This window comes from Burkholderia sp. BKH01, assembly GCF_025685725.1.
Lineage (GTDB): Bacteria > Pseudomonadota > Gammaproteobacteria > Burkholderiales > Burkholderiaceae > Burkholderia > Burkholderia pyrrocinia_C.
On the sequence record NZ_JAOTQT010000002.1, the window covers coordinates 507,245 to 562,508 of the forward strand.

Annotated in this window: 51 protein-coding genes, 1 tRNA gene and 1 pseudogene (2 of these 53 cut by a window edge); 26 read left to right on the forward strand and 27 right to left on the reverse strand. The window is 66.0% G+C overall.

The features are described from left to right. Nucleotides 1-89, forward strand: partial view of a hypothetical protein gene (locus tag OEJ37_RS05230; RefSeq protein WP_263343409.1) — the end only. 418 nt of this gene lie to the left of the window's left edge; the window shows 89 of its 507 coding nt (coding positions 419-507); its start codon lies beyond the left edge, outside the window; the stop codon is at nt 87-89. Here OEJ37_RS05230 and OEJ37_RS05235 read toward each other — a convergent pair. From OEJ37_RS05235 to OEJ37_RS05245, 3 genes are all read right to left on the reverse strand, one after another. Continuing rightward, on the reverse strand, nt 83-1,528 hold the full coding sequence (locus tag OEJ37_RS05235) for a DEAD/DEAH box helicase (RefSeq protein ID WP_174421704.1): 1,446 nt from the start codon (nt 1,526-1,528) through the stop codon (nt 83-85). The genes OEJ37_RS05230 and OEJ37_RS05235 overlap by 7 nt on opposite strands. Before the next feature lie 127 nt (nt 1,529-1,655). After that, nucleotides 1,656-2,954, reverse strand: a complete 1,299-nt coding sequence (locus tag OEJ37_RS05240) for a c-type cytochrome (protein WP_152863069.1) — start codon at nt 2,952-2,954, stop codon at nt 1,656-1,658. Nucleotides 2,955-2,973: 19 nt separating this feature from the next. Next, nucleotides 2,974-3,738 (reverse strand): c-type cytochrome, encoded by a 765-nt coding sequence (locus tag OEJ37_RS05245; protein WP_072443436.1) that lies wholly within the window; start codon nt 3,736-3,738, stop codon nt 2,974-2,976. Between the two features lie 378 nt (nt 3,739-4,116). Between OEJ37_RS05245 and OEJ37_RS05250 the strand changes: the two genes are divergently transcribed. Then, on the forward strand, nt 4,117-5,049 hold the full coding sequence (locus tag OEJ37_RS05250; protein WP_263343411.1) for a CopD family protein: 933 nt from the start codon (nt 4,117-4,119) through the stop codon (nt 5,047-5,049). 156 nt (nt 5,050-5,205) lie between these two features. Here OEJ37_RS05250 and dgoD read toward each other — a convergent pair whose 3' ends face one another. After that, nucleotides 5,206-6,354 carry a galactonate dehydratase gene (gene dgoD, locus OEJ37_RS05255; protein WP_174421706.1) on the reverse strand — a complete coding sequence of 383 codons (1,149 nt, stop codon included), beginning with the start codon at nt 6,352-6,354 and terminating at the stop codon, nt 5,206-5,208. Between the two features lie 155 nt (nt 6,355-6,509). Between dgoD and OEJ37_RS05260 the strand changes: the two genes are divergently transcribed. After that, nucleotides 6,510-7,193 carry a FadR/GntR family transcriptional regulator gene (locus tag OEJ37_RS05260; RefSeq protein ID WP_175919337.1) on the forward strand — a complete coding sequence of 228 codons (684 nt, stop codon included), beginning with the start codon at nt 6,510-6,512 and terminating at the stop codon, nt 7,191-7,193. A 27-nt stretch (nt 7,194-7,220) separates the two neighbouring features. On the opposite strand, the gene OEJ37_RS05265 is transcribed toward OEJ37_RS05260, so the two are convergent. Then, nucleotides 7,221-7,469, reverse strand: coding sequence for a DUF1272 domain-containing protein (locus OEJ37_RS05265; protein WP_034178947.1), 249 nt, complete (start codon nt 7,467-7,469; stop codon nt 7,221-7,223). Between the two features lie 150 nt (nt 7,470-7,619). Between OEJ37_RS05265 and OEJ37_RS05270 the strand changes: the two genes are divergently transcribed. After that, complete coding sequence (locus OEJ37_RS05270; protein ID WP_174421707.1) at nt 7,620-7,967, forward strand: GFA family protein; 348 nt, start codon at nt 7,620-7,622, stop codon at nt 7,965-7,967. 34 nt (nt 7,968-8,001) lie between these two features. Here the strand turns inward: OEJ37_RS05270 and OEJ37_RS05275 are convergent, their stop codons facing one another. Then, the gene (locus OEJ37_RS05275) at nt 8,002-11,109 is read right to left on the reverse strand and encodes a transglycosylase domain-containing protein (protein WP_263343412.1); all 3,108 of its coding nucleotides are present in this window, start codon (nt 11,107-11,109) and stop codon (nt 8,002-8,004) included. A gap of 421 nt (nt 11,110-11,530) precedes the next feature. On the opposite strand from OEJ37_RS05275, the gene OEJ37_RS05280 reads away from it, so the two are divergent. The 3 genes and pseudogenes from OEJ37_RS05280 to OEJ37_RS05290 all read left to right on the forward strand — a co-directional run bounded on the left by OEJ37_RS05280 (nt 11,531) and on the right by OEJ37_RS05290 (nt 12,565). Then, nucleotides 11,531-11,923: an MAPEG family protein gene (locus tag OEJ37_RS05280; protein WP_174421709.1), complete on the forward strand. Its 393-nt coding sequence runs from the start codon at nt 11,531-11,533 to the stop codon at nt 11,921-11,923. Next, nucleotides 11,920-12,135, forward strand: a pseudogene (locus OEJ37_RS05285) (porin); the annotation flags it as partial. The gene OEJ37_RS05280 and the pseudogene OEJ37_RS05285, both read left to right, overlap by 4 nt. 145 nt (nt 12,136-12,280) lie before the next feature. Next, a complete protein-coding gene (locus OEJ37_RS05290; RefSeq protein WP_174421710.1) occupies nt 12,281-12,565 on the forward strand; it encodes a PAAR domain-containing protein in 285 nt (94 codons plus the stop codon). Nucleotides 12,566-12,602: 37 nt separating this feature from the next. Here the strand turns inward: OEJ37_RS05290 and OEJ37_RS05295 are convergent, their stop codons facing one another. After that, nucleotides 12,603-12,914 (reverse strand): cupin domain-containing protein, encoded by a 312-nt coding sequence (locus tag OEJ37_RS05295; protein ID WP_263343413.1) that lies wholly within the window; start codon nt 12,912-12,914, stop codon nt 12,603-12,605. Between the two features lie 71 nt (nt 12,915-12,985). Beyond that, entirely contained in the window at nt 12,986-13,669 is a 684-nt protein-coding gene (locus tag OEJ37_RS05300; RefSeq protein WP_175941219.1) for a DJ-1/PfpI family protein, read from the reverse strand. Between the two features lie 117 nt (nt 13,670-13,786). Here OEJ37_RS05300 and OEJ37_RS05305 point away from each other — a divergent pair, with 117 nt between their 5' ends. Both OEJ37_RS05305 and OEJ37_RS05310 read left to right on the forward strand, forming a co-directional pair. After that, complete coding sequence (locus OEJ37_RS05305) at nt 13,787-14,758, forward strand: GlxA family transcriptional regulator (protein ID WP_263343414.1); 972 nt, start codon at nt 13,787-13,789, stop codon at nt 14,756-14,758. Nucleotides 14,759-14,945: 187 nt separating this feature from the next. Next, complete coding sequence (locus OEJ37_RS05310; RefSeq protein ID WP_263343415.1) at nt 14,946-15,920, forward strand: LysR family transcriptional regulator; 975 nt, start codon at nt 14,946-14,948, stop codon at nt 15,918-15,920. Between the two features lie 110 nt (nt 15,921-16,030). Here OEJ37_RS05310 and OEJ37_RS05315 read toward each other — a convergent pair whose 3' ends face one another. Beyond that, nucleotides 16,031-16,804, reverse strand: coding sequence for a hypothetical protein (locus OEJ37_RS05315; protein WP_263343416.1), 774 nt, complete (start codon nt 16,802-16,804; stop codon nt 16,031-16,033). A gap of 453 nt (nt 16,805-17,257) precedes the next feature. On the opposite strand from OEJ37_RS05315, the gene OEJ37_RS35045 reads away from it, so the two are divergent. Then, nucleotides 17,258-17,458, forward strand: coding sequence for a DUF1778 domain-containing protein (locus OEJ37_RS35045; RefSeq protein WP_411859237.1), 201 nt, complete (start codon nt 17,258-17,260; stop codon nt 17,456-17,458). Continuing rightward, nucleotides 17,440-18,141: a hypothetical protein gene (locus OEJ37_RS05320; protein WP_263343417.1), complete on the forward strand. Its 702-nt coding sequence runs from the start codon at nt 17,440-17,442 to the stop codon at nt 18,139-18,141. The genes OEJ37_RS35045 and OEJ37_RS05320 overlap by 19 nt, the downstream gene beginning before the upstream one ends. Nucleotides 18,142-18,359: 218 nt before the next feature. Here the strand turns inward: OEJ37_RS05320 and OEJ37_RS05325 are convergent, their stop codons facing one another. The 5 genes from OEJ37_RS05325 to OEJ37_RS05345 form a co-directional block, all read right to left on the reverse strand. After that, nucleotides 18,360-21,101 (reverse strand): restriction endonuclease, encoded by a 2,742-nt coding sequence (locus OEJ37_RS05325; protein ID WP_263343418.1) that lies wholly within the window; start codon nt 21,099-21,101, stop codon nt 18,360-18,362. A 531-nt stretch (nt 21,102-21,632) separates the two neighbouring features. Then, a tRNA-Met gene (locus tag OEJ37_RS05330) sits at nt 21,633-21,709 on the reverse strand. 156 nt (nt 21,710-21,865) lie between these two features. Further along, entirely contained in the window at nt 21,866-23,524 is a 1,659-nt protein-coding gene (locus tag OEJ37_RS05335; RefSeq protein WP_174421713.1) for an MFS transporter, read from the reverse strand. 226 nt (nt 23,525-23,750) lie between these two features. Next, nucleotides 23,751-25,298, reverse strand: coding sequence for a sensor histidine kinase (locus OEJ37_RS05340; protein ID WP_174421714.1), 1,548 nt, complete (start codon nt 25,296-25,298; stop codon nt 23,751-23,753). Between the two features lie 17 nt (nt 25,299-25,315). Then, entirely contained in the window at nt 25,316-26,044 is a 729-nt protein-coding gene (locus OEJ37_RS05345; protein WP_263343419.1) for a response regulator transcription factor, read from the reverse strand. A gap of 188 nt (nt 26,045-26,232) precedes the next feature. Between OEJ37_RS05345 and recA the strand changes: the two genes are divergently transcribed. From recA to OEJ37_RS05390, 9 genes are all read left to right on the forward strand, one after another. Continuing rightward, nucleotides 26,233-27,303, forward strand: a complete 1,071-nt coding sequence (gene recA / locus OEJ37_RS05350) for a recombinase RecA (RefSeq protein WP_152863095.1) — start codon at nt 26,233-26,235, stop codon at nt 27,301-27,303. Then, nucleotides 27,303-28,172 carry a recombination regulator RecX gene (gene recX, locus OEJ37_RS05355; protein ID WP_174421716.1) on the forward strand — a complete coding sequence of 290 codons (870 nt, stop codon included), beginning with the start codon at nt 27,303-27,305 and terminating at the stop codon, nt 28,170-28,172. Before recA ends, recX begins: the two co-directional genes overlap by 1 nt. A gap of 146 nt (nt 28,173-28,318) precedes the next feature. Beyond that, on the forward strand, nt 28,319-28,927 hold the full coding sequence (locus tag OEJ37_RS05360; RefSeq protein WP_174421723.1) for a DUF2889 domain-containing protein: 609 nt from the start codon (nt 28,319-28,321) through the stop codon (nt 28,925-28,927). A 68-nt stretch (nt 28,928-28,995) separates the two neighbouring features. Then, nucleotides 28,996-30,162 carry an ADP-forming succinate--CoA ligase subunit beta gene (gene sucC / locus OEJ37_RS05365; RefSeq protein WP_263343421.1) on the forward strand — a complete coding sequence of 389 codons (1,167 nt, stop codon included), beginning with the start codon at nt 28,996-28,998 and terminating at the stop codon, nt 30,160-30,162. 70 nt (nt 30,163-30,232) lie between these two features. Then, nucleotides 30,233-31,114 (forward strand): succinate--CoA ligase subunit alpha, encoded by an 882-nt coding sequence (gene sucD / locus OEJ37_RS05370; RefSeq protein ID WP_034178933.1) that lies wholly within the window; start codon nt 30,233-30,235, stop codon nt 31,112-31,114. Between the two features lie 157 nt (nt 31,115-31,271). Next, nucleotides 31,272-31,976 (forward strand): TerC family protein, encoded by a 705-nt coding sequence (locus tag OEJ37_RS05375; RefSeq protein ID WP_174421724.1) that lies wholly within the window; start codon nt 31,272-31,274, stop codon nt 31,974-31,976. A 97-nt stretch (nt 31,977-32,073) separates the two neighbouring features. Further along, nucleotides 32,074-32,670, forward strand: a complete 597-nt coding sequence (locus OEJ37_RS05380; protein ID WP_263343424.1) for a pilin — start codon at nt 32,074-32,076, stop codon at nt 32,668-32,670. A 156-nt stretch (nt 32,671-32,826) separates the two neighbouring features. After that, the gene (locus OEJ37_RS05385; protein ID WP_174419835.1) at nt 32,827-34,605 is read left to right on the forward strand and encodes a PglL family O-oligosaccharyltransferase; all 1,779 of its coding nucleotides are present in this window, start codon (nt 32,827-32,829) and stop codon (nt 34,603-34,605) included. A 454-nt stretch (nt 34,606-35,059) separates the two neighbouring features. Then, nucleotides 35,060-35,410, forward strand: a complete 351-nt coding sequence (locus OEJ37_RS05390) for a TonB family protein (protein ID WP_175919159.1) — start codon at nt 35,060-35,062, stop codon at nt 35,408-35,410. Between the two features lie 100 nt (nt 35,411-35,510). On the opposite strand, the gene OEJ37_RS05395 is transcribed toward OEJ37_RS05390, so the two are convergent. The 6 genes from OEJ37_RS05395 to moaC form a co-directional block, all read right to left on the reverse strand. Further along, nucleotides 35,511-36,719: a hypothetical protein gene (locus OEJ37_RS05395; RefSeq protein WP_263343425.1), complete on the reverse strand. Its 1,209-nt coding sequence runs from the start codon at nt 36,717-36,719 to the stop codon at nt 35,511-35,513. A 34-nt stretch (nt 36,720-36,753) separates the two neighbouring features. Then, nucleotides 36,754-38,013: a WD40/YVTN/BNR-like repeat-containing protein gene (locus OEJ37_RS05400; RefSeq protein ID WP_254624633.1), complete on the reverse strand. Its 1,260-nt coding sequence runs from the start codon at nt 38,011-38,013 to the stop codon at nt 36,754-36,756. Nucleotides 38,014-38,204: 191 nt separating this feature from the next. After that, a complete protein-coding gene (locus OEJ37_RS05405) occupies nt 38,205-39,356 on the reverse strand; it encodes a WD40/YVTN/BNR-like repeat-containing protein (RefSeq protein ID WP_174419838.1) in 1,152 nt (383 codons plus the stop codon). A gap of 79 nt (nt 39,357-39,435) precedes the next feature. Beyond that, complete coding sequence (locus OEJ37_RS05410) at nt 39,436-40,302, reverse strand: hypothetical protein (RefSeq protein WP_263343426.1); 867 nt, start codon at nt 40,300-40,302, stop codon at nt 39,436-39,438. Continuing rightward, nucleotides 40,295-42,982, reverse strand: a complete 2,688-nt coding sequence (locus OEJ37_RS05415; RefSeq protein WP_263343427.1) for a type VI secretion system Vgr family protein — start codon at nt 42,980-42,982, stop codon at nt 40,295-40,297. The genes OEJ37_RS05410 and OEJ37_RS05415 overlap by 8 nt, the downstream gene beginning before the upstream one ends. A gap of 115 nt (nt 42,983-43,097) precedes the next feature. Continuing rightward, entirely contained in the window at nt 43,098-43,586 is a 489-nt protein-coding gene (moaC, locus tag OEJ37_RS05420) for a cyclic pyranopterin monophosphate synthase MoaC (protein ID WP_263343428.1), read from the reverse strand. 178 nt (nt 43,587-43,764) lie between these two features. Here moaC and OEJ37_RS05425 point away from each other — a divergent pair, with 178 nt between their 5' ends. After that, nucleotides 43,765-45,459 (forward strand): M48 family metalloprotease, encoded by a 1,695-nt coding sequence (locus tag OEJ37_RS05425; protein WP_263343429.1) that lies wholly within the window; start codon nt 43,765-43,767, stop codon nt 45,457-45,459. 39 nt (nt 45,460-45,498) lie between these two features. On the opposite strand, the gene OEJ37_RS05430 is transcribed toward OEJ37_RS05425, so the two are convergent. The 6 genes from OEJ37_RS05430 to OEJ37_RS05455 form a co-directional block, all read right to left on the reverse strand. Continuing rightward, nucleotides 45,499-46,086: a DUF2946 family protein gene (locus tag OEJ37_RS05430; RefSeq protein WP_175919165.1), complete on the reverse strand. Its 588-nt coding sequence runs from the start codon at nt 46,084-46,086 to the stop codon at nt 45,499-45,501. Next, nucleotides 46,079-47,116: a hydrolase gene (locus tag OEJ37_RS05435; protein WP_152863119.1), complete on the reverse strand. Its 1,038-nt coding sequence runs from the start codon at nt 47,114-47,116 to the stop codon at nt 46,079-46,081. The genes OEJ37_RS05430 and OEJ37_RS05435 overlap by 8 nt, the downstream gene beginning before the upstream one ends. A gap of 34 nt (nt 47,117-47,150) precedes the next feature. Beyond that, complete coding sequence (locus tag OEJ37_RS05440; protein ID WP_152863121.1) at nt 47,151-47,597, reverse strand: nuclear transport factor 2 family protein; 447 nt, start codon at nt 47,595-47,597, stop codon at nt 47,151-47,153. A 115-nt stretch (nt 47,598-47,712) separates the two neighbouring features. Beyond that, nucleotides 47,713-48,750, reverse strand: a complete 1,038-nt coding sequence (gene waaF / locus OEJ37_RS05445; RefSeq protein WP_072442744.1) for a lipopolysaccharide heptosyltransferase II — start codon at nt 48,748-48,750, stop codon at nt 47,713-47,715. A 139-nt stretch (nt 48,751-48,889) separates the two neighbouring features. After that, nucleotides 48,890-49,084 (reverse strand): zinc-finger domain-containing protein, encoded by a 195-nt coding sequence (locus OEJ37_RS05450; protein ID WP_006749970.1) that lies wholly within the window; start codon nt 49,082-49,084, stop codon nt 48,890-48,892. Nucleotides 49,085-49,134: 50 nt separating this feature from the next. Beyond that, nucleotides 49,135-50,058, reverse strand: a complete 924-nt coding sequence (locus OEJ37_RS05455) for a branched-chain amino acid transaminase (RefSeq protein ID WP_131946669.1) — start codon at nt 50,056-50,058, stop codon at nt 49,135-49,137. A gap of 194 nt (nt 50,059-50,252) precedes the next feature. On the opposite strand from OEJ37_RS05455, the gene OEJ37_RS05460 reads away from it, so the two are divergent. The 3 genes from OEJ37_RS05460 to OEJ37_RS05470 all read left to right on the forward strand — a co-directional run bounded on the left by OEJ37_RS05460 (nt 50,253) and on the right by OEJ37_RS05470 (nt 52,804). Then, nucleotides 50,253-51,008 (forward strand): AzlC family ABC transporter permease, encoded by a 756-nt coding sequence (locus OEJ37_RS05460; protein ID WP_174419825.1) that lies wholly within the window; start codon nt 50,253-50,255, stop codon nt 51,006-51,008. Beyond that, complete coding sequence (locus tag OEJ37_RS05465) at nt 51,005-51,328, forward strand: AzlD domain-containing protein (protein WP_152863125.1); 324 nt, start codon at nt 51,005-51,007, stop codon at nt 51,326-51,328. Before OEJ37_RS05460 ends, OEJ37_RS05465 begins: the two co-directional genes overlap by 4 nt. Nucleotides 51,329-51,607: 279 nt before the next feature. Continuing rightward, nucleotides 51,608-52,804 carry a phosphoglycerate kinase gene (locus tag OEJ37_RS05470; RefSeq protein WP_152863127.1) on the forward strand — a complete coding sequence of 399 codons (1,197 nt, stop codon included), beginning with the start codon at nt 51,608-51,610 and terminating at the stop codon, nt 52,802-52,804. Between the two features lie 157 nt (nt 52,805-52,961). Here OEJ37_RS05470 and OEJ37_RS05475 read toward each other — a convergent pair whose 3' ends face one another. After that, the gene (locus OEJ37_RS05475; protein WP_258170483.1) at nt 52,962-53,090 is read right to left on the reverse strand and encodes a hypothetical protein; all 129 of its coding nucleotides are present in this window, start codon (nt 53,088-53,090) and stop codon (nt 52,962-52,964) included. Between OEJ37_RS05475 and pyk the strand changes: the two genes are divergently transcribed. Together pyk and fba are read left to right on the forward strand one after the other, a co-directional pair. Continuing rightward, nucleotides 53,089-54,525, forward strand: a complete 1,437-nt coding sequence (gene pyk / locus OEJ37_RS05480) for a pyruvate kinase (protein WP_034178917.1) — start codon at nt 53,089-53,091, stop codon at nt 54,523-54,525. The genes OEJ37_RS05475 and pyk overlap by 2 nt on opposite strands. Nucleotides 54,526-54,831: 306 nt before the next feature. Beyond that, nucleotides 54,832-55,264 carry the beginning of a class II fructose-bisphosphate aldolase gene (gene fba / locus OEJ37_RS05485; RefSeq protein WP_034178916.1) on the forward strand. The gene runs 632 nt beyond the window's last position, so the window shows 433 of its 1,065 coding nt (coding positions 1-433); it begins with the start codon at nt 54,832-54,834; its stop codon lies beyond the right edge, outside the window.

Here is a 55,264-nt window from a genome sequence, read left to right on the forward strand (position 1 = left end):
TCACGCTGGAAGGGGAGCGCGCCGCGGTGCTCGCGCGCTGGCAACGCCAGCTCGAGCACCTGCGGCGCGCGGCCGCGCGGCTTCAGTGACCGCGTTGGCCGCTGCGCGACGAACGGTTGCGGTTCGGGTGTGCGGCGTTGCCGCTCGCGGGGCGGGCGCTGTTGCCGCCGCCCGCCGGGCGTCCGCCGTTGCCGCCGGCGCCGCCTTGCGTGCGCGGTTTCGCGGCCTTCTGCTGCGATGCCTTCGGTTGCGCGTTGGCGTCGCGCTTCGCGGCCGGCTGGCCTGAGCCGCCTGCGCGCGGCTGGCGATTGCCGCCGCCGCCACCACCGCCGCCGCGAGGTTGCTGCTGCCCGCGGCGCTGCAGGATCGGCTCCGGCTTCACGTTCGGATCGGGTTCGAAGCCCGCGATCACTTCCTGCGGAATCTCGCGCTTGATCAGCCGCTCGATGTCGCGCAGCAGCTGCTTCTCGTCGACGCACACGAGCGACACGGCTTCGCCGGTCGCGCCCGCGCGGCCCGTGCGGCCGATCCGGTGCACGTAATCCTCGGGAACGTTCGGCAGGTCGAAGTTGACGACGTGCGGCAACTGGTCGATGTCGATCCCGCGCGCGGCGATATCGGTCGCGACGAGCACCTGCAGCGTGCTGTTCTTGAACTCCGCGAGCGCGCGCGTGCGTGCCGACTGGCTCTTGTTGCCGTGGATCGCCATCGCGCTGATGCCGTCCTTCGTCAACTGTTCGGCGAGCCGGTTCGCGCCGTGCTTGGTGCGCGTGAACACGAGCACCTGGAACCAGTTGTGTTCGCGGATCAGGTGCGTGAGCAGCTCGCGCTTGCGGTCGCGGTCGACCGGGTGGATCTTCTGCGCGACGCTCTCGGCGGTCGTGTTGCGGCGTGCGACCTCGATCAGTGCGGGCGAGTCGAGCAGGCTGTCGGCGAGCGCCTTGATCTCGTCGGAGAAGGTCGCCGAGAACAGCAGGTTCTGGCGCTGCGGCGGCAGCTTCGCGAGTACGCGCTTGATGTCGTGGATGAAGCCCATGTCGAGCATCCGGTCGGCTTCGTCGAGCACGAGGATGTCGAGTTCCGACAGGTCGATCGTCTTCTGCTGCATGTGGTCGAGCAGGCGCCCCGGCGTCGCGACGACGATGTCGACACCGCGCTTGAGTGCATCGATCTGCGGATTGATGCTGACGCCGCCGAACATCACGGTCGAGCGCAGCTTCAGGTACTTGCTGTAGGCACGGACGCTTTCCTCGACCTGTGCGGCGAGTTCGCGCGTCGGCGTGAGGATCAGCGCGCGCACCGCGCGCTTCGCGCCGCGATGCTCGGCGTAGAACGTGTGCAGGCGCTGCAGGATCGGCAGCGTGAAGCCGGCGGTCTTGCCGGTGCCCGTTTGTGCGCCGGCGAGCAGGTCGCCGCCGCCGAGGACAGCAGGGATCGCCTGCTGCTGGATCGGAGTCGGCGACGTATAGCCGAGCTCGTTGACCGCCTTGACAAGCGGTTCGGCCAGGCCGAGAGATTCGAAAGACATAGATACCACTCTTGAGTTTTATGATCGGCGACACCTCGCGCGGCCCGCGCGGGGACTGGCGTCGCAAAAAGCAAAGGGGCGCGGCTGCGGTTTCCCGCAGCCGCGCCCCGTTTGCGTCACGCGTTATTTAGTCAAGCGGCGCGGAACGCAGGTCGCTCACCTGTTGGGGCGAGATCGGCGTACCGTTGTTGCCCCACGACATCCGAATATACGTTACAACGGCTGCGACTTCCTGGTTCGACAGCGACTGCGCGAACGGCGGCATGCCGTACGGACGCGGATTCTTGAACGTACTCGGCGGATAACCACCGTTCAGCACCATGCGGATCGGGTTGACCGCCGATTCCATCATGATCGAGTGGTTGCCCGCGAGCGGCGGATACGCCGGCGGCTTGCCCGCGCCGGTTTCGGCGTGGCAGGTCGCGCAGTTGTCGGCGTAGATCTTCTTGCCCTGGTCGAACAACGCGTTGCCGAACTGCTTCGACGGCTCGTACTGCATGTTCTTCGGCGCTTCAGCCTTCTGCGGGATCGACTTCAGGTACGTCGACATCGCGCGCGTATCTTCGTCGGTCATGTACTGCAGGCTGTTGTGGACCACGTCCGCCATCGGGCCGAACACCGCGCCCTTGTGCGACACGCCGGCCTGCAGCAGGTCGGACAGCTCCTGCACGTGCCAGTCGCCGAGGCCGAGTTCCTTGTCGTTCGTCAGCGACGGCGCATACCAGTTCTGCAGCGGGATCAGGCCGCCTGCGAATGCCGACGAGCTCACCGGGCCGCCCATCATGTTGATCGACGTGTGGCACATCGAGCAGTGGCCGAGGCCTTCGACGAGGTAGGCGCCACGGTTCCATTCGACCGACTTCGTCGGATCCGGCTTGTATTCGCCTTCCTTGAAGAACAGCGTGCGCCAGCCGATCAGCAGGTTGCGGTTGTTGAACGGGAACTTCAGTTCGTGCGGACGGCTCGGCACCGACACGGGCGGCACCGAGCGCAGGTACGCGTAGATCGCGTCCGAATCCGAGCGCGTGACCTTCGTGTAGCTCGCGAACGGGAAGCCCGGGTACAGCAGGCTGCCGTCCTTCGAGCGACCCGTGTGCATCGCGCGGTAGAAGTCGTCCGACGTCCACTTGCCGATGCCGTTCTGGTCGTCCGGCGTGATGTTCGGCGTGTACATCGTGCCGAACGGCGTCGCCATCGGCAGGCCGCCCGCGAACGACTTGCCGCCGCGCACGGTGTGGCACGCGATACAGTCGCCGACGCGCGCGAGGTATTCGCCCTTCTTGATCAGCGCGGCCTGGTCGGCCGGCGTGGCCGCGACGGCGGCAGCGCCGTGCAGCGTGTCGTTGCCCGGCCACAGGACCGGCACGAGGGCGGCAGCCGCGACGATCGCGACAGCCGAGAGTGCAAACAGGGACTTGCGTTTCATTGTGTCTGTCTCCCTTGCCTTATTGCGGTTCGCTGCCGCAGGCGAGCGGAGTCTTCATCGAGCGCGCCGGGGCCGGCACGGGGTTGGCGGGCGCCGGTTGCGCGGCGAGCCATGCGGTCACGGCCGTCACGTCTTCGTCGGAAAGCTTCGCCGCGATGTCGTGCATGCAATCCGGTGCCTTCGCGTGGCGGTTGCCCGAGCGCCATGCGCCGAGCTGTGCGCTCAGGTAATCGGCGTGCAGGCCGACGAGGCCCGGGATCGCCGGCTGCATGCCGGTCAGCCCTGCGCCGTGGCAGGCCACACAGGCCGGCAGCTTGCGGGACGGGTCGCCTTGCGTGACGAGCTGCTTGCCGCGCGCGAGCGTGGCGGCCGGCAGCGTCGGCTTCGCCGGCGTCGGGTACGGCGGACGTTCGGCCGAGAAGTGCTCGGCGATTTCGCGCAGGTAGTCGTCGTTCAGGTAGGTCAGCAGGTAATTCATCGGCGGGTACTTGCGCCGGCCGTCACGGAAGTTGACGAGCTGGTTGTACAGGTACTCGGCCGGCTTGCCGGCAAGACGCGGGAAGTAGTCGTTGTCCGTGCCCTGGCCGTGGACGCCATGGCATGCGGTACAGCCGCGCACGCGCTCGGCCATCGTATCGGGTGCCTTGAGCGGCGCTTGCTGGGCGTGCGCTTGCTCCGTGGGCTTGGTCTGCGCTTGGGCAGCGCTCATAAGGCCCGCTCCGCCGATCAACAGAACGGCGAGCAGCGGACGGAAGAGGCGTCTTGAAGACACACGAGACTCCATGATTATTCGTCGGGGACCTTGTCCGGGCTACGATCGGCTCGGCGCATGGACGGCAGGACAGCCGGGCTGCTGCGACGCGGCATTCTATCATCGATGGGTAATGACGGCTATTTGGCAAAAGGACAGCGGTTCCTGTCTGTTTACGACTTGCGACAATTTGACGCGTATTGCACAGCAGCGAAGTGAACCGGCGTGCGCTTTCACCATCGAAGACCGTACACTCGCGGGTCGCGCGGCGCCGCCTCCGCCGCAGGTCCAGTCGTTTCTCCCGTTTCCGGATTCATCGATGACGTTTTCTACCGTGCCGTTGCCTCGTTCCCGTTGTCTGTCCCGTTGCCGTCGCGTCGCCGGCCGGCCGTTTCCGGGAGGGTGCGCGCAATGAAGTTCGATAGCTTGTGGATCGGGCAGGTCGCGCTCGCGGCGCTGATGGACGCCACGTTCGCGATGGCGGTCGGCTCGGCGCTGCTCAAGGCGTGGCTCGGCAAGGACGGCGCGCGGCCGGTCATCGCGCCTTCGCATCCCGCGTGGCTGCGCGCGCAACATTCACTGGTCGCGGCGGCGCTGGCGCTCGTGCTCGCGGATCTCGGCTGGCTGGTCTATGAAGCCGCGACGATGAGCGGCGCGGGGCTCGGCGGCGCATTCGCCGCGATTCCCGTCGTGCTGATGCAGACGCACGCGGGCTTCGCGTGGAGCGTCGCGTTTGCGGGTGCGGTGGTGCTCGCGATCGTCGCGCTCGCGAAGCCGGACGGCCCGGTCGCGCACGCGGTGCTGTGGCTCGCGGTGATCGTGGTCGCGGCCGGCAAGGCATCGCTCGGCCATGCGGCCGATACGGGCGCGCTGTCCGCGGCGGTCGGCGTGCAGACGCTGCACCTGCTCGCGACGGCCGTGTGGGGCGGCCTCGTGCTCGCGGGCGGGCTCGCGGTGCTGCCAGCACTCGGTTCGTCGGTCGCACGCGGCGCGCTGATCCGCATCGGCCAGCAACTGTCGCGTACGTCGATCATCGCGGTCGTATTCGTGCTCGGGGCGGGCGTGCTCAATGCGGTGCGCGGGCTGGGCGGTTCGCTCGCGCCGCTCGACGGCAGCACGTGGGGGCGCGTGTTGCTGCTGAAACTGCTGCTCGTCGCGCTCGCGCTCGTGCTCGGCAGCCTGAACCGCTTCTCGGCGCTGCCGCGGCTGCGTCGCACCGCGTCGACCGAGGATGCGCACACGTTCCGCAACATCCTGCATCTCGAGGCGATGACGATGATCGGCGTGTTCGTCGCGGCCGCCGTGCTGTCGTCCAGCGTGCCGGGGTTCGCGGCGCTCGGCTGACGGCAGGTTCCGCATGGCGCGGCGCAAGGTCGCCGGCGCGTGCATGGCACGTGCCGTTCGTCGCGCCGCACATGCGAAAACGGCCGCCTGTCGGGCGGCCGCTCCGAAGTCGATGCGTATCGCGCGGGCCGCGGCCGCGCGCGATGCGCAGCGCGCTCACCACTCGGCGACGCTGCCGTCCGCGTGGCGCCACACCGGGTTGCGCCAGCGGTGGCCCGTCTTCGCCATCTCGCGCACCTTCTCCTCGTTGACGTCGATGCCGAGCCCCGGGCCCTGCGGGATCGCGACGAAGCCGTCCTCGTAGCGGAACACCTCGGGATTGCGCAGGTAGTCGAGCAGGTCGTTGCCCTGGTTGTAGTGGATGCCGAGGCTCTGCTCCTGGATGAACGCGTTGTAGCTGACCGCATCGAGCTGCAGGCACGCGGCGAGCGCGATCGGGCCGAGCGGGCAGTGCAGCGCGAGCGCGACGTCGTAGCTCTCCGCGAGCGTCGCGATCTTGCGACACTCGGTGATGCCGCCCGCGTGCGACGCGTCGGGCTGGATGATGTCCACGTAACCGCCCGCGAGGATGTGCTTGAAGTCCCAGCGCGAGTACAGCCGTTCGCCGAGCGCGATCGGCGTGTTGGTCTGGTTGACGATGTCGCGCAGCGCCTCGGCGTTTTCCGACAGCACAGGCTCCTCGATGAACATCAGCTTGTACGGGTCGAGTTCCTTCGCGAGCACCTTCGCCATCGGCTTGTGCACGCGGCCGTGGAAGTCGACGCCGATCCCGACGTGCGGGCCGACCGCGTCGCGCACCGCCGCGACGTTCGCGATCACCTGCTCGACCTTGTCGTAGGTGTCGACGATCTGCAGTTCCTCGGAGCCGTTCATCTTCACGGCCTTGAAGCCGCGCTCGACGACCGCGCGCGCATTGCTCGCGACGTCGCTCGGCCGGTCGCCGCCGATCCACGAATACACCTTGATGCGGTCGCGCACCTGGCCGCCCAGCAGCGCGTGCACCGGCACGCCGTGATGCTTGCCCTTGATGTCCCACAGCGCCTGATCGACGCCCGCGATCGCGCTCATCATGATCGGGCCGCCGCGGTAGAAGCCCGCGCGGTACATCACCTGCCAGTGATCCTCGATCAGCAGCGGGTCGCGGCCGACGAGGTAGTCGGCCAGTTCCTGCACCGCGGCCTCGACCGTGTGCGCGCGGCCTTCGACGATCGGCTCGCCCCAGCCGACGATGCCCTCGTCGGTTTCGATCTTGAGGAACAGCCAGCGCGGCGGGACGACGAAAGTTTCGAGGCGGGTGATTTTCACGATGCGAGTCTCCATGGTTGGCCGGCGCGGGCGCTCGGGCGCGGCGCACGGTCGCGTGCTTTCACGATTATCCTAGCGTAGCCGGATAAAAAATAGTATTAATAGCATTATTGTGCAGATAGTGGGCAGCCTGCACGCCGGCCCGACGGAGAACGATCATTCAACACGACCTGCATGGACAGACGGCTTTCCGGCTTGCGACGGCGATCCTGCGCGGCGACTATCCGCCCGAATCGCTGCTGCCGAGGGAGCCCGACCTGATGGAGATGTACGGCGTGAGCCGCACGGTGATGCGCGAGGCGCTGCGCACGCTGACGTCGAAGGGGCTGGTCGAATCGCGGCCGAAGGTCGGCACGCGCGTGCGGCCGCGCCATGCATGGAACCTGCTCGACGCCGACCTGCTCGACTGGTACGCGCGCGTCGCGCCGCCGCTTGCGTTCGCGCTGAAGCTGCAGGAGATGCGCGAGATGATCGAGCCGTACGCGGCCGCGCTCGCTGCGCGCGCACATACGCCGGAAGCCTTCGACGCGATCGACGACGCGGCGCGCGCGATGGCCGATGCACGCAACGTAGACGAATGGGTGCGCGCCGACCTGCGCTTTCACCTGAGCGTGCTCGCGGCGGGCGGCAACGAACTGCTGGTGCCGCTCGGCGCGCTGATCGATCGCACGCTCGAGGCGCAACTGCATCTGAATGCGCGCCGCGCGGACGTGTACAACGCGTCGCTCGCCGAGCACACGGCCGTCCGCGACGCGATCCGCGTGCGCGACGAGGACGGCGCGCGCCGCGCGATGGCGGCGCTGCTCGCGGTGACGCGCGCGCGGATCGAGATGTCGTGACGGAACGGGGCGGGCGGGGCGGCGCCGTCAGGCGGCGTTTGCGCAGCCGCCCGGCTTGTGGATGCGCTCCGTCGATGCAGGATACTTCGCGAGCAGGCTTGCCGGACGCCGCGGGCGCACGACCAGGTCGCCGCCGCAGTTCGGGCAGCGGCCTTTCAGCACGTCGTCGGCGCAGGTCGCGCAGAACGTGCACTCAAACGTGCAGATGCGCGCATCCGCCGAATCGGGCGGCAGGTCCTTGTCGCAGCATTCGCAGCCGGGGCGCAGTTCGAGCATGATGGTTTTCCTTGGTTGGGGAGGGTCGGGACGGGCCGCCGGACATTGCGTGCGGCGCATGTGCGCGCTACTGTACCCGCTTGAATCGGCCTGGCCAACGGCGTCCGTCCGGGCGCCGCCGACGCGCACGGTCCGCACCGGGAGACGACCATGCTTTATCGCGGAAGCTGTCACTGTGGCGACGTGAAGTTCGAAGTGGAAGGCGACCTGCAGGGTGTGATGGCGTGCAACTGCTCGATCTGCCAGCGCAAGGGTGCGCTGATGTGGTTCGTGCCGCGCGACCACATGAAGCTCCTCACGCCCGATGAGAATCTCGCGACCTACCTGTTCAACAAGCACGTGATCAGGCATCGCTTCTGCAAGCGCTGCGGGATGCAGCCGTTCGCCGAGGGTGTTCATCCGAACGGTACCGCGATGGCCGCGATCAACGTACGCTGCCTGGAGGATGTCGACCTCGACACGCTGCCCGTCACGCACTACGACGGCCGCTCGCACTGAGCGGCGTGCCGTCGCGTGAACGTACGCGCAGCGGTCAGGAAGGTTGCGCCGCGGCGGCGCCCGGCGCGGGCATTTCCGCCTGCGGCGCGGGGGCCGCGGCGTGCGTGCCGGTGGCGGCCGGACGTTCGATCAGCGGCGCGAGCGCCGGCGCCATCGACTTCAGCAACTGCACGGCCATCGCGCTCGTGAAGTCGTAGCGCGCCGCATACGGTTCGTGCGCGGTTGCCGTCAGCACCCCGAAGAACCGATCGCCGATCACGAACACGAACGTGCCGCTGCGGTTCACCTTGCGCGACTCGATCAGCCGCGCGCCACGTGCGTAGACGTTGAAGCGCTGGTCGCCCGTGCCCGTCTTGCCGTATACCGCGAGCGTCTTGCCGTCGGGCAGCGTGAAGCCGCCCGCGAGGCGGCGCGCGGTGCCGTTGAGCACGACGTCGCGCAGCAGCGTGCGCGCCACGGTGACGATTTCCGGCGACAGCGTCGGCTGCGGCTGCGCGGCCGCGCGCACGAAGCGCGTCTCGTACGGCGTGCCCTTCGCGAAGTCGAGCCGCGTGATCGTCTCGGTCGGCGCTTTCTGGCCATCGTTCGCGATCAGGCCGATCAGTTTCGCGAGCGCGTCGGGCTGGTCGCCCGATGCGCCGATCGCGGCCGCGTAGGACGGCGTGACTTCCGCGAACGGGTAGCCGAGCGCGCGCCACGACTTCGTGATCTCCGCGTACGCGCGCAGCTCGACCATGCGGCGGATGCGCCGGTCCTGGGTTGCGTGGTAGCGCGTCTTGTACAGCCACGAATACGTGTAGAAACGCGCATCGCGGCTCTCGCGCTGGACCTCGCCGAGCGACGCGGCAGGGTGCGCGCGCAGGTAGTTGAGCGTCCACAGCGCGAGCGGGTGCACGCTCGCGATATAGCCGCGATCGTTGAGGTTGAAGCGGTCGATCGCGTATTTTGCGTAGAGCGCGGCGAGATCGTCGTCGGACAGCGTCGCGGCCGGCGTGCCCTTCAGTTGCGCGCGCATCTGCGTATCGAACCACGCAAGCGATTCGTTCGGCGCGACGCTGCGCAGCACCGTCGCGATCTTCGGCGGCGACTTGCGCACGTCGTGCAGCAGCAGCGCGAGCGCGTCGTCGGGCGCCTTGCCCGCATAGCGCGTGTAGTAGCGCTTCACGTAGACCTGGCTTTCGCCGTCGACGAACTGCTGCAGGTAATGCCGGCGCTGCTCGGGATCGCCGAGCCACGACGTCGACGGGCCGGCCGCCTGCAGCGTCTCGTAGTGGACGATGTCGCGCATCAGCCTGACGAACACGAGGTTGACCGAATGCTCGAACGCCGCGTGCAGCGTCAGGATGCGGCCGTTGTCCGACTTCTCGAAGTTCGAGAATACCTGCGCGCCGCCGCCCGTGTAGAACACGTCGGGGCTCGCCGAATACTTGCGTTCGACGGCCGCGTCGAGCATCGCCTGCAGCGAGCGGTCGCGCGTATGCGACAGATAGTCGAGCGCCCAGCGCGACAGCCCGTCGGCCGGGTCGGGCTTCACGCGGGCCAGCTCCGCGTTCGACAGGTTCGCATAGCGTGCATGCAGGTCAGAGACGATCTGCAGGTACGTGATCAGCGTGCGCAGTTTCGCGGTCGAGCCGAGGTTGATGCGGCCGCCGCGATTTACGTCGAACGGCTCGTTCACGCTGTCGGTCTGCACGCGCAGCATGTTCGCGCCGTTGCGGCGTTCGTACAGCGTGAAGCTGTACGTCAGATGCGACGGGTCGTCCTTCGGCGCGAGCATCTCGTAGCCGTAGAGGCCGGCGGCCTGCGCGCCGTCGCGCGTCGACGCCTTCGCGAGCCGCTCGGCGACGGCCTGCTGCACGCCGTTGTCGAGCGTGCTCGTGGCCTCCAGGTCGAACTGGTCGAGCTGGTACACGTCGCTGATGCCGAGGGCCGACAGCAGCGACGCGCGCGCGGACGTCACGGCCTTGCGCGACACGAACGACTGCACCTGCGCGGCGGCCGGCGGCGCGCTGCGTTCGATTTGCGCGGACAGCGCGGCATCGCGCAATGCAGGCGAGATCACGCCGCCGTTCGACAGCAGCCGCAGGTAGCTGTCGGTCAGCCGCTGCAGTGCCGGATAGCCGCGGTTGAGGAAGTACGACGGCGCGCGCTGCGCGATGATCAGCGACAGCACCTCGCGGAACGTCTTGCCCTGTTCGTCGACGTTGTCGCCGGTCGTCGGCGCGGACAGGACCCGGTTCACGTCGTTGAAGTCGCGGCCGTACCATGCGGCAAGACCGTCGCCGATGCCGGTGATTTCGCCGATGTGCGGCCGCGCTGCGAGCGGCACCGAGTTCAGGTAGCGCACGACGATCGTGCGGCGCGCGAGCATCGTCTGCGGGCCGTTCAGGTACGCGCGGACCGATGCGGACGCGATCTGCCGCAGCTTTTCCGGCGGCGTCGCGGTGCGGCCCTCGGGCGAATGGCGGAACTTCTCGATCTGTGTCGCGAGTGTGCTGCCGCCCGGGCGCGCCTGGTGACGGTTGACGACGTGCAGCGCCTGGTCGGCGAGCGCGCGGCCGAAGCGCCCCCAGTCGATCGCCGGGTTGCGGTTCGGTTCGTTCGCGTCGAGCAGGTAGCGATCCTCGATGAACAGCAGCGAATCGACGACCACGCGCGGCACCGTGTCGAAGTCGGCGTAGACGCGCTGCGGGAACACGGTCGTGAACAGTGGCGCGCCGGTCGAATCGAACAGCATCAGGCCCGCCTGGTCTTTCTCTTCGTAAGGGAGGAACAACCCGCGATCGCCGAGCGACAGCATCCGCTGCGAATCGCGCGCCTGTTTGCCGACGACGAAGCCGCGCGCGAGCAGCCGCTCCTGGAACGACGGAATCATCGCGTAGCCGAGGCGCTGGTCGTAAGGGCCGCTCGCGGGGAAGCGGATATGATCGCTCGGGCCCGTTTCGACCGTGTAGCCGACATCGCGGGTGAGCTCGGACAGGTAGCGCGCCTGCAGCCGGGACGTTTCGATTTCGGTCTGCACGAGTCGCGCAACGATCGCCAGCGCGATCACCAGCGCGGCCAGCAAAGACCACTTGACCCACGTCCAGACCGATGCGAGACCGGTCACGCGCGGCAGGATACGATTCAGCGGCCGATTCATGGCGGCGTCTCCCTGAAGGCGCGGGCTCCGGCCGCACCCCATTAAGGATTAGTGTAGTCCTCAACCGCGTGCTGCCAAGGGCGGTTCACTACCGAGATGCGCCGACGCAACGCACGTGCCTGTGACGCGCGGCAAGCGGCGTTGCGGTGCGGCGGCGAGCGCCGTCGCGGGCTAACGTTTGCGCGTTCCGCGCCGAAGCGTCCGCGTGACAAGGGTGTCGGCGCGCAGGCTCGGGCGGCCGGGCAGGCGGTCGATGCACCGGTTTCGTGCGCTGCGGTATCGCGGCAATTCGGGCCGGATCCTGTTCGTGAAATCGCGGGCGGCGCGCGACGACGCTACGGTTTTCCGCGATAGCCGCGCGCGCCGGCCGCGGGTACGATCGCCGGATCTGCGGCGCATTTCCGCTTTCGCCGGGAGTCCCATGCCGATCCATCCCGTCGCGCTCGTTTGTACGGCCATCCTCGGGCTGCTGCTGTTCGGGCTCGGGCTTGTCGTGTCCGCCACGCGCTTTCGGTGCACCACCGGATCCGGGTGCGTGTCCGATCCGACGAACGCGTTGCACAAGGTCGTGCGCGCGCACGGCAACACGGCCGAATACGCGCCGTTTCTCGCGGTGCTGTTTCTCTATTTCGGCGCACACGATCCGTCGCGCGCGATCCTGTCGCTGATCGTCGCGGCGACCGCGTGCCGCTGCCTGCTCGTGATCGGATTGCTCGCGTGGCCGACGATGGCCAGGCCGAATCCCGTGCGTTTCATCGGTGCGCTCGGCACGTATCTGTGCGGCGCCGCGCTGTGCATTGCGCTGTTCGTCTGAACGGCGCCGACGGCGCGACGTATCACCAGGTTGCGGCAGGGCTCGATGACTTCCTGTCGAAGCGCACCGACGTGAATCTGACTGCCGTCTACCAGCGCGCGTCGGGCACCGACTCGACGGGGCGGGCGGCGGTCGCCGCGATCAACGGTCCAGGCGCGTCCGCGAACGACCGCTGGTTCGAGGCGCGGATCGGCATGCGGCACAAGTTCTGACGGGCGCGGCCGCGGCGAACGGCATGCGGCCGCCGCGGGCGGTGATATGCTCGCGGGACGCCCGCGACCGACGGGCGGATTCCGATTGCCCGTGCGCGGCCACGCTGCCGCGCGGCGCGGCGTTTCCGAGGGAAGAACCGACATCATGAGCCGCAAATTCATTCTGAAGGGCGACACGACCGACCACGGCGGCGTGGTGCTCGAGGGGATCGCCAATTCGTCGTTCGACGGGCGCGAACTCGCCTATCTCGGCGCGCCCGTGTTCTGTGCGGCGTGCAAGACGACGGGCGTGATCGTGTCGGACGGCGGCGAGCGGACGATGACCGTGATGGGCAAGGTCGTCGCGCTCGAACACGACCTGTGCCAGTGTCTGTGCACGCCGCAGCCGAAACTGATCCCGTCGCAGGGCACGGGCACGATCTCGGGGTAAAATCCGCCGCGCGGCATCGGCGCACAGCCGCTCGCCGTCAGACGCTGCCTTCCGTCTCGATCACGAGGATGCGCGCTTCGCCGAGCGGATGCGCGACGTGCTCGGTGCCGGCCGTCGCGTGGAAGACGTCGCCGGTCTCGAGCACGGTTGCGTGCTCGATGCCCGCGACGCGGTAGCGCATCTCGACGCGACCGTCGAGCACCGCAAACACTTCCTCGCCGTCGTTCACATGCCATCGATACGGCTGGTCGGTCCAGTGCAGCCGGACCGTGATGCCGTTCAGGTTCGCGATGTCGAGCGCCCCCCACGGGCGGTCCGCGGTGAACGCCGCGCTGCGGATGATGTTCATCGATATGTTCTCCGGCGCGAATGCGCGTCGTTTTCCAGTCAGTTTCCCCGCACCCGCACTTCCGTCTGCATTCAGCGCGACACCGCGCAAAGCGCCTGCTCGATTATCTGCTTGCGCTTCGCGAAGCCGGCCGCCGAACGCTCGGTGACACGCTTCACGACCGATGCCGGCGCGGTGTCGGGCGAGCCGGCATCGAACGGCGGCGCGGGTGCGTATTCGAGCTGAAGCTGGATCGCCTGCGCCTCTTCGTCGCCGGCCAGCTCCGCGGCGATCGTCAGCGCGAAGTCGATGCCGGCCGTCACGCCGCCGCCGGTGATCAGGTTGCCGTCGCGCACGACACGCTCGCGCACGGGCACCGCACCCAGCGGTTCGAGCAGCGCGTGGAACGCCCAGTGCGTCGTCGCACGCCGACCGCGCAGCAGGCCGGCCACGCCGAGCAGCAGCGCGCCCGTGCAGACCGACGTCACGTAGCGCGCGGTAGCCGCGCGCTGCTGCACGAACGCGATCGTTTCGGCGTCGAGCAGCAGGTCGTTGATCCCGATGCCGCCCGGGACGCAGATCACGTCGAGCGGCGGGCAATCGTCGAACGTGCAGGTCGGCGCGAGCGCGAGGCCGCTGCTCGACGCGACGGCATCGCGCGACTTCCAGACCAGGTGGACAGTTGCGTCGGGCAGCGACGCGAGCACGTCGTGCGGGCCGGTGAGATCGAGTTGCTGGACGCCGGGAAACACGAGAAGACCGATATGCAGGGTCATGCGAAGACTCCGGGTGAAAGAGGAACGCGCCGTTGCCGGCACACGATGGACAGATCGATTCTAGGCGCGTAGTGTCTGGCGAAATTGCCATATCACCCACGTTTTCAGCCAATCGCCATGCCTGCCGTTCCGCGCTCGATCCTGGTCCTCGCGTTCCCCCGCGCGCAATTGCTCGACGTGACGGGGCCGCTGCAGGTGTTCGCATCCGTCAACGAACTCGCGCTGGAGCGCGGGCAGCCGGCGCCGTATGCGCCGCGTGTCGTCGCGGCCGACGCCGGGCCCATCGAGACATCGTCGGGCCTTGTCGTGATGGCCGAGTCGCTCCGTTCGGCCGCGCGCCGTCCCGATACGGTGATCGTCGCCGGCGGCAAGGGCGTGCACGCGGCATCGCAGGATGTCCGGCTGGTGCGCTGGGTGCGGCAGCAGGCGGAGCGTGCGCGGCGCGTTGCGTCGGTTTGCACCGGCGCGTTCCTGCTCGCCGAGGCCGGCCTGCTCGATGGGCGGCGCGCGGTCACGCACTGGGCGCGCTGCGGCGAATTCGCGGCGCGCTACCCGAACGTGCGAGTCGAAGCCGATCCGATCTTCATCCGCGAAGGCGCGCTGTGGACGTCGGCCGGCGTGACGGCCGGCATCGATCTCGCGCTCGCGCTGGTCGAGGAGGATCTCGGCCGCGCGACCGCGCTCGACGCCGCGCGCGAACTCGTCGTGTTCCTCAAGCGTCCGGGCGGACAGGCGCAGTTCAGCGCGATGCTGTCGATGCAGCGCACCGACGACCGCTTCGGCGAACTGCATGCGTGGATGGCCGAGCACCTGGCGGCCGACCTGTCGGTGCCCGCGTTGGCCGAGCGCGTGCGCATGAGCGAGCGCAGCTTCGTGCGCCACTATCGCGCGGAAACCGGGCGCACGCCCGCGCGCGCGGTCGAGCAGATCCGCGTCGAGGCCGCGCAGCGCCTGCTCGGCGAAACGACATGGCCCGTCAAGCGGATCGCCGCGCGATGCGGATTCGGTTCGGAGGAGACGTTGCGGCGCAGCTTCGTGCGTGTGCTGGGCGTGTCGCCGCAGACGTATCGGGAGCGGTTCGTGCGGTAGGTTCGTGCGATAGCGCGCGGCGCGCGATCGGGGCCGGTGCGGTTGCCGTCTGGAACTGAACGAAAACCGATCGTTTTCCAGTGCGAAACGCCGAGACTATTCAGGGTTGGAGAACAATGGGTGGGGGCTTGTGCCGTGCCCGCCGCGCGCTCTATTCTGTCCTGTTGGCGATTCGAAGGGGGGCAGCATGGACCGAATCCAGGCAATGGAAGTTTTTACCCGCGTGGTCGACGCGAACAGCTTTACGCGCGCGGCCGACACGCTCGCGATGCCGCGCGCGTCGGTGACGACCATCATCCAGAATCTCGAGGCGCTGCTCGGTGTGCGCCTGATGCACCGGACCACGCGCCGGCTGTCGCTGACGCCGGAAGGCGCCGCGTACTACGAGCATTGCATGAAGATCATCGCGGAGATCGCGGAAGCCGACGCGAGCTTCCAGACCGGCAACCGCAAGCCGAGCGGCGTGTTGCGTGTCCACATGCCGAGTTCGCTCGGGCGGCGCATCGTATTGCCGTCGCTGTCGATTTTCCGGCAGCGCTATCCGGACATCACGCTCGAGCTGGGGCTTTCCGACCGCTACGTGGATCCGATCGAGGAGGGCATCGACTGCATGATCCGGGTCGGGCCGCTCGAGGATTCGTCGATGGTCGCGCGGCGGATCGGGATGCTGAAGCGCGTGACCTGCGCGTCGCCCGATTACGTCGCGCGTCACGGCGAGCCGCACGAGATTGCCGATCTCGCCGAGCATCATGCGGTGAATTTCCGTTCGAGCCACGGCGCGCGTGCGATTCCGTGGGTGTTCATGATCGACGGCAAGCCGGTCGAGGTGCGGATGAGCGGGGAGGTCACGGTCAACGATTCGGATGCCTACGTGACGTGCGGGCTCGAAGGGTTCGGGATGATTCAGCCGACGCTGTTCATGGTGCTGCCGAACCTGCTCGACGGATCGCTGGTCGAGGTGCTGCCGGACTGCAATCCGAAGCCGAAGCCGATCTCGATCGTTTATCCGCACAATCGCCATTTGTCGCAGAAGGTGCGTGTGTTCGCCGACTGGATCGCGGAGGTGTTCGAGTCGACACCGGCGCTGGAGGGTGGGGAGAACTGGCGCGGGAAGGTGCGGGGAAAGGCGCCGGAGGAGCGGCGTGGGGCGGTGGCGGCGTAGGACGTCGGGACGAGGCCGGGCCGCCGTGTCGTTGGTCGCTTCGGCATCCGGCCTGTCGGAAAGACCGGATGCCGATGACGCGACTGTCGGTGCGCTTCGTGTGACGCCGCCTACCAGCGGATGGTGTATGGGTTGGTACCGAGTCCCCAGTGTCCGTTGTCGTCCCGCTCAAGGAGAATCCCCTTGTGTGCCCAACCATCCTTTTCAGGAAAAAACGACAAGGAGTTCATGAGTTCCGGGTCCGTCAGCCACGGTGTGGCGCGTTCATCCGGCTTCCACAGGAAATTGACCCACGAAACCAGATGCGGGTTGTCATCGAACGGATTTTTGGACGGCTCCATGAATTTCTCCACGCCTCCGTATATAACGTGCGCGCAGAACAGATTCGCCATGTGCAGCACATGTCCTCCGGGGGATGACCCATCGGTCGTCTCGAATTCTTCGTACCGATAGAACGACTTCCCGAAAGGCGTTAGCTCGATATGGCTTAAAGGAACATTTTTGTCAGTCGACTCGTAGTCCGGGTTTCTAACGGTCGGCGTTCCTCTACCTGCATCGAATTTCACGGTAATCAGGCCGCGGTCGATTAACGCCTGCACATCTTTTCTCACCACGCCGTCTACTCGCAGTAAATTCTTCGCATTGACATCGGCTGGAAGCTCGGTGCCGGTCAGGCTGACGCAGGCGTCTGTCGGAGCCGTGTTCTTGTCCTCGAGCGCGACTTTCAGAATCTCGTCGATCTCGCTTTTGTCCAGGCCGCCTTGCGATGAAATGAAGCGCACTCCAACGAGTACTGCCGCTGCGACCACGACGCCAGCCGCCAGCCAACGCATTCTCGCGCGTCCGCGATGCTTGTCGCTGTTCGAATCCTTGTGTTCCGTCATTTGATTCTCGTTACCTTCGTTGGCGATTCGATCCGATTGCCGGGGTGCGAATCAGGATTGGGATTTTTTGTACACGAGATGCCCGGGAAGCTCGGTGTGGCGAGCGTTGATATTAGAGGTTCTTTCGCACGTAAATGCGATTGGATGTCGGCTGCGGCGAAGCTGGCGGAGATCGCTCACGAATTTGCGTCCTTCGGGCGAAAGCCGGGACCGGCAAGACGGGTGGACGCGGAAGATGGCGAGGTGATTGTGCTTGCCGGCCTAGACGAAGAAACTGTTTCGGACGGACGATCTGGACCTTTCTCGTGGCTCAATCTGTCGCGATCCTTCAACTCAAGGAAGACCCAGTTACTTGTGCTTCTGGAATTTCGCCGGTTATAGTCCAGACGATAGGGGTGAGCAACTTTCGCGTGCGAAAGTTCTTGTCGGCTCACAGTCCGATTCGGGCTGACCATGGAAATAGTCGAAACGATTATGCTCTCCCGCGAGGATCAATCAGTTCTCGTAGAGGCACTGTTGAACCCGCCGGAGCTTTCTCCGGCGTTGCGGGGCGCAATGATCCGCTATGCTCAACTGATAGTGGAGTCTTTCGCGCGCGAAAGTCAACGATCCTGTCTCGGGGGGGGGGGGGGGCTATGGAGCGTCGTGTCGTAGGCCATATCGATTTGGTGCTATTTGTGGCGCTGGTGGCTTTCGGCGGGTATGTCATTGTGTGTAAGCCATGGGGGATTGGGACTGATGAGTCTGCTGCCGCGGCTCTCGCGGGAGCCCTGTTTGGCGGTGCCGCAGTGCTGCTGGGAAACTGGATCAATCGAGCCAATGACCGATTCAAAGCTGCGCGTGAAGAAGCTGGTCAGCTTGAAAAGTTGAAAATAATCATTGCCGCCGAACTGGTCGATGTTGCTGCTGGGTTGCTGAGCGCCAAAGAGTTGGTTGATTCGGCGATCGCCAGCTTGCGGGCAGGCGGTCCCGTAGCGGAAGCGCTAGATATGAGCGCATATCGACCGCGTCAAATGCCCTTCACCGATGATCTTGGAACGAAATTGCTTATCCTTGAGAAGGGAGCGATAGACGCAATCGTTACTTTACGGTCGAACCTAGAGGTTACGCGGAAGAGCATGGACGACGTTACGGCAGGAGCGCGATTCGGCTTACTGAAAGCTACTTCACTTTCAGATGGCATAGGTCGCGACATGAAGGTTTTGGCCGAAACGATCTCCTACATTGCTCCGAATAGGAGGTTGTTGTTGGGGGATGCTGAACCGGAGCTTGTCACTGAAATTCTGAAGCGCAAAGCGAAGCCACCAGTCGATGATCGGAGGCCCGCTGCTCGATAGGGATTCGGGGGCATTGCTGGTAGTTGCTCGCGTTGGTTGTCGTCTATCGCGGTACACGTGGTGAAGGGGCAAACATCGACCTGATTGTCTCGAAATGTGTCTATGTTGATGCATCTCCGCCGAAAGTCAGTGCTTACGGCGTATTGCCAGCCATCGTGACGATGTACCGCGATAGACGAGTCGTTCTGCTCATGCCAATGCCGACCGAGATACGAGCTTCAACCGCCGGTACCGAAATTGAGCGGCGCGGTTCCGTTGTGATCCGATTTTGAGAGACCGTGAGCCCAATTTGCATAACGAACTAATCCTCCAAGATATCTCAGGGCCGATACGGGCTTCCAAGCGACCGCGCCAAGACCTTCCGCCAACTGAGGCGCAGCAGCATTTCTGTCTCCGTTGTTGGCTTTGATCGATTCAAGCGCGAGTTGAATGGTCGGCTGGCGCGCAACGGAACGCTTGGCCTCGTCCATCAGCGACGAGAGGTCCATTGTGTTCATGCGCAAATTTACTCGATCCGCTGTTACGTCGATGAGACCTAAGGCCGATGCGTCGGAGATTGCATTTCGTAGGCCATCGCCATCTAGCGAACGTCGACTTGTGGCGCCAGCTACAAGTTTTGTTAGCAACTCTTGAAGGCGAGCCGGGGATGATGCTCCGAGAAAAAGGCCAGTCAAGGTTTTGCTGGTTGATACAACACCCAACTGGCCGCCATTGCCGTCAGCTCTAGCGATTCCGCGTGGGCGAAGTTCAAGCAACCCGGCAAACAACAACCAGTTCTTCAAGTTTGCGCAATAGACTCGCAAGGTGGCGGGGGAGAAGATGGTGCTGCGTGGTTGCTGCTGATCAAAAAAATGTAGCCAGTCGTCCTGGCTGACGACTTCGTCTCTTGCCCAAAGACGCTCAATTGCTCGTGCGACGACATGTCTACGCAATTGACTTCTCACGATTCCAGCAATCGTCGTAGGGGATAGGTCAGAAAGATGGCTGGGAATCTTGTAGTTTCCTGAGCCATCTGCATCTACGAGTTGGAAGGCTACGAGATCGCCAAGCAGATTGAATGTTGGCCCTTCTTTCAAAGAAAGTTGTTCGCCAAGAGCAAGTGCCGACAATGGCCCTTTGCTCTCAAGAACGTTCAACGCTCGGAGTGCCACTGGGGGAGTCCGTTGGAATGTTCGGGTCCATGGAATTTGCGGTACCCGCTCCTCAACCAAGTAATCGCGAAAAATGTCCCAATAGACGACGTAGTTCATGCCGCTTCTAACCAACAGATGCTGATTAATCAGAAGGTTTGTTGTATCCCGAGAGAAGCTATCTTCGACTTCTGCCACTGCAACGGGCGCTCGTGCGGCTACAAATTTTAGGCAGCGAAGGTGATCCTCTTGAAGTTGCTCAAGATCTTCTTTGAAGAGCTGTTCGATGTCTAGCTCACGCTCCAGCAAGAGATATTGCGACTCGGCTGTCGACACGCGTTGGAGCACGTGGACAAGAAGTTTTTTTAGGAGCCATGGGAGACCCTGGCACTGCTCCGTTAAACGATGCCGCAACGGGCGAGATAGTTTCTTTCCGATAGCTTTTTCGGCCTTGGATATAACTCGATCGATTTCGCCACGCTTGAGTTCCGTTACCTTGAATGTCTTTCGCCTGTCGGCGAGTTGATGCCAGAGGTGGTATGCAGGATGTTGCTGCGGCAGCGAAACGTCTGTTTTCCAGGCAAATCCGAGTACGAGGGGCGCTTGCGCAGAATCGACATCGAGGCTCAGGTCTCGAACGGCATTGAATACTTCAAACAGGCTCTCCTTTGCGAATAGTTCTTCAAATTGATCGAACATGAGAACCGCGATTCTTCCTTGCGTTCGCAGTTGCGTTAGCGCATTTTTTACGTCCGGAGAGTCGAGCGGTTCGCGGAGGCTGTGGATATTCAGCGGATTCTTGCGGGCGGCGCCGATGTTCACCGCATCGTCGAGGGCGAGGCGTAGCGCCTCCACGACGAAGCCGGCATTGCTGGCGGAGCGGGAATCCACCGCGGTTATGGAGATTTTTTCCATGCTGCTGGTGCCAGATTTGTGAACTAGCTTTAGTGCCAGCGAGCTTTTTCCCCATCCGCTCGGTGCGAGAACCGCGAACGAGCGAGTGGAGGTGGCTCCACTTCGTGCTTGCTCAATGAATGCACCGACACCAGAAATCACTTCGTCTCTGCCGACAAAATCGGTGGGACGTGCGGGGCGGGGATCTTCCCAGGCATCGCCGGAGATAACTCGGGCAACAGGCGCCTTCGGGGAGCGAGTAGGAGTGGCGGTGGCGCCGCTCGGAAGCTGAATTGCCTGTAGAGCCGCATACCTGTGGGAAGCGCCAGCGACTTCTGCCGCTTCCCGTGATCCTAGTGGTTGCCCATTTCTGGCGTTGAAGACTGCATACTTGGCGGGAATTCCTTCCTCTAGCAGCTCGACAAGCCACGATCGCCGTCCGGGCGTGACCACAAGGCTCCAGTCACCTTGATTGAAGCCATCGACGTGATGGCTGAGAGTTTGCGGGTCAACGATTGAGCGTTGAGCTATGAGTACATCAATCGTTCGGGCGGGCGAGTACCAGGTGAACTTGAGGGAGAGGTCTCGATCCTGTTGAATTTCTTCCCAGAGTCCTCGGCCGTCCTTCGTCAGATCGCTCGTTGTGAAAAGCCAGCCATGGTCTGCTCGTCTAAGTTGGACGTTTCCCATAAGCTTCGTGATCACGTCTGCGGAGACGGGATCGCGATGGGCTTTGCATTCCACCAAAACGGTTATTGGCCGATCCTCGCTCTTGGCCAATATGTCTAGCTCCATCCCGGAGACTCGCAGTCTGCGCTGAGAACTCATCCGCATTGGCTTGAGAATTTCTACGATGAATTCCTCATAGAAGTCTCCCTTGTCGTCATTGGTCCAATCTGCGGGGACGGAAAACAGAAGATGGCGAGCGTCGGACATTTCAACCCTCAATTGAATTCGAGGAGAACTGTAACCGAGTCTGCATGGTTCGAGGAGTATGGGAGCGGTTTCATGTCGCGCTGCCTACAGACAGAGGGTTGCTGGCGGCATCGGGTCGCTAGATTCTGAGTCCCGGCGTGGGATGTCTGGGGCGCGCTGCAAAATTGCTTTCGGCATCAGTTCGCTGAGTTCGTCGTCCCGGCGATCCGATAGGTGATTGGCTGCGAAACGTGGAATACCGGACCGAAGCAAGGCGTAGGGCGGATATGCCGCGAAAGTTCGCAGCCAATCACCTACGGTCGGGTAAGGGGCGGCGAACTCAGCGGACTGATGCCGTTTCGAGGTCGCGGCAGGGGACGCCGCGCGGCGAGCGCCCAAAGGGCGGAGCCCTCATTCTGGTCTTTGGTGCCTGGTAGTGCTGTGGGAATACGGTCTACCTGTCAGCTGACGCTTCGTGCGTGCAGGCGTGCCCGCCGTTGACAGAGGCTAGAAACGACAAAGGGTTAGCCGAAGCTAACCCTTTGTTTTGTTTGGTGGCGAATCAGGGATTCGAACCCCGGACCTGCGGATTATGATTCCGTCGCTCTAACCGACTGAGCTAATTCGCCGAAGAAATAAATTATGCCGATGAGCCTTCTGGCTGTCAACATCTTTTTTCAGCTGGCGTGAAAAAAGTTGCCCGCGGCCCGTGTCGGCCTCGTCGCAGGGCGGGTTGCCGATCGCCGGAACGCATCCGGCAACCGCCGCCCACCCGCGCGTCGACATCAATCCTGCGCGTAGATGTTCGAGTCCTTCGTCTCCTTGACGAACAGCAGGCCGATCACGAACGTGCCCAGCGCGATCACGATCGGATACCAGAGCCCCGAGTAGATGTTGCCCTTCGCCGCGACGATCGCGAACGCGGTTGCCGGCAGGAAGCCGCCGAACCAGCCATTGCCGATGTGATACGGCAGCGACATCGACGTATAGCGGATCCGCGTCGGGAACATCTCGACCAGCATCGCGGCGATCGGCCCGTAGACCATCGTCACGTAGATCACGAGGATCGTCAGGATCACGATCGTCATCGGCCAGTTGAGCTGCGCGGGGTCGGCCTTCGCCGGATAGCCCGCCGACTTCAGCGTGGTCGCGAGCGTCTTGTCGAACGCCGCGCCCTTCGCCTTTGCGTCGGCCCCCTTGGCGTCGTATGCGTCGATCACGGTGTCGCCCACCTTGATCTGCGCGGTCGTGCCGGCCGGTGCCGCGACGTTCTCGTAGTTCAGGCCGGCCTTCGCGAGCGCGCTCTTCGCGATGTCGCACGAGTCGGTGAACTTCGATGTGCCGACCGGGTTGAACTGGAACGAGCAGGTGGCCGGATCGGCGACGACGGTGATCGGCGCCTTCTGCGTGGCGATCTCGAGCTGCGGGTTCGCGTAGTGCGTGAGCGCCTTGAACAGCGGGAAGTAGGTCAGCGCCGCGATCAGGCAGCCCGCGAGGATGATCGGCTTGCGGCCGATCTTGTCCGACAGCGAACCGAAGAACAGGAAGAACGGCGTGCCGATCAGGAGCGCGATCGCGATCAGGATGTTCGCGCTTGCACCGTCGACCTTCAGCGTCTGCGTGAGGAAGAACAGTGCGTAGAACTGGCCCGTGTACCACACGACGGCCTGGCCGGCCGTCAGGCCGACGAGCGCGAGGATCACGATCTTCAGGTTCTTCCACTGGCCGAACGCTTCGGTCAGCGGCGCCTTCGACGTCTTGCCTTCCGACTTGATGCGCAGGAACACCGGCGATTCGTTCAGCTGCAGCCGGATCCACACCGACACCGCGAGCAGCGCGATCGATGCGACGAACGGCACGCGCCAGCCCCAGTTGCCGAACGCTTCCTCGCCGATGAACGTGCGCACGCCGAGGATCACGAGCAGCGACAGGAACAGCCCGAGCGTCGCGGTCGTCTGGATCCACGCGGTGTAGAAGCCGCGCCGGTTCGACGGCGCATGCTCGGCGACGTAGGTCGCCGCACCGCCGTACTCGCCGCCGAGCGCGAGGCCCTGCAGCAGCCGCATCGCGATGAAGATCACCGGCGCGGCGATGCCGATCGACGAGTAGCCGGGCAGGAAGCCGACCACGAACGTCGATATGCCCATGATCACGATCGTCACGAGGAACGTGTGCTTGCGTCCGACCATGTCGCCGAGCCGGCCGAACACGATCGCGCCGAACGGCCGCACCGCGAAGCCGGCCGCGAAGCCGAGCAGCGTGAAGATGAACGCGGCGGTCGGATTGACGCCGGAGAAGAAGCTCTTGCTGATGTAGGCCGCGAGTGAGCCGGCCAGATAAAAGTCGTACCATTCGAACACGGTCCCGAGCGACGACGCGAAGATCACCTTTTTCTCTTCGCCCGTCATCGGCGCGTGCGAAATTTGCCCGCCTAACGTTGCCATGAATCGTCTCCAAGTCCCTTGATATAGATATGCGGCCGCCTTGGGTGGGCGGGCCTGTCGACGATTATTGGCACGGAAACTTACGGCGCACTGACTCGCGCGCACAAAACGACTGCGCGTTAACCCGTGCCGAATCGGATGCTTCGCGCGCCGATCGTGGCGCGAACGTCCGGCAAATCGCCGATTTCGATGCGATCGCGTCGCGATGCCGCGGTGCGCGTCAGGGTTAATCCGGAGCGGCTTCCGCCAGCGGCAGGCTGACGCGCACGAGCGTGCCGGCGAGGCGGGGCGCCTGCTGGTAGACGTGATCGTCGAGCGTCAGCGTGCCGCCGTGCTGCGTGGCGATCTCGCGCACGATCGCGAGCCCGAGGCCGCTGCCGTCGCCTTCGCGGCCGAGGATCCGGTAGAAGCGCTCGACGACGCGCTCGCGTTCGGCGGCCGGGATGCCGGGGCCCGTGTCCTCGACTTCGAGATGCACGAGCCGCGCCGCGCGCTCGGCGCGCACGCGCACCGTGATGCGGCCGCCTTCGGGCGTGTAGCGGATCGCGTTGTCGATCAGGTTGCCGAGCATCTCGCGCAGCATCACCGGATTGCCGTCGACGTCGAGCGGCGCGTCGTCCGGCGGGCCTTCGTAACCGAGATCCATCCGCTTCGCGAGCGCGGCCTGCACCCAGTCGCGCACCGCGCGCCGCGCGAGCGCGGCGATCTCGACCGGCTCGAACGTGAGCCCGCTCGCGCGGTTCTCGGCGCGCGCGAGCGCAAGCAGTTGCGTGACGAGCCGCGCGGCCTGCTCGGAGCTCGTCGCGATCTGCTCGAGCGAGCGCTGCACGTCGGGCGGGACGGGGTGGCGCAGCGCGAACTCGGCCTGCGTGCGCAGGCCCGCGAGCGGCGTCTTCATCTGGTGCGCGGCGTCGGCGATGAAGCGCTTTTGCAGCGCCATGTTCTGTTCGAGACGCGCGAGCAGGTCGTTGAACGACGTGACGAGCGGTTCGATCTCGGGCGGCGCGCGCTGCGCCTCGACGGGCGACAGGTCGTCGGGCCGCCGCGCGCGGATGTGCGCCTGCAGCGCATTGAGCGGCGCGAGCCCGCGCGACAGCCCGAACCAGACGAGCAGGATCGCGAGCGGCAGGATCACGAACTGCGGCAGGATCACGCCCTTGATGATGTCGTTCGCGAGCGCGTTGCGCTTGTCGAGCGTCTCGCCGACCTGCACGAGCACGGGCTGCGTGCCGCTCGCCTGCGGCAGCGCGACCGTCGTATACGCGACGCGCACGTCGTTGCCGCGCAGCAGGTCGTCGCGAAACACGACGACGCCCGGCGGCGGGCGATCCTCGTCGCGCGGCAGCGGCATGTCGGCTTCGCCCGCGACCAGCTCGCCGCGCGCGCCGAGCACCTGGAAGTAAACGCTGTCGACGTTGTCCGCACGCAGGAAGTCGCGCGCCTGCTCCGGCAGCGTCAGCTCGGCGACGCCGTTCACCGGGTGGATCTGGCGCGCGAGCACGTATGCGTTGGTCTCGAGCGTGCGGTCGAACGGGCCGTTCGCGATGGTCTTCGCGACGAGATAGGTGACGGCGATGCTCATCGGCCACAGCAGCAGCAGCGGCGCGAGCATCCAGTCGAGGATTTCGCCGAACAGCGAGCGAGGGCGCGTAGCCTCGGGCGCGTCAGTTTCGTCGGGCGGCGCGAACGGGTTCTCGTAGCGTGCGTCGCGCGCATCGTCGGCGGCCGACGACGGCGCGCCGGTCGGGTGGCGGGAATGGGCCGGCGTGGCCATCGCGGCGACGCCCGGCTTCAGCGCAGCGGCGTGCCGGCCGTCGCGGGCTGGGGCGCTGTCGTGTCGGCCGGCACGGCGGGCGCGACCTTTTCGAGGCAATAACCGAGGCCGCGCACGGTCGAGATCCGGACGCCGCTCGGCTCGATCTTCTTGCGCAGCCGGTGCACGTAGACTTCGATCGCGTTGTTGCTGACTTCCTCGCCCCATTCGCACAGATGGTCGACGAGCTGCTCCTTCGATACGAGCCGGCCGATCCGCTGCAGCAGCACCTCGAGCAGGCCGAGCTCGCGCGCGGAGAGATCGAGTACGCGCTCGTTCGCATACGCGATGCGGCCGACCTGATCGAACGCGAGCGAGCCGTGCCGCACGACGGTCGGGCCGCCGCCCGCGCCGCGCCGGGTCAGCGCGCGTACGCGCGCCTCGAGCTCGTTGAGCGCGAACGGCTTGGCCATGTAATCGTCCGCGCCGAGGTCGAGACCCTTCACGCGCTCGTCGACACTGTCGGCGGCGGTCAGGATCAGCACGGGGAGGTTGGAATTGCGTGCGCGCAGGCGCTTGAGCACGTCGAGCCCGGACATTTTCGGCAACCCGAGATCGAGGATCAGCAGGTCGAATGTCTGCATCGACAGCGCCGTATCGGCATCGACGCCGCTCTTCACGTGGTCGACCGCATAGCCCGATTGGCGGAGTGACCGGGTGAGGCCGTCCGCGAGTATGCTGTCGTCTTCGGCGATGAGAATTCGCATGTTGCTGACCGATGGCCGGCAGGGCATTCGCGCCGGCGCGGCTGTCTCCGAAGTTATTCGTGTACAACGCTCTGCATTGCGGGCTTGCACAAAACACTGTTTTTTTATACAGTGTCTGCATTCGTGGGCGGCGCTTGAAAGCGGGCGCGCCTTTAACAGACGCTGCTCATCATAGCAAAGGACGATTCATGGAAGAAAGCAAGAAGGGCTCCGGGATGACTGCCGAGAAGAGCAAGGCGCTGGCGGCTGCACTCGCGCAGATCGAAAAGCAGTTCGGCAAAGGGTCGATCATGCGGATGGGCGACGGCGAGGTGGCCGAGGACATCCAGGTCGTCTCCACGGGTTCGCTGGGGCTCGACATCGCGCTTGGCGTTGGCGGCCTGCCGCGCGGCCGGGTGGTCGAGATCTACGGTCCGGAATCGTCCGGTAAAACCACGCTCACGCTGCAGGTGATCGCCGAGCTGCAGAAGATCGGCGGCACGGCCGCGTTCATCGACGCCGAGCACGCGCTCGACGTCCAGTACGCGTCGAAGCTCGGCGTGAACGTGCCGGAACTGCTGATCTCGCAGCCGGACACCGGCGAGCAGGCGCTGGAAATCACCGATGCGCTGGTGCGCTCGGGCTCGATCGACATGATCGTCATCGACTCGGTCGCGGCACTCGTGCCGAAGGCCGAAATCGAAGGCGAGATGGGCGATTCGCTGCCGGGCCTGCAGGCCCGCCTGATGTCGCAGGCGCTGCGCAAGCTGACCGGCACGATCAAGCGCACGAACTGCCTCGTGATCTTCATCAACCAGATTCGCATGAAGATCGGTGTGATGTTCGGCAACCCGGAAACCACGACGGGCGGCAACGCGCTGAAGTTCTATGCGTCGGTGCGTCTCGACATCCGCCGGATCGGCTCGATCAAGAAGAACGACGAGGTGATCGGCAACGAAACCCGCGTGAAGGTCGTCAAGAACAAGGTATCGCCGCCGTTCCGCGAAGCGATCTTCGACATCCTGTACGGCGAGGGCATCTCGCGTCAGGGCGAGATCATCGACCTCGGCGTGCAGGCGAAGATCGTCGACAAGGCGGGCGCCTGGTACAGCTACAACGGCGAGAAGATCGGCCAGGGCAAGGACAACGCGCGTGAATTCCTGCGCGAGAATCCGGAAATCGCGCGCGAGATCGAGAACCGCATCCGCGAATCGCTCGGTGTCGTCGCAATGCCCGATGGTGCAGACAACGAAGCCGAGGCGATGGACGAAGAAGAGTGATGGTCGGGCGCCGAGGTCAGGCTGGCGAGCCGGAGGAGAGCGACGCGCCCGAAACGGCGGGTCGCTCCGGCCGGCGAGCCGGGCCCTCGGGCGCCGACCGGCGGGTCGCGGGCAGCAACGCCGCGGGCCGCACCGCGACGAGGGCATCCGACGATGCCCTCGTTTCGTTTGAAATTGCCGCGCCGGACGATCCGTTCGACGACGATGAATCGTTCGACGCGCACGACCGGTCCCGCCGTCGCGTATCCGGTGTCGGATTCCCGGGCGATCGCGCATCCGATGCGTCGGCGTCTGCGACGGAAGACGTCTATACACGCAGCAGCCAGCATCCGCGTCGCACGCGCCGCGCGTCCGGCACTTCTTCAAGCGGTGCTTCCGGCGACGATCCGGGCACCGGCAAACGCAAGTCGTCGAAGCCGCCGCGTTCGTTGAAGGGCCGCGCGCTCGGCTATTTGTCGAGGCGCGAATACAGCCGCACGGAACTCGCGCGCAAGCTCGCGCCGTATGTCGGCGAAGACGAGTCCATCGAACCGGTGCTCGATGCGCTGGAGAAGGAAGGCTGGCTGTCCGACGCGCGCTTCGCCGAGAGCCTCGTGCATCGTCGCGCGTCGCGCGTCGGGGTCGCACGCATCGTCAGCGAGCTGAAGCGCCATGCGGTCGGCGACACGCTCGTCGAGGAAGTGAACGCGCAGTTGCGCGAGACCGAATGGGCGCGCGCGCAGGCTGTCTGGCGCAAGAAATTCGGTGCACTGCCGCAAACGCCGGCCGAGCGTGCGAAGCAGGCGCGCTTTCTCGCCGCGCGCGGCTTCTCGAGCTCGACCATCGTGAAGTTGCTGAAGGTCGGCGACGATTTCCCGATCGACGATTGATCGCGCCGGTCGCGCGCGTGGCGCGCGATTTTGCTGCAACGCAACCGCTTCCGGACAGGCGGGAATACCCGCCGTCGCGTCAAACTGTCTCAAATACCCAATATGCTAAAATCCGTGGGTTTTCCTCTTCGGCCTCAATCTCCAGCATGCCGCTATCCGAGCCCGTGCCCCGTCAGTTGCGACATCGACGCGCAATCCGAGCGGAAGCTTACGAGCGTGGCGACGGCTTGTGGGACATCGAAGCCTGCCTGACCGACCACAAGCCGCGCGACGTCGCGCTTGCGTCGGGCATCCGGCCCCAGGGCCTGCCGATCCACGAACTCTGGCTGCGCGTGACTATCGATCGTGAACTCAATGTCGTCGACGCCGAAGCGTCTTCGGAATGGGTGCCTTATCCCGGTCAGTGTCAATCCGCCCCTCCCGCCTATCGGGCCCTCATCGGGCTCAATCTCTTCCGCCACTTCCGCCGCGATGCGAACCGACTGCTGTCCGGTGTCGCAGGCTGCTCCCATCTCACCGAACTGTGCGCTGTGCTGCCGACGGCAGCGATCCAGGCGTTCGCCGGTGACGTGTGGAACGTGCGCGAGGAGGGAGGCGAAGGGCCGGATCACGACGGCGTGCGCGACGAACCGCCTTTCCAGCTCGGCCGCTGCCGTGCGCTGCGGTTCGACGGCGAGGTCGTGCGGCAGTACTACCCGCGCTGGTATGGCGCGGAGCGGCCGAACGTGCCCGGTGACGGCAGCACGAAGGAATGAACGGAAATCATTCGAAGAAGCGTCTTAAGCGACTTTTCATCCAACTCTCAGACTGAAGGGAATCACGCATGAAGATTCACGAGTACCAGGGTAAGGAAATCCTGCGGAAATTCGGAGTCGCGGTACCGCGCGGCAAGCCGGCGTTCTCGGTTGACGAGGCCGTCAAGGTGGCGGAAGAGCTCGGCGGCCCGGTGTGGGTCGTCAAGGCTCAGATTCACGCGGGTGGCCGCGGCAAGGGCGGCGGCGTGAAGGTGGCGAAGTCGATCGAGCAGGTTCGCGAATACGCGAACCAGATCCTCGGCATGCAGCTCGTCACGCACCAGACCGGTCCGGAAGGCCAGAAGGTCAACCGTCTGATGATCGAAGAAGGCGCCGACATCAAGCAGGAACTGTATGTCAGCCTCGTCGTCGACCGCATCTCGCAGAAGATCGTGCTGATGGGTTCGAGCGAAGGCGGCATGGACATCGAAGAAGTTGCCGAAAAGCACCCGGAACTGATCCACAAGGTCATCGTCGAGCCGTCGACCGGCCTGCTCGACGCCCAGGCCGACGACCTCGCCGCGAAGATCGGCGTGCCGGCTGCTTCGATTCCGCAAGCGCGTGCCATCCTGCAAGGCCTGTACAAGGCATTCTGGGAAACCGACGCGTCGCTGGCTGAAATCAACCCGCTGAACGTCTCCGGCGACGGCAAGGTCATCGCACTCGACGCGAAGTTCAACTTCGATTCGAACGCGCTGTTCCGTCATCCGGAAATCGTCGCGTACCGCGATCTGGACGAAGAAGATCCGGCTGAAATCGAAGCGTCGAAGTTCGACCTCGCGTACATCTCGCTCGACGGCAACATCGGCTGTCTCGTGAACGGCGCAGGCCTGGCAATGGCGACGATGGATACCATCAAGCTGTTCGGCGGCGAGCCGGCGAACTTCCTGGACGTCGGCGGTGGCGCGACGACCGAGAAGGTCACGGAAGCGTTCAAGCTGATGCTGAAGAACCCGGACCTGAAGGCGATCCTCGTGAACATCTTCGGCGGCATCATGCGCTGCGACGTGATCGCGGAAGGCGTGATCGCCGGTTCGAAGGCCGTGAACCTGAAGGTGCCGCTCGTCGTGCGCATGAAGGGCACGAACGAGGACCTCGGCAAGAAGATGCTGGCCGACTCGGGCCTGCCGATCATCTCGGCGGACAGCATGGAAGAAGCTGCGCAGAAGGTCGTCACGGCTGCCGAAGGCAAGTAAGCGCGCGCTCAATGAACACGCATGGCGGCGCGGTTCGCACGCGACGCCAATCGAACAGAGGTCAAAATACATGTCGATTCTGATCAACAAGGACACGAAGGTCATCACGCAGGGCATCACCGGCAAAACCGGTCAGTTCCATACGCGCGCCTGCCGTGAATACGCAAACGGCCGCGAAGCATTCGTCGCGGGCGTGAACCCGAAGAAGGCCGGCGAAGATTTCGAAGGCATTCCGATCTACGCAAGCGTCAAGGAAGCGAAGGAAGAAACCGGCGCGACCGTGTCGGTCATCTACGTTCCGCCGGCAGGCGCTGCTGCTGCGATCTGGGAAGCGGTCGAAGCCGATCTGGATCTCGCGATCTGCATCACGGAAGGCATTCCCGTGCGCGACATGATCGAAGTGAAGGACCGCATGCGCCGCGAAGGCCGCAAGACGCTGCTGCTCGGGCCGAACTGCCCGGGCACGATTACGCCGGACGAACTGAAGATCGGCATCATGCCGGGTCACATCCACCGCAAGGGCCGCATCGGCGTCGTGTCGCGTTCGGGCACGCTGACGTATGAAGCCGTGGCGCAGCTGACGGCACTCGGCCTCGGCCAGTCGTCGGCAGTCGGTATCGGCGGCGACCCGATCAACGGTCTGAAGCACATCGACGTGATGAAGATGTTCAACGACGATCCGGATACGGACGCGGTCGTGATGATCGGCGAAATCGGCGGTCCGGACGAAGCCAATGCGGCCGAGTGGATCAAGGCCAACATGAAGAAGCCGGTCGTCGGCTTCATCGCAGGCGTCACGGCGCCTCCGGGCAAGCGCATGGGCCACGCCGGCGCGCTGATCTCGGGCGGTGCGGATACGGCCGAAGCGAAGCTGGAAATCATGGAAGCGTGCGGCATCACCGTCACGCGCAACCCGTCGGAAATGGGCCGCCTGCTGAAGGCAGCGCTGTAATATTTCCGCCTGGGTTCGTCCTGCAGAAAACGCCGGCTTCGCCGGCGTTTTTTGTTATGCTCGCGCAATGAATTCGTAAGCACCGGGCATGCATCGCGCATGTGCCGGCGATGAACCGGGCCGCCCGCCGGGCGGCCATATCCTGCACATCACCCCCATGCTCGAATTCCTGACGTCGCTGCACTGGGGCGCCGTTCTCCAGATCGTCATCATCGACATCCTGCTCGGCGGCGACAACGCGGTCGTGATCGCGCTCGCGTGCCGCGACCTGCCTGCGAACCAGCGGCTGCGCGGCGTCGTCTGGGGCACCGCGGGGGCGATCCTGCTGCGCGTCGCGCTGATCACGTTCGCGGTCGCGCTGCTCGATGTGCCGTTCCTGAAGATCGGCGGCGGGCTGCTGCTGCTTTGGATCGGCGTCAAGCTCATGGCGCCGGCCGCCGATGCGCACGACCACATCAAGCCGGCCGACCGGCTGTGGGACGCCGTGAAGACGATCGTGATCGCCGATGCGGTGATGAGCCTCGACAACGTGATCGCGATCGCCGGCGCGGCCGAGCAGGCCGACCCGTCGCACCGGATCGCGCTCGTGATCTTCGGGCTCGTCGTCAGCGTGCCGATCATCGTGTGGGGCAGCACGCTGGTGCTGAAAATGCTCGATCGCTTCCCCATCGTCGTGACGCTTGGCGCCGCGCTGCTCGGCTGGATCGCGGGCGGGCTGATCGTGAACGATCCGGTCGGCGACCGCTGGCCGGTGCTCGATACGCCACCTGCGATCTACGGCGCGAGCATGGCCGGCGCACTGTTCGTCGTGGCGGCCGGTTACGCGCTCAGGAGGCGCCGCGGCACATCGGGCGCGCGCTGACGTTGGCCGTCCGGCCGACTGCCGGGTTCGCGGCCCGCTGGCTACGATCGAGACGCCTGCCTTTATCGGCAGGCGTTTTTCGTTTCCGGAGCCTGCCATGTTCGAAGCCTTTTCCGTTTCACTGTTCCGTCGCGTTGCCGCCGATCTGCGGCGCGCGAGCCGGCCGTCGCCGCGCTGGCGGCCGGCCGGCTTCACGCTGATCGAGCTGATGATCGTGCTGGCGATCGTCGGCGTCGTCGCGGCCTATGCGATTCCCGCGTACCAGGATTACCTCGCGCGTTCGCGTGTCGGCGAGGGGCTCGCGCTCGCGTCGTCCGCGCGGCTCGCGGTTGCCGACAACGCGGCGAGCGGCGCGAGCCTCGACGGCGGCTACAGCCCGCCGGCCGCTACCCGCAACGTCGAATCGGTTGCGATCGACGGCGAGACCGGCCAGATCACGGTCGCGTTCACGACCCGCGTCGCCGCGGCCGGCACGAATACGCTGGTACTCGTGCCGGCCGCGCCCGACAAGGCCGATGCGCCCACCGCGCGCGTGGCGCTCAAAAAGGGCGCGATGCAAGCCGGTGCGATCGCGTGGGAGTGCTTCGCCGCCGGCAAGGATGCGTCGTCGCTGCCGGCGCCGGGGGCCGGGCCGCTGCCGGGCACCGCTGCGACGCTGCCGGCGAAATATGCGCCCGCGGAGTGCCGCGCGTAGCGCCGGCGGAGGAGGAGGGCGACGGCGCGCGGGGCACGCCGGCCGCCGCTTCGGCCGGCCGGGCCGGTCGCGCGGCGTCGGGTCGCCGCGCGACGGCCCCGCACAGAGGGGGGAAAGTTTTGTATAGTGCGCCGGTTGCTGACATCCGGTTCGCTCATGCCCTCTACTTTTTCCCGTTCGTTGTCGCTCGTTGCGCTGGCTGTCGCCCTGATCGTGCCGTACGCGATCACGAATCACACGTATCCGATCCCGACCTTCTATTCCGAGTTTTCCGCGCTGGTGCTGTATCTGCTGGTGGGGCTGTCGGTCGTCCTGCTCACGCGGACGAGCCGTGCGGCCGAGCCGTTCGCCGCGCCGGCCGCGTTCGTCGTGCCGCTCGGGTTCGCCGCGGTGCTGATCGCGCAGGTCGCGCTGATGTCGCTCAAGGTGCCGTCGATGAACTGGCTGGCGCTCGGTTATCTCGCCGCCGCGCTGGTCGCGATGCAGGCCGGCTACGCGCTCGCGCGCGACGGGTTGGCCGAGGTCGTCTCGCGCATGATGGCCGGTGCGCTGCTCGTCGGCGGCGTATTCGCGGTCGGAACGCAGATCGTGCAGTTGTTTCACCTCGAGTCGGCCGTCTCGCCGTTCGTCGTGATGTACAACGTCGCGGTCGATCGCCGCCCGTACGGCAACATGGCGCAGGCGAACCACCTGGCCACCTACATCGCGTTCGCGCTCGCGGGCGCGCTGTATCTCGTGCAGACGCGCCGGCTCGCGGTATGGGCGTGGTTCGTGCTGTCGATCGTGCTGTCGGTCGGTCTCGCGCTGACGGTGTCGCGCGGGCCGTGGCTGCAGGTCGCGGTGATGGTCGTCGCGGGCTTCTGGATGGCGTGGCTCGAATCGCGCCGCGCGCCGGGCAATACGCGTGCATGGCTGATGCCGGCCGTGCTCGCGATTGCGTTCATCGCGGTGAACGTCGCGGTGCGCTGGGCCAACGTGCACTATCACCTGAATCTCGCGGAGTCGGCGGCCGACCGGATGCGCGACGCGGGGCAGATCGCGCCGCGCCTCGCACTTTGGAAGTACGGGCTCGCGATGTTCCGCGAGCATCCGCTGCTCGGCGTCGGCTGGGGCGAATTCCCGTCGCACCAGTTTGCGCTCGTGCGCACGATGGGTGGCGTCGAGATCGCGAACAACTCGCACGACATCTTCATCGACCTGCTCGCGAAGTCCGGTCTCGCCGGCCTTGGCGTGCTCGTCGTCACGCTCGTGATGTGGTTCGTGCGTGCGCTGCGCGCGCCGCAGTCGAGCACGCGCGTGTTCGGCTTCGCGCTGATCGGCATCCTGCTGATGCATGCGCTGGTCGAGTATCCGCAGCAGTACATGTTCTTCCTGTTGCCGGCGATGTTCGTGATCGGGCTGCTCGACGTGAAGCCGCTGCGCATCCTGCCGGGCCGCGCGGCGTTCGGGCTGTTCGCGGTGCTGTCGTTCGGCGGCGTGCTGGCGGCGGTGCCCGTGCTGCGCGACTACCAGCGCGCGGAAGTGCTGTATTACGGCAGCGACCCGGCCGCGCAGTATCGCGATGCGCCGTCGCTGCTGTTCGGCGCGTGGGGCGATTACGGTGCGGCGACGCTGCTGACGATTTCGCCGGAAGACTTGCCGGCCAAGCTCGCCGCCCATGAACGCGCGATCGCGCTGTTGCCGGGCGAGACGGTGCTGCGCCGCTATGCGGCGCTGCAGGCGCTGGCGGGCCGCGAAGCCGACGCGCTCGATACCGTCGCGCGCCTGCACGTGTTTGCGAAGGAGCTGAAGGACTGGCCGCAGCAACTGGCCCTGCTGTACAAACTGTGCGACCAGCAGCCGGCGCTGAAGACGTTCAAGGCGGCCGTTGTCGCGAAGTACGGGGAAGTGCCGGCCGATGCGGCCGACGACTCGGACGACGACGACTCGGATTGAAACGCGCAGCGGCCGCCGGAACGGGGAATTCCGGCGTTTGCCGCGCAGCGATGCACGATAGGGTTAGCCGTCGGGCAGATCGGCCCTGCGTGAATCGCGTGAATTCGGCCAGGTAACGATTACCTCACGAATGGCGCGGATTCCGGCCAAAGGCGCGTCGATTCGCGTCAACCATTGTCAAATCGCCGCCACTGGCCGGGTGGCGCGTGCACAATGCGCGCAAGCGCTCGTATGCCGGCCCGCGTCGGGCACGGGGGCGGCGCGAACAGGCAACACCCCGGCTATCCGGGAAGCCCTTCGGGCAGGATCGCGGCCGAGCATCGATCGGCCGTGCGGCCGTAACGGGGCGCCGGTCCGATGGCCGCGGCGCAGTGCGACGCACGTGATGCGGAGGCAAGGTCTTCCGGTGCGCGGCGCGTTCGTCCAGAACAGTGCTGAAGAACGATATTCGACCATGGCTATTCGCTCGACCTACCTGATCCTGCCCGCCGTCGCGATGCTGTTTTCCGGCTGCGCGATGCTGTCGTCGTCGCAGGAAAGCAAGCTGACCTGCCATATTCCGCGCGCCGTCTATCCGGACACCGCGAAGCCGCTCGCGCGTCCGGCCACCGTGCTCGTGCGCGCGCTGATGACGACGTCCGGCGAAGCGCAGAACGTCACCGTGACGACGAGCAGCCGCAATGCGGCCGCCGATCGTGCGGCCGTCGAAGCGATGACGCACGCGACTTGCGCGCAGACGGGCGCGACGGCGAATCCGTTCCTGCTGACCCAGCCGTTCGTGTTCGAGCCGCGACGCGGCGAGTGATGTCGGACGGCGCGGGCTGCGCGCCGCTTTCCGTCCGGTTTTGCCGCTATCCTCCGGCCGCACCGTTGCGCGCGGCCGTTGCGCCGCGCGTGCCCGATGTTCAGTGCTGCGGCATCAGGTTCGCGCCGCGGCAGGCCGGTTCGGCCGAATTGCGCAGCCCGAGCATCGTGAATCCGTTGCGCTCCTGGCGAATCAGCGCATAGCGCCGCGCGACCGTTTCCCCGCTCTTGCCCGTCAGATCCAGTTCGACCTGAAAGCGCTCCTTGCTGTCCGAGCAGCCGCGCACGGGGCCGTACGCGAAGCCGGTATCGGGCGCCTTGCTTGCCGCGTTGAACGCCTGCCGGGCTTTCAGCGCGGCCGCTGCGGCGGCGGGCTCGCTCCATTCGCGCGCAAGCGCATCGTCCACTTTCAGCCATTCGTCGGCGAAATCGCGGCCGTTGAGCGCCGCGGGCTGCACGCGTTGCACGGTGTCGCCGTCGACGCGGTAGCTGAAGATGCCCGGCCGCGTCATGACTTCGCTGTCGAGCGAGCCGACCGTCGTGCGCAGCTCGAAGCCGTCGGGGCGCACCTTGAACCGGATCGCGTCGTCGTCGATCACGTAGCCGTGTTCGGTATGGAACAGCGTGCGTTGCGCGGTCGAGCCGTTTGCCGGTGCGACCACGTCCGCGCCGAACCGGCTCCAGCGAGACGAGCACCACGGCGTGCCGTGGACGACCGCGACCTGCCCGCCGGGCAGCGCCGAGAACCAGAAGCCGCCGCCGTAGGCGCCGCCGATGTCCTTGTAATCGTCGGCCTGCCAGCGAAGCACGCGCCGCCAGCCGCCGTTTTCCCATGCGTACGCGGTGAGCAGGTTGTCGTCGCCGCACGCGATGTCGAAGCCGGCGCGCACGAAGAGAAGCGGGCGGGACGTGCCGCCGCGTTCGACGTCGACGTCCGGATTGCGGCCGAATGCCGATTCGCCGTTTTTCGGTGCTGCCGACTGGGTCGACTGGGCCGGCACGCCCAGTGCGGCCGCGAGCGTCCGTTTCAGTGCAGCCGGTTCGACGTGTTCGTCGCTGCATGCGAGCCGTGCGTCGATCGCGCCGACGAGCGCCTGCTTGTATGCGCGCAGCGCGTCGCGCAGCGGCGGCGAGACATCGACGTTGCCACCACCGTCGCCTTGTGGATTGCGGACCTGCTGCACGCGGTGCTGCGCATCGATTGCCGCGCGCGCGGCGGTGTCGGCGGCGGGGCAGGTGCCGGCGGCGAACGCGGTTGCCGGTGCGGCGGCAATCCACAGCGAGAGCGCGGCGCAATGCAGCGTTTTCATCTTCGAATGGTTTCTCAGGTTGTAGCGAGGGGATTCAGTCTTTTGAAGCAGGGGTATTTCGCATCGGGAACGACAGCTTCTTCAGTCTCGCACCGAGCAGCGAATAGAGCGTGTTCGTATCCGGATCGAAGTACTTGCTGCGATAGATCGTCTCGTCGTCAGTCTGTTTCCAGGTCTTGCCAGCATCAGTGCTACTGAACATCTGGGCGACCGGTGGATCATCGATCGCCTGCTTGGGATCGATCGCGTACACGAGCAGCAGGCCGTCGCGGCCCACGTCGAGGCCGCCCAGAATGAGCTTCTTGTCGAACGTCGCCACTTGCCGGACATGCTCGGGTTGCGCGTTCGTCCATGTGGAAAGTACGCCGGTCCGGTGTCCGCGATCCCGTGTAGCGTCGATGTGGCTCTCATTGTCGAGGCGGGACAGCACGTAAAGCGCGTAGCTCCCCGCCGTGGCAGGTGTCGACTCGAGCCGGACGACTGTCTGGTTCGGCAGGACGGCATCCGGAACGAACGCCTGCTGATCCGGGGCGAGCCGATATATGACGCTGCGGGCAGGGGCCGTTGCCGATCGATCGACATGGTAAGCCACTCGCAGTACGCCGTCCGGCCCCAGGCTCACACCTTTGAACTGGCGCCGAGTTTCGCCGGGGACAACCGCACCCGGCGGTGGCGCGATCTGCTTCCAGGATTCGCCGCCGTCGGATGTGCGTCGGACGGTAGGGCCCCAGCCGATCGCGTAGCCGTGCTGCGCATCGATGAAAAGGAATTGATCGATATCTTCGTGCTCGGGCCATTCGAGCCGTGACCAATGGTGGCCGCCGTCGAGCGATTTCCAGACTTGGGTTTGATGCGGGACGAGATCGTCTGCAGTACGCGCAGACGTGTAGCTCATCCAGCTGGCACTGATCAAGTGAATGTTCCCGTCGCGCGAATGCCACCATGCGGTTTTCTGGCCGGGCGCCTGAAAGTAGCGCTGCAGCCCGTGATCGATCGTGCCGCGGAAGAAATTCGCGGTTCGTCGATTCAGCGTTTCTCCCGCATTGTTCATCCACGCTTCGATGGGTTCGGCGACCATCGGTCTTTTCCACTCGCTGGCAGGCTTCAGCGTAATCACGGGATCGGAGACCGTGAGCGACATGATCGTGCTGCCGTCAAGGTAGAAATCCCCACCGCCCACCGGCGGGTCCGGCCACGTGACTTCCGACGAAACGGTTTCCCATCGAGGGCCCGTGCTTTCGTACAGAAAGGCTAGCGCGGCGCTGCCGAGCGCGATGGCAGCCAGTCGCTTCAATTTGGATCGATTTCGCATGGGGGCCGACGGAAGTCGAAGGACGAATTCGGGTTGGCGCTTGACTGGCCTCGCGCGCGACGGTTTTGCCTGATCACTGAACCGCGCCGTTATGTTTGCTCGTGCGACGGGTCATGTCGCGGGCTTCGTCGACTTCTGCGGACGCAGCCCGCGCCAAGCACGTCGGGCGGCAATCAGAATTGCCGCTTCCTCAGCGTGTAGGCAAACACCGAGTAGAGCGTATTCGATTCCGGGTCAAAGTAGCCGCCCTGCGAAGCCTTGTCGGTGGTCTGCTGCCACGTTTTACCGTCGTCGGTGCTGCTGATGGTCAGGTCGATGGGCGAGCCACCGTCGTTGGCGGTGTTGGGATCGGTAGCGTGGACTAGCACGACGCCGTTGCGCCCCGCGCTCAGTCCGTTGAGCGTCAAGTGGCCTTCGAATGTGTGCAACTCCCGGATGTGATCGGGGTGCTCGCTGGTCCAGGCTGAAATGACACCTGCACCGTGGCTGCCGCCGGATTCACCACTCGCGCGCGACAGCGCATACAGGGTGTAATCTCGAGCGGGGGCCGGCGGTGATTCGAGGCCGACGACGACTTGTCCGGGCAGCACCGCTTCCTGGGTGAAGTCCTGCTGATCCCAGTCGAGCCGACTGACGATGCCGGCCGGTTGCGGATGCTCGACGTCGGTGCTCAGATAGGCGACGCGCAATGTGCCGTCCGGGCCGAGGTTGGTACCGTCGAAAGTTCTACGCGACTTCCCCTGGACGATTGCGCCTGGAGGCTCCTTGATTTCCTGCCACGATTGGCCACCGTCTGCCGTTCGCCAGACGCGTGGCCCCCAGCCGATCGCGTAGCCACGTTGAGCATCGATGAACAGTAACCGGCTGATGTTATGGTCCGCCGGCCACTGGAGCTGGGACCAGTGCCGGCCGCCATCGCTCGATTTCCAGAGCTTGGTGGTCTGAGGGGCCGCGCCGTCGTCGGGGCGAGGCGCCTTGTAATCCATCCAGCCGGTACTGACGTACAAGACGCGCCAGTCGGGCGAGTACCACCATGCCGCGGTCTGGCCCGGTTGTTGGAAGTGACGCGCGACGCTGCCGCCCAGGGTGCCGCGCAGGAAACTGACGGTGGACCGGTTCAGGCGCTCGTTCGAGTCGTCCATCCACGGTTCGGCGAACTCCGCGACGTCAGGGTTCTTCTGCTCGCTTTCCGGTTTGAACGTGAGTTCCGGTCTCGCAACCTTCAACGACATGAAGTCGTTGCGCTGCACGCGAAATGCGCCTGCGCCGTACGGCTTGTCGTTGCGCATGAATTCGGTCGATACCGTTTCCCACCCTGAAGTCATTTCCGTATATCCGTAAATAGCGATCGGCAGAACAAGAACGCATCCCGCGATCAAAAGCCATCGTTTGCCTTTTCGCATGTCACTTCACCAGCAGTCTTCCGAGCGCCTTGCCGACCGGATCGTCGACATCCCATTCCTCGGCCTTTTTCCGGAGAACGGGGATGCCCGAATCGAAAGCCTGCCCCCACGTCTTTCCTTCGCCCCATTCCTGGATGTTCGGACGCATCCCGATCTTGACGAGATCCGTGACCGGCAAGTCCGCCAATCCTCCGTCAAGATAGGCCATCGGGTGCGTCTTGAACGCGAACTCCTTGAATTTTTCGTTGTTCATTTCCAGTTCGAATTGCGGCCAGGTCATATCGACCCCGCCGTTCCCCGGTGTCGGGCTGGCCATCTGGATCGTATTGCCCATCATGTTCTGGTTCAGTCCGTCTTCCATGTTGGCCTGGAGCAGCTTCCGCGCCTTGTTCAACCACGCTTTCCCCTGGGCGGACAGTCGCGGGAGAAGGTTGGCGCCGTAGTCGGAGCAATAGTAGTAGCCGTAGCTGATGTAGTAATCGGGCGGTTTATGTCCGCATCCGATATGACGCATCATGAAGTTTCCATGCCGCGACCAGTCGGAATCCGAACTGCCAGGCTCGATCAGTTGCTCGCGCCGATGCAGGAGGCGGTGCGCTACATCGGAGTCGGTCCATGGATCCCACGAGAGGGCGAAGCCCTTGATGGTCGACCAAATGCTCGACATGCTGACCTTTTCAACCGTTTCCAGATAGGCGCCGTGAAGCGGTCGATAGTAGAACGGACAGGTGCCGACGATCCATTTCGGCGCCGGCGTTACATGCTTGTCGCAGATATTGATCTCGACCTTCGGCCGATCCTTGTACGCCGTCGGCGTCAGCATCCCCGAGCCGGTGCCGAGCACCTTTTCCTGTTGTCCGTCAGCCATTCGATTTCCCTAGAAACTTGACGACGACGTCATGCGGCACATGGCTCTGTGTGAGCCCAGTCTCTCCCGCCGCGTTGGTGACGCCTTCCGAGAGCAGCTTGCCGTTCGAGAACATCTGGTACCGCGTGTTCGCGACCGGAATGTCGGTGCCGGCCCAGTGCGCGATGAACGCCTGATCGTAGTTGCCGGTCGAGTTCGGCAGCGTCGGCATGGTTTGCGACAGGTGCGTCGGGCCGCTGAACGCATGCTGCGCACCCTTGATGTCGATCTTGCCGGGCGCGTGCACTTCGATGTTGCCGTCCGCGATGCGGATGTAGGCGCCGCCGGACGTCAGCAGGATTTCCTTCGCCGCGGCGCCTTCGATCGACTCGGTGACCGCCATCAGCTTCAGCGCCTTCTGCGCGGTCAGCTCGATGTTGTCCGCGTGCGCCTGGACTTCGACCTTGCCCTTGCCCGCGAACAGTTTCATCCCCGCGTTCTGCGCGAACAGGCTGATCCGGTCGAGGACGCTCGCGATCAGCGACTTTCCGGCGGCGACGTGCGTGCTTTGCCCGCTGACGAGGTTGATGTGCCGGTCCGCGGCAAGCTGCGTGGACTGCTGCGTGGACATCCCGATGCCGGCCGGGCTGCCGAACAGCATCACGGGCTCCTTGAACGCATTGGCGCTGCCGGTTCCGCCGCCGGCGGTTCGGCCGCCCGATGCACTGCCGCTCACGCTGTTTTGCGTCGCGTCGGTGAACTGCTTCAGCGCCGCGTGGCCGGGGTCGAGCGACTCGCCTTGATGTTGTGCGCTGACATCCGACATCGCCTCCATCAGGCCTTCCGCGCGAACGAGTTGCTGTTGCGTCTCCTCGACGTCGAGCGGTTGGCTTGCCGGCCGTTTCGGATGCGTCGTGACGTACAGGCCGCGGTTCGCGCGCACGGCGCCGTATGCGTCGGACCGCAGGTCGAAGCCGCTGCCGAGATAGCTGCCGCGGTTGTTGCCGGTGTGGTCGATCAGGTAGCCGAGATGCAGGTGTGCGTGGGTCTGGCTGCTGTACAGGTGCACGCGGTTCTGCGAGGTCGCGTCGTCGAGCACCAGCTGGTTGTAGCCGGCGCCCGCGTATTCCTTGGACCGGTATCCGGACAGGATCCCGTTGGTGTGCCACTGCGGGCTCGTCGCGCCGTTGTACAGCTTGCCGACGATGATCGGGCGATCGCAGTCGCCGCCGAGGAAATCGACCAGCACCTCCTCGCCGCTGCGGTGCGGGTGGACGGCGCCGTAGCCGTTGCCCGAATCCGACGTCGCGGCACGCAGCCAGCACGATGCTTTCTCGTCGCCGTCGTTGAGGCGGTCCCAATGGAAGCGGACCTTGACCCGGTTGAGTTCGTCGGTATGGACTTCCTCGCCTTGCGGTGCGACGACGATCGCCGATTGCAGGTGCATCGGCGGTTTCGCGTGTTCGAGCGGGCTGCGGAACGGCACGGTCGTGCGCTGCGCTTCGATGCTGATCCGGAAAAAGCCCTCGCTGCCGTCAGGATGGCGAACGCGCGACGAGTCGGCGCCACCGGCCTGCACGATGCTGCCGATCTCGGCCTGCAGGCTGTGCGGGAAGGCGGCCTGCCCGTCGCCGACGGGCAGGTTGTTGACGATGATCCATGCGGTCTCGATCACGGCGAATTCGCGCTGGCCGGCATCGTCCTTGTCGTGTTCGGGGTGATCCGCGAACTCGAACGTGCGTCCCGCGTCCATGCGCCGCACGCCGCCGACGCCGTGAAAGCGCTTCGCATGAGACTCCTGCTCCTCCATCCAGATCTTCGACAGATGGTCGCCGCGAGACTGCTCAGGATACGTGTAGGCGCCCGTGTATTCGTAGACTTCGAGCTGCTGCGGCAGGTCGCCCTGGTTCGCGATCGTCGGCGTATGGGTCGCTTTCGGATTCGACGCGGTGGGCGGCTGCTTGTAGTCGAACGTGCGCGTGGTGCGCTCGACGCTTCGCAGCGTACGCGTACCGGAGAACTGGACGAGCGTGTCGGCTTCGTCGCCCGTGCCTGCGTGATGAAAGCGCACGGTTCGCGGCGACAGCGCGGGCAATGCGTCGATGCGGTCGACGATGACGAGCCGATGCGACTTGCCGTCCTTGTCCTGTTCCCAGAAGCCGTACAGACCTTCCGATTCCATCAGGCGATGCACGAAATTCCAGTCGTCTTCGTATTGCATGCAGAACGAGCGGGACGGCAGCGGCTGGTAGAGCTTGAAGGTGAAGCGCCCCTTGGCCTGCGGATGCTGGTTCAGCACGTCGGCGATGATGTCGTCCGCGGACCGGTCCTGCCAGATGCGCTGATCGCGGCGGAACTTCAGGAAGTGCAGGAACGACGCAAACACGATCTGATAGTGCGTGACGCCGCTGTCCGATCCGAGCCGGCGGGCGGCATGCACGAAGCCGTGGTGAGGCGCGTACGACCGGTCGGCCTGCTGGACCCACAGCGTCACCGGCTGCGCGATCAGTTTCTTGAGTTCGAGGCTGTCGGACACCGAGACGGTATCGACGGTGAACTCGAAATGGCGCCCGAGCCGCGATCGTCCCTTGACGCGATGCGGCAGCAGGACGTCGGGGCCGAGCGGCGTATCCAGTTTGACAAGCCGCTCGTGCTGAACCGGTCCGGCCAGCAATGCGCTTCTTAACGCTTGCAAATTCATCACCAGTGCTCGCTCTTTTTTTTGTGCGGGTTCGCACGCTCTCCCGTGCGGAATCCGGTAATTGTATGAGAAAACCGGTTCTATCTCGAATTTGCAGGCGGGCGGCGCCCTGGCTTCAACTCGCCGCGTCTTCCGCCTTCCAGTCCCCCGACTTCCCGCCGCGCTTTTCCCGCACGCTCACGTCGGTGATCACCATCCCGCGATCGACGGCCTTGCACATGTCGTAGACGGTCAGCAGCCCGACCTGCACGGCGGTCAGCGCTTCCATCTCGACGCCGGTCCGGCCGAACGTCTCGACCTGCACGCCGCAGTGCACGCCCGGCAGCGCATCGTCGAGTTCGAAGTCGACGGCCACGCGCGTCAGCGCGAGCGGGTGGCACAGCGGAATGAGGTCGGCCGTGCGCTTCGCGCCCTGGATGGCCGCGATGCGCGCGACGCCGAGCACGTCGCCTTTTTTCGCCTTGCCGTCGCGGATCAGCGCGAACGTGGCCGGCAGCATCCGGATCGTGCCGCGCGCGATTGCGATGCGTCGGGTTTCCTGCTTGCCGCCGACGTCGACCATGTGCGCATGGCCGGCGGCATCGAAATGGGTGAGTCCTGACATGTCTTGCTCCGTCTCAACGGGCGCTTATCATAGCAGCGGCGTTCGCGTCGCCGGGGGCGCAGATGATGCACGCGCGGTACGAGACAGTCGCGGCGGCGCCGGTACAATGAACCGAATATTCAGACCAAACGCCGCGATGCGCGCCCGGCGCGCGGGACGGCGTCGTTTTCATCCTGCCATGCGTGTCAAACAGTTGCTTGCCGTGTCGCTGTCGGCGGCGCTCGCGTTGCCGCCGAGCGGCCATGCGCAGAGCGCGTCCGCGCCACCGCTCGAGCCGGCGGCCGGCGGCTCCTCGTCGATTTCCACTGTGCCGTCCGGCATCGCGACCGGCGTGTTCGGCACGTACGGCGGCGCCGAGAGCCGGTTTTCGGGCGCGGGCGGCGCGTCGGGACCGGCCGCGAGCCTGCGCGCACCGCTGCGCGCGCTCGAGCTGCCCGACCTCGGCGACGGCTCCGGCGGTTCGCTGACGCCGCGGGCCGAGCGTCGGCTCGGCGAACGCGTGATGCGCGAAGTGCGGCGCGATCCCGATTATCTCGACGACTGGCTCGTGCGCGACTACCTGAACGCAATGGCGGCGCGCCTCGCGGCCGCGGCGGCCGCGCGCTACATCGGCGGCTACACGCCGGACTTCGACCTGTTCCCGGTGCGCGATCCGCAGATCAACGCATTCTCGATGCCGGGCGGCTTCATCGGGATCAACAGCGGGCTCGTGGTCACGACGCAGACGGAATCGGAGCTCGCGTCGGTGGCCGGCCACGAGATGGGCCACGTGCTGCAGCGGCACATCGCGCGGATGATCGGCGCGAGCGAGAAGACCGGCTACACGGCGCTCGCGACGATGCTGCTCGGCGTGCTGGCCGGCGTGCTCGCGAGAAGCGGCGATCTCGGCAGTGCGATCGCGGTGGGCGGGCAGGCATACGCGGTGGACAACCAACTGCGCTTCTCGCGTTCGGCCGAGCGCGAGGCCGATCGCGTCGGCTTCCAGCTGCTCGCGGGCGCGGGCTACGACCCGTACGGGATGCCGGGCTTCTTCGAGCGGCTCGACCGCGCGTCGATGGGCGATGCCGGCGTGCCGGCCTATGCGCGCACGCACCCGCTGACCGGCGAGCGGATCGCCGACATGGAGGATCGCGCGCGCCGTGCGCCGTACCGGCAGCCGCGCCAGTCGGCCGAGTACGGATTCGTGCGCGCGCGGCTGCGCGTCCTGCAGAACCGCGCGCCGACCGACATAGCGGACGAGGCGCACCGGATGCAGCTCGAGATCGACGATCGCACGGCGCCGAACGTCGCGGCGAACTGGTACGGCATCGCGCTCGCGAACACGCTGCTCGGCCAGTACGACGCAGCGGACAAGGCGCTCGCTGCGGCGCGCGGCGCATTCGATGCGCGCGAGCGGCACGAGGGCGACCCGGCGACCAGTTCGCCGAGCCTCGACGTGCTGGCCGCCGACATCGCGCGGCGTGCGGGCCGGACCGACGACGCGGTGCGGCTCGCGGCGCTCGCGCAGCGGCGCTGGCCGGCGTCGCACGCGGCGATCGTCGCGCACCTGCAGGCGCTGATCGGCGCGCGCCGCTTCGCGCAAGCGCAGGCGCTCGCACGCGCGCAGGCGCAGGCCGATCCCGAGCAGCCGGACTGGTGGGACTACCTCGCGAAGGCGAGCGACGGCAAGGGCGACGTGCTCGCGCGGCGCCGCGCGCTCGCGGAGAAACTCGCACTCGACGGCGCATGGCCGTCGGCGATCCGTCAGTTGAAGGAAGCGCGCGATGCGAAGGACGTGTCGTTCTACGAGCAGTCGATCATCGGCGCGCGGCTGCTGGAATTCGAGGCGCGCTACAAGGAAGAGCGCGACGACGAGAAGAACGGCCGCGGGTAGCGGCCGGCGCACGGCGAACGCGGGAACGGCGGGTGCGGGTCAGTTGCCGCTGTCGGCCGCGTCGCGTGCCTGTCGTGCCGGGCTTGCGACGTAGCCGAACCGCGCGGGCACGTCCGCGCAGACGATGTTGCCGAGCGGCAGCGCGCGGCCGTCACGCCAGCGCAGCACGGGCGGCGCGGCGTCGAAATCCGCGTGATCGGCGAACAGCCCGAGATCGTGGTCGTGCAGCGCCGCGATGCGCGGCGGCGCGCCCGCATCGCGAAACAGCACGCCGCCCCCATCGTCGAGCCATGCTTCGTCCGGTTCGAACGGTGCGCCCGTCTGGTCGGTGAGCGTGAGCTGTCCGTCGCGCTCGGCGAGCCGCACGACCCACGGCGTATACGCGAGCTCGACGTACACGCGTTGCGGCCCGTTCTGGAAGAACCACTGGCCCCGCGCGTCGCATTCGTAGTTGCGGCCGATGAACGCGTTCAGCGCCGCATGCCGGATCGGCGAGCCGAGCTCGCCGGCCGCCTGCGCCGCGTCGTCGCGCAGCCGCCATTCGCCGCGCCGGTCGAGCAGCAGCCAGCCGGTGCAGTGCGGCACGTTCGGCCATTTGGCGAGCGCCTGCCTGACGATGTCATCCATGGTCGACGAATTTCGAGCAATAACCGAACACCCGCGCCGACAGCCAGTCGAGGCGGCCGGGGAACGGCCCGGTCATGAACCCCGCGTGCCCGCCGTCCGCGGGCTGGTCGAGCTCGACGGCCGGCGATACGTCGGCCGGGCCCGGCAGTGCCGATTCGGGCAGGAACGGGTCGTTGCGGGCGTTGAGGATCAACGTGGGCACGTCGATCGCGGGCAGCAGCGGCCGGGTCGTCGCCTTCGTCCAGTAGTCGTCGGCGTCCGCGAAACCGTGCAGCGGCGCGGTCACGACCTCGTCGAAGTCGCGCATCGTCACGGCTTGCAGCATCGCGTCGCGGTCGAACAGCCCCGGGTACTGGTCGAGCTTCGCGAGCGCCTTGCGCTTGAGCGTCTTCAGGAAGCTGCGCGTATAGACCATCGCGAACCCTTGCGACAGCGCGCGGCCGCCCGCATGCACGTCGATCGGCGTCGAGATCGCGGCGGCCGCCCGCAGGATCGACGTGTCGCTGCGATGCTCGCCGAGCCAGCGCAGCAGCACGTTGCCGCCGAGCGACACGCCGGCCGCGACCAGCGGCCCGCGATGCTGCGCGGCGAGCCGGCGCAGGATCCAGTCGACCTCGGCGCTATCGGCGAGATGGTAGAAGCGCGGCTGGCGGTTGATCTCGCCGCTGCAACTGCGAAAGTGCGGCACGACGGCATGCCAGCCCTTCGCGCGCGCGGCAGCCATCATCTCGAGCGCGTAGTGCGAGCCGGAACTGCCTTCGAGGCCGTGGAACAGCACGAACAGCGGCGCATCGGGCGGCGGCGCCGCACTGTCGAGATGGGCGACCCAGTCGAGATCGATGAAGTCGTGATCAGGGGTTTCCCATCGCTCTCGTCGGTATGCGACGGCCGGTCGTCGCGCGAACAGCGCGGGCACGATGGTTTGCGCATGGCTGTTCGGCAGCCAGCGTGGTGCGCGATAGCGCAGTGTGTCGTCGTCCGGGGCCGGAGCCCCGGCGAGCGGCGAGGTGGGCGGAGAAGCCGTACTCATGATCGCCCCGCGTATGCGTTGCTTCGTCTTTTCGTCAGTGCAGCGGGCCCTGCCCATGACGGATCTTCGCGGCGAACTGCCCGGCCGCTTGTTCGGGAATCGGGCTCGCGTGGATGTGCGCGATGCGCCACTCGCCGCGTTCGTGAATCATCACGTACGTGGCGAAAACCATGTCCGGGTCGGCCGTCAGGTCGGCCTGCTGATGCGCTTCGGCGATCGTGTAGACGACCGTGCCGAGACTGTCGTAAACGCGGATGTCGAGCGGTTCGATCGTCACCGGGCGCGTCGCGAGCCGGTTGGCGAGCCCGCTGCGGATCTGGTCGAGGCCATGCAGATGCTCGCCGTCCGCCCACACGCAGCTGGCGAAATCCTCGTCGATCCACAACGCCAGCAGCGCGTCGAGATTGGCATCGGCGACGGCCTGGTAGTAGGCGTTCAGCGTATCGGCAGCGGCTTCGAAGAGGCGGGCAAAACGTGGCATCGGGGTTGTCTCTCGCGCGCGTCGCGCGCCGTATTCAGCACGGCGGCCCGGATGGGGCCGCCGCACACCGGTGAATCGGATTGCCCGGCGCGTCGTGCGACGCTGCCGGCCAGGGTCAGCGCTGCCCGACGAGCATGCCGCGCAAATCGCCGAATACCTGCTCGGGACCGAGTTCGCGCAGGCACTTCAGGTGGCCGAGCGGGCACTCGCGTTCGAAGCAGGGACTGCATTCGAGATGCAGCCATTGTACCTTCGCCAGGTCCGACAGCGGAGGGGTGTGGCGCGGATCGGTCGATCCGTACAGCGCGACGAGCGGCCGGCGCAGCGCGGCGGCGACGTGCATCAGCCCCGAATCGTTGGTGACGACCGCGTTCGCGCGCGCGATCAGCGCGCACGCCTCGGACAGCGACGTCTGCCCGCACAGGTTGCGCACGTTCGGCGCGTGGTCGGCGATCGCCTGCGCGGCCGCGGCGTCCTTCTGCGAGCCGAGCGCGACGATCTGCGTGTACGGGAACGACTGGTGCACGATCGTCGCGAGCGACGCGAAGTGCTCGGGCGGCCAGCGCTTGGCCGGGCCGTATTCGGCGCCCGGGCAGAACACGACGAGCGGCTTGCGCGTATCGAGATTGAAACGCGCGGAAACCCGCGCCGTCTCGTTCAGGTCGGCGTCGAGGCGCGGCGCGGGCAGCGTCTTCATCGATTCGGGCAGCTTCGCGCCCGGCGCGTACGCGAGCGCCGCGTAGTGGGTCGTCATCGGCGGCCGCTCGCCCGACTTGTCGGGGTTCGCGTGTCGCACGTTCAACAGCCCGTAGCGGTGCTCGCCCGTGTAGCCGATCCGCAGCGGGATGTTCGCGAGCCACGGGATCACCGCGGACTTCAGCGAATTCGGCAGCACGTACGCCGCGTCGTAACCGACGTCGCGCAGGTCGCTCGCGAGCTGCCAGCGGCGCAGCAACTGCAGCTTGCCGTGCGCGAGATCGGTCGCGTAGACATCGTGGATCTCGGGCATCCGCTCGAGCACGGGCGCGACCCACGAGGGCGCGACGGCATCGATCGCGATGCGGGGATGGAGTTTCTTCAGCAGCGCAAAAAGCGGCTGCGCCATCAATGCGTCACCGATCCAGTTCGGTGCGATAACCAGCGCTCGACGCATCAGGTGGACTTCCGATGTCGTAATGAAGCACGGCGCGCGGGCGCCGCGTTCGGGTTGCCAGAATGGGGAAGGGCGGCGCGCCGGGCATCCGGCTGCGCCGCCTCGCGAGCGGCGGGCCCGCGGGCCCGTCCGCCCGGGCTCAGTGGCCCTTGACGACCTCGCCGTCGCGCAGCTTGTAGCGCGTGCCGCAGTACGGGCAGCGCGCCTCGCCGTGCGAGACGTCGATGAACACGCGCGGGTGCGCGCTCCAGCGCGCCATGGCCGGGTTCGGGCAGTAGGCGGGAAGATCCTTGGCCGTCAGCTCGACCAGCGGCATTTCCTTGATTTCACTCATGGGACTTTCTCTTATCACTCTTTTGTGGGGCGGTCGGTGGCGCGGCGCGCTCAGACCTTCGTCAGCCAGTGCGCGTACTTCGCGTTCTTGCCCGACACGATATCGAAAAACGCCGACTGCAGCTTTTCCGTGACGGGGCCGCGCGCGCCGCTGCCGATCGTGCGGTTGTCGAGCTCGCGGATCGGCGTGACTTCAGCGGCCGTGCCGGTGAAGAACGCCTCGTCGGCCGTGTAGACCTCGTCGCGCGTGATGCGCTTCTCGATCACCTCGATGCCGGCGTCCTTCGCGAGCGTGATGACCGTGTCGCGCGTGATGCCGTCGAGGCACGACGCCAGGTCGGGCGTGTACAGCTTGCCGTTGTTGACGAGGAAGAAGTTTTCGCCGGAGCCTTCCGACACGTAGCCGTCGACGTCGAGCAGCAGCGCTTCGTCGTAGCCGTCGGCCGTCGCTTCCTGGTTCGCCAGGATCGAGTTCACGTACCAGCCCGACGCCTTCGCGCGCACCATCGACACGTTCACGTGATGGCGCGTGAACGACGACGTCTTCACGCGGATGCCCTTCGCGAGGCCTTCCTCGCCGAGGTACGCGCCCCACGGCCATGCGGCGATCGCGACGTGGATCGTGTTGCCCTTCGCCGACACGCCGAGCTTTTCCGAGCCGACCCAGATGATCGGGCGCAGGTAGCACGACTCGAGCTTGTTCTCGCGCACGACTTCGAGTTGCGCGGCTTCGAGCGTTTCACGGTCGAACGGCACGTCCATCTGGAAGATCTTCGCCGAATTCAGCAGACGTTTCGTGTGCTCGCGCAGGCGGAAGATCGCGGTGCTGCCGTCGGCCGTCTTGTACGCGCGCACGCCCTCGAAGACACCCATGCCGTAGTGCAGCGTATGGGTCAGGACGTGGATCTTGGCGTCGCGCCAGTCGATCAGCTTGCCGTCCATCCAGATCTTGCCGTCGCGGTCGGCCATTGACATAGATTTCTCCTGGGATGCGGTTGTATGCAGCGTTGAGCCGGAAAGACGCTTATTTTAGCGTCATTTGGCGACGATCCGGTCGGCCGGCGCGGGGCCGGCGCTATAATCGCCCGGTACCGATTCCAATAACGACGGGTCGCGCCGGCGGGAGGCGCCGGCGTCCCGACGAACCGCCCGCTGCGGCCCGCTTTCCCATGCTCGCTCGATTGTCCGCCACCGACCGTTTCGCGCTGATCCAGGGCGCGCGCGACTATTCCCCGACACTGATGGCGATCCTGTCCTGGGGGCTCGTCACCGGCATCGCGATGAGCAAGTCGGTGATGACGCTCGGGCAGGCGAGCGCGATGTCGCTGCTCGTCTATGCGGGCTCGTCGCAGCTCGCGGTGCTGCCGCTCCTCGCCGCGAAGCTGCCGATCTGGACCGTGCTGCTCACGGCCGCGATGGTCAACACGCGCTTCGTGATCTTCAGCGCTGGGCTTGCTCCCCATTTTTCCTACCTGCCGCTGTGGCGGCGCCTCGCGATCGGCTATTTCAACGGCGACGTGATCTATCTGCTGTTCCAGAAACAGGGCTTCGCGAACGGCCACGTGCCGGGCAAGGAAGCGTATTTCTGGGGGATGGCGCTCGCGAGCTGGGCGTCGTGGCAGGTGTCGTCGCTCGCCGGCATCCTGCTCGCGAGCTTCTTTCCCGCGAGCTGGGGGCTGGAACTGGCCGGCACGCTCGCGCTGATCCCGATCATGGTGTCGGCGGTCGCGAACCGCTCGACGCTCGCGGCCGTCGCGGTCGCGGGCATCGTGTCGCTGGTCGCGTTCGACCTGCCGTACCGGCTTGCGTTGCCGCTCGCGGTGCTCGCCGCGCTCGCGGCCGGCAGCATGGCCGATTTCTTCGTCGAACGGGCCGACTGGCGGCGCATCCGCACCGAAACCGTGCACGAAAAGGAAATCGAATGAGCGCGACGGAGATCTGGATCGTCATCATCGGGATGACGATCGTCACGGCCGTCACGCGCGCGCTGTTCCTGATCGGCGGCGAGCGCACCGTGCTGCCCGAACGCGCGCAGCGCGCGCTGCGCTATGCGCCGGCGGCCGCACTCGTCGCCGTCGTGCTGCCCGACGTGCTCGAAACGCCGGCCGGGATGTCGTTCGCGCTGTCCAACCATCCGTTCTACGCGGCGCTCGCCGGCCTCGGCTGGTTCTTGTGGCGGCGCAGCATGCTCGGCACGATCGTCGTCGGGATGCTCGTGTTCACCGCGCTGCGCGTGATTTTCTGATGAGCCGCCGCTCCGGCCTGCCGGGCGCCGGCAGTTCGCGCGCGCGCGTTGCTGCGGTGCAGCAACGCGTCCGTTCCCGCGCACGATCCCAAATAGGCGGAATTCGCCGCCGCACGGGTCAGTCTGCCGGGTGGATCGGCTAGAATGCCCGTTCGAGATTTTTACCCGTGCGCGTCATGCGAACCGCCAGCCACGGCCGCATCCGGCGCCCTTTAGCGGCAGCCCGCGCACGTCCAGCGTGAACCCCCTTTCCCCATCCACTACTTCAATCTGTTCAACATGAGCCAAGTCAAGCGTCTTACCGACCTGATCGCCGCCGGCCAGCTTGCCGGCAAGCGGGTGTTCATCCGCGCCGACCTGAACGTCCCGCAGGACGATCACGGCAACATCACCGAGGACACGCGCGTGCGCGCGTCCGTGCCGGCTATCCGGGCGGCGCTCGACGCCGGCGCGGCCGTGATGGTCACGTCGCACCTCGGCCGTCCGACCGAAGGCGAATTCAAGCCGGAAGACTCGCTCGCGCCGGTCGCGAAGCGCCTCGCCGAGCTGCTCGGCCGCGACGTGCCGCTCGTGTCGAACTGGGTCGAGAACGGCGTGAACGTCGCACCGGGCCAGGTCGTGCTGCTCGAGAACTGCCGCGTGAACAAGGGCGAGAAGAAGAATTCGGACGAGCTCGCGCAAAAGATGGCGAAGCTTTGCGACGTGTACGTGAACGACGCGTTCGGCACCGCGCACCGCGCGGAAGCGACCACGCACGGGATCGCGAAGTACGCGCCGGTCGCGTGCGCGGGCCCGCTGCTGGCCGCCGAACTCGACGCGCTCGGCAAGGCGCTCGGCAACCCGGCGCGCCCGCTGGTGGCGATCGTCGCCGGCTCGAAGGTGTCGACCAAGCTGACGATCCTGAAGTCGCTGGCCGAGAAGGTCGACCAGCTGATCGTCGGCGGCGGCATCGCCAATACGTTCATGCTCGCGGCCGGCCTGCCGATCGGCAAGTCGCTCGCGGAAACCGACCTCGTCGGCGACGCGAAGGCGATCATCGACGACGCGCGCAAGCGCGGCGCATCGGTGCCGATCCCGACCGACGTCGTGACCGCGAAGGAATTCTCGCCGACGGCCGCGGCCACGGTGAAGCAGGTCGCCGACATTGAAGCGGACGACATGATCCTCGACATCGGGCCGGAAACGGCCAAGGCGCTCGCGAGCCAGCTCGAGAAGGCCGGCACGATCGTGTGGAACGGCCCGGTCGGCGTGTTCGAGTTCGACCAGTTCGGCAACGGCACCAAGACACTCGCCGAGGCGATCGCCAAATCGTCCGCGTTCTCGATCGCGGGCGGCGGCGACACGCTCGCGGCCATCGCGAAGTACGGCATCCACGACCAGGTCAGCTACATCTCGACGGGCGGCGGCGCCTTCCTCGAGTTCCTCGAGGGGAAGAAGCTGCCGGCGGTGGAAGTGCTCGAAACGCGGGCGGCCTGAGCGTGGCGGCGCGCGCAGGGGTGACGAAGGCCGCGCGCTCCGCGAAAGCGGAGCAGCCGGCCGGCGCGGGCAAGCGCAAACGCGCGCCCGCGCGGGCGAACTCCACCCCGCGCGCAGCGGCGGCCGCTGGCGACGCGGCCATGCAGCACCACGAGATTCAGAACAAAGCGATGCCGGGCGCAAGCACCGGCACGCCCTCCGGAACGGCCGCCGCTGGGCCCGCCGTGTCCGGCTCTCGCAGCGTTTCACCCAGCGCATCCACCTTGATCCAGATGAGGAGTTTCATGCAGCGCGCCACCAAGATAGTCGCCACGATCGGCCCGGCTTCCAGTTCGCCGGAGATTCTGCTGCAGATGATGCAGGCGGGCCTCGACGTCGTGCGGCTCAATTTTTCGCACGGCACGGCCGACGATCACCGCCAGCGCGCCGAGATGGTGCGCGAGGCCGCCCGCAAGGTTGGCCGCGAGATCGCGATCATGGCCGACCTCCAGGGCCCGAAGATCCGCGTCGGCAAGTTCGAGAACGGCAAGACGACGCTCGCGCCCGGTCAGCCGTTCATCCTCGACGCAGCCTGCGAACTCGGCAACGACGAGCGGGTCGGCCTCGACTACAAGGAACTGCCGCGTGACCTGAAGCCGGGCGACCTGCTGCTGCTGAACGACGGCTTGATCGTGCTGACCGTCGAGCGCGTGCTCGGCGACGAGATCCACACGATCGTCAAGGTGGGCGGCGAGCTGTCGAACAACAAGGGGATCAACCGCCAGGGTGGCGGCCTGTCGGCGCCGGCGCTGACCGCGAAGGACATGGAAGACATCCGCACCGCGATGTCGCTCGGCGCGGACCTGGTGGCGGTGTCGTTCCCGAAGAACGCGACCGACATGGAAATGGCGCGCCAGCTCGCGAACATCGCGGGCGCGCCGTACGGCATCAAGCCGAAGATGATTGCGAAGATCGAGCGCGCGGAGGCGATTCCGGCGCTGCAGAGCATCCTCGACGCGTCCGACGGCATCATGGTCGCGCGCGGCGACCTCGCGGTGGAAGTGGGCAACGCGGCCGTGCCGGCGCTGCAGAAGCGGATGATCCGGATGGCGCGCGAGTCGAACAAGCTCGTGATCACCGCGACGCAGATGATGGAATCGATGATCTACGCGCCGGTGCCGACCCGCGCGGAAGTGTCGGACGTCGCGAACGCGGTGCTCGACGGCACCGACGCGGTGATGCTGTCGGCCGAGACGGCCGCCGGCAAGTACCCGGTCGTCACGATCGAGACGATGGCGGCCGTATGCGTCGAGGCGGAAAAGTCGGAACATGTCGAGCTGGACAAGGATTTCCTCGACCGCACGTTCACGCGGATCGACCAGTCGATCGCGATGGGCGCTCTGTTCACCGCGTACCACCTGGGCGCGAAGGCGATCATCGCGCTGACCGAATCGGGCGCGACCGCACTGTGGATGTCGCGTCACTACACGCACGTGCCGATCTTCGCGCTGACGCCGCGCGTCGGCAGCGAGCGCACGATGGCGCTGTACCGCAACGTGACGCCGCTGCACGTCGACTTCAACAGCGACCGCGACTCGGCGCTGCAGGCGGCGCTCGAGCTCGTCGTCAAGCAGGGCTACGTGCAGCACGGCGACATGGTCGTGCTGACCGTCGGCGAACCGATGGGGCAGGCGGGCGGCACCAACACGCTGAAGATCGTGCGCGTCGGCGAGCACTATTGAGTCGAGCGTTCACCGGGCACCTGGCCGGCGACCCGGGTCGATCGAATTCGATCCGGCACCGTTTTTCACGCGAAAGCCGCGCGGGGTCCGAAGCCCCGCGCGGCTTTTTTTCTCTTTTTTGCCCGCATTGTGCCGTGCGAACGTAACAAATTGCGAGTGGGCGCCACCGGGCGGTCGGAATCGGAGGCGCTTCGCGATAAAATGCGGCTATTCGACGCTCAGCCGCGCCGCGCCGCCCCGGTTCGAACGAGGGCGGGTGCCGCGCCGGCGTCAGGGCGCACCGGTTTTCATTCAAGGAGTTCCACAATGCCTCTCGTATCAATGCGTCAATTGCTGGATCACGCGGCAGAGCACGGTTACGGCCTGCCGGCCTTCAACGTGAACAACCTGGAGCAGGTCCAGGCGATCATGGCGGCAGCGGACCAGGTCGGCGCGCCCGTGATCATGCAGGCATCGGCCGGCGCGCGTAAGTACGCGGGCGAGCCGTTCCTGCGCCACCTGATCGAAGCGGCGGTCGAGTCGTACCCGCACATCCCGGTCGTGATGCACCAGGATCACGGCCAGTCGCCGGCGGTCTGCATGGGCGCGATCCGCAGCGGCTTCACGAGCGTGATGATGGACGGTTCGCTCGAAGCCGACGGCAAGACGGTCGCGTCGTACGAGTACAACGTCGACGTGTCGCGCAAGGTCGTCGAGATGGCGCACTCGATCGGCGTGACGGTCGAAGCCGAACTCGGCG

What these genes read in the sequence shown, in the direction of transcription:
- OEJ37_RS05380 (WP_263343424.1), top strand. Translation starts at nt 32,074, where the DNA reads ATGTTCGAAGCCTTTTCCGTTTCACTGTTCCGTCGCGTTGCCGCCGAT.
- moaC (WP_263343428.1), bottom strand. Translation starts at nt 43,586, where the DNA reads ATGTCAGGACTCACCCATTTCGATGCCGCCGGCCATGCGCACATGGTC.
- OEJ37_RS05405 (WP_174419838.1), bottom strand. Translation starts at nt 39,356, where the DNA reads ATGACTTCAGGGTGGGAAACGGTATCGACCGAATTCATGCGCAACGAC.
- OEJ37_RS05345 (WP_263343419.1), bottom strand. Translation starts at nt 26,044, where the DNA reads ATGCGAATTCTCATCGCCGAAGACGACAGCATACTCGCGGACGGCCTC.
- OEJ37_RS05305 (WP_263343414.1), top strand. Translation starts at nt 13,787, where the DNA reads ATGCCTGCCGTTCCGCGCTCGATCCTGGTCCTCGCGTTCCCCCGCGCG.
- OEJ37_RS35045 (WP_411859237.1), top strand. Translation starts at nt 17,258, where the DNA reads ATGGAAATAGTCGAAACGATTATGCTCTCCCGCGAGGATCAATCAGTT.
- OEJ37_RS05470 (WP_152863127.1), top strand. Translation starts at nt 51,608, where the DNA reads ATGAGCCAAGTCAAGCGTCTTACCGACCTGATCGCCGCCGGCCAGCTT.
- OEJ37_RS05245 (WP_072443436.1), bottom strand. Translation starts at nt 3,738, where the DNA reads ATGGAGTCTCGTGTGTCTTCAAGACGCCTCTTCCGTCCGCTGCTCGCC.
- OEJ37_RS05455 (WP_131946669.1), bottom strand. Translation starts at nt 50,058, where the DNA reads ATGTCAATGGCCGACCGCGACGGCAAGATCTGGATGGACGGCAAGCTG.
- OEJ37_RS05410 (WP_263343426.1), bottom strand. Translation starts at nt 40,302, where the DNA reads ATGGCTGACGGACAACAGGAAAAGGTGCTCGGCACCGGCTCGGGGATG.
- OEJ37_RS05335 (WP_174421713.1), bottom strand. Translation starts at nt 23,524, where the DNA reads ATGGCAACGTTAGGCGGGCAAATTTCGCACGCGCCGATGACGGGCGAA.
- OEJ37_RS05325 (WP_263343418.1), bottom strand. Translation starts at nt 21,101, where the DNA reads ATGTCCGACGCTCGCCATCTTCTGTTTTCCGTCCCCGCAGATTGGACC.
- recX (WP_174421716.1), top strand. Translation starts at nt 27,303, where the DNA reads ATGGTCGGGCGCCGAGGTCAGGCTGGCGAGCCGGAGGAGAGCGACGCG.
- pyk (WP_034178917.1), top strand. Translation starts at nt 53,089, where the DNA reads ATGCAGCGCGCCACCAAGATAGTCGCCACGATCGGCCCGGCTTCCAGT.
- OEJ37_RS05450 (WP_006749970.1), bottom strand. Translation starts at nt 49,084, where the DNA reads ATGAGTGAAATCAAGGAAATGCCGCTGGTCGAGCTGACGGCCAAGGAT.
- recA (WP_152863095.1), top strand. Translation starts at nt 26,233, where the DNA reads ATGGAAGAAAGCAAGAAGGGCTCCGGGATGACTGCCGAGAAGAGCAAG.
- OEJ37_RS05465 (WP_152863125.1), top strand. Translation starts at nt 51,005, where the DNA reads ATGAGCGCGACGGAGATCTGGATCGTCATCATCGGGATGACGATCGTC.
- OEJ37_RS05385 (WP_174419835.1), top strand. Translation starts at nt 32,827, where the DNA reads ATGCCCTCTACTTTTTCCCGTTCGTTGTCGCTCGTTGCGCTGGCTGTC.
- OEJ37_RS05390 (WP_175919159.1), top strand. Translation starts at nt 35,060, where the DNA reads ATGGCTATTCGCTCGACCTACCTGATCCTGCCCGCCGTCGCGATGCTG.
- OEJ37_RS05435 (WP_152863119.1), bottom strand. Translation starts at nt 47,116, where the DNA reads ATGAGTACGGCTTCTCCGCCCACCTCGCCGCTCGCCGGGGCTCCGGCC.
- OEJ37_RS05290 (WP_174421710.1), top strand. Translation starts at nt 12,281, where the DNA reads ATGAGCCGCAAATTCATTCTGAAGGGCGACACGACCGACCACGGCGGC.
- OEJ37_RS05310 (WP_263343415.1), top strand. Translation starts at nt 14,946, where the DNA reads ATGGACCGAATCCAGGCAATGGAAGTTTTTACCCGCGTGGTCGACGCG.
- OEJ37_RS05440 (WP_152863121.1), bottom strand. Translation starts at nt 47,597, where the DNA reads ATGCCACGTTTTGCCCGCCTCTTCGAAGCCGCTGCCGATACGCTGAAC.
- sucC (WP_263343421.1), top strand. Translation starts at nt 28,996, where the DNA reads ATGAAGATTCACGAGTACCAGGGTAAGGAAATCCTGCGGAAATTCGGA.
- OEJ37_RS05430 (WP_175919165.1), bottom strand. Translation starts at nt 46,086, where the DNA reads ATGGATGACATCGTCAGGCAGGCGCTCGCCAAATGGCCGAACGTGCCG.
- OEJ37_RS05415 (WP_263343427.1), bottom strand. Translation starts at nt 42,982, where the DNA reads ATGAATTTGCAAGCGTTAAGAAGCGCATTGCTGGCCGGACCGGTTCAG.
- OEJ37_RS05315 (WP_263343416.1), bottom strand. Translation starts at nt 16,804, where the DNA reads ATGACGGAACACAAGGATTCGAACAGCGACAAGCATCGCGGACGCGCG.
- OEJ37_RS05275 (WP_263343412.1), bottom strand. Translation starts at nt 11,109, where the DNA reads ATGAATCGGCCGCTGAATCGTATCCTGCCGCGCGTGACCGGTCTCGCA.
- OEJ37_RS05340 (WP_174421714.1), bottom strand. Translation starts at nt 25,298, where the DNA reads ATGGCCACGCCGGCCCATTCCCGCCACCCGACCGGCGCGCCGTCGTCG.
- OEJ37_RS05235 (WP_174421704.1), bottom strand. Translation starts at nt 1,528, where the DNA reads ATGTCTTTCGAATCTCTCGGCCTGGCCGAACCGCTTGTCAAGGCGGTC.
- OEJ37_RS05250 (WP_263343411.1), top strand. Translation starts at nt 4,117, where the DNA reads ATGAAGTTCGATAGCTTGTGGATCGGGCAGGTCGCGCTCGCGGCGCTG.
- OEJ37_RS05295 (WP_263343413.1), bottom strand. Translation starts at nt 12,914, where the DNA reads ATGAACATCATCCGCAGCGCGGCGTTCACCGCGGACCGCCCGTGGGGG.
- OEJ37_RS05360 (WP_174421723.1), top strand. Translation starts at nt 28,319, where the DNA reads ATGCCGCTATCCGAGCCCGTGCCCCGTCAGTTGCGACATCGACGCGCA.
- OEJ37_RS05375 (WP_174421724.1), top strand. Translation starts at nt 31,272, where the DNA reads ATGCTCGAATTCCTGACGTCGCTGCACTGGGGCGCCGTTCTCCAGATC.
- OEJ37_RS05425 (WP_263343429.1), top strand. Translation starts at nt 43,765, where the DNA reads ATGCGTGTCAAACAGTTGCTTGCCGTGTCGCTGTCGGCGGCGCTCGCG.
- waaF (WP_072442744.1), bottom strand. Translation starts at nt 48,750, where the DNA reads ATGCGTCGAGCGCTGGTTATCGCACCGAACTGGATCGGTGACGCATTG.
- OEJ37_RS05280 (WP_174421709.1), top strand. Translation starts at nt 11,531, where the DNA reads ATGCCGATCCATCCCGTCGCGCTCGTTTGTACGGCCATCCTCGGGCTG.
- OEJ37_RS05395 (WP_263343425.1), bottom strand. Translation starts at nt 36,719, where the DNA reads ATGAAAACGCTGCATTGCGCCGCGCTCTCGCTGTGGATTGCCGCCGCA.
- OEJ37_RS05300 (WP_175941219.1), bottom strand. Translation starts at nt 13,669, where the DNA reads ATGACCCTGCATATCGGTCTTCTCGTGTTTCCCGGCGTCCAGCAACTC.
- OEJ37_RS05265 (WP_034178947.1), bottom strand. Translation starts at nt 7,469, where the DNA reads ATGCTCGAACTGCGCCCCGGCTGCGAATGCTGCGACAAGGACCTGCCG.
- OEJ37_RS05240 (WP_152863069.1), bottom strand. Translation starts at nt 2,954, where the DNA reads ATGAAACGCAAGTCCCTGTTTGCACTCTCGGCTGTCGCGATCGTCGCG.
- OEJ37_RS05475 (WP_258170483.1), bottom strand. Translation starts at nt 53,090, where the DNA reads ATGAAACTCCTCATCTGGATCAAGGTGGATGCGCTGGGTGAAACGCTG.
- sucD (WP_034178933.1), top strand. Translation starts at nt 30,233, where the DNA reads ATGTCGATTCTGATCAACAAGGACACGAAGGTCATCACGCAGGGCATC.
- OEJ37_RS05270 (WP_174421707.1), top strand. Translation starts at nt 7,620, where the DNA reads ATGCTTTATCGCGGAAGCTGTCACTGTGGCGACGTGAAGTTCGAAGTG.
- OEJ37_RS05320 (WP_263343417.1), top strand. Translation starts at nt 17,440, where the DNA reads ATGGAGCGTCGTGTCGTAGGCCATATCGATTTGGTGCTATTTGTGGCG.
- OEJ37_RS05460 (WP_174419825.1), top strand. Translation starts at nt 50,253, where the DNA reads ATGCTCGCTCGATTGTCCGCCACCGACCGTTTCGCGCTGATCCAGGGC.